The organism is Campylobacter subantarcticus LMG 24377 (assembly GCF_000816305.1).
In the GTDB taxonomy this organism is placed as follows: Bacteria; Campylobacterota; Campylobacteria; order Campylobacterales; family Campylobacteraceae; genus Campylobacter_D; species Campylobacter_D subantarcticus.
This window is the reverse complement of the sequence record NZ_CP007773.1, coordinates 1,786,250-1,843,920: the sequence shown is the minus strand read 5'-3', so window position 1 is coordinate 1,843,920 and position 57,671 is coordinate 1,786,250. Positions and strand designations below refer to the sequence as shown.

The 57,671-nt window shown below is 30.8% G+C and carries 48 protein-coding genes, 4 tRNA genes, 1 other RNA gene and 4 pseudogenes (2 of these 57 running past the window's edge); 34 read left to right on the top strand and 23 right to left on the bottom strand.

Annotated features, from left to right (window positions below; genetic code table 11):
* The 3 genes in view from glmM to hemJ are tightly spaced (each overlapping or abutting the next) and all read left to right on the top strand, a layout consistent with a single transcriptional unit that may run on beyond the window.
* Nucleotides 1-1,128, top strand: partial view of a phosphoglucosamine mutase gene (gene glmM, locus CSUB8523_RS09420; protein WP_043020314.1) — the 3' portion only. 210 nt of this gene lie to the left of the window's left edge; the window shows 1,128 of its 1,338 coding nt (coding positions 211-1,338); its start codon lies off the left edge, out of view; the stop codon is at nt 1,126-1,128.
* On the top strand, nt 1,121-1,582 hold the full coding sequence (gene lspA, locus CSUB8523_RS09415; RefSeq protein WP_043020313.1) for a signal peptidase II: 462 nt from the start codon (nt 1,121-1,123) through the stop codon (nt 1,580-1,582). The genes glmM and lspA overlap by 8 nt, the downstream gene beginning before the upstream one ends.
* Entirely contained in the window at nt 1,576-2,025 is a 450-nt protein-coding gene (gene hemJ, locus CSUB8523_RS09410) for a protoporphyrinogen oxidase HemJ (protein WP_039664719.1), read from the top strand. The genes lspA and hemJ overlap by 7 nt, the downstream gene beginning before the upstream one ends.
* Nucleotides 2,026-2,044: 19 nt before the next feature.
* Here the strand turns inward: hemJ and CSUB8523_RS09405 are convergent, their stop codons facing one another.
* A complete protein-coding gene (locus tag CSUB8523_RS09405) occupies nt 2,045-3,382 on the bottom strand; it encodes a coproporphyrinogen III oxidase family protein (RefSeq protein WP_043020312.1) in 1,338 nt (445 codons plus the stop codon).
* 76 nt (nt 3,383-3,458) lie between these two features.
* On the opposite strand from CSUB8523_RS09405, the gene CSUB8523_RS09400 reads away from it, so the two are divergent.
* Nucleotides 3,459-3,650 (top strand): mini-MOMP protein, encoded by a 192-nt coding sequence (locus CSUB8523_RS09400; protein ID WP_039664717.1) that lies wholly within the window; start codon nt 3,459-3,461, stop codon nt 3,648-3,650.
* Nucleotides 3,651-3,666: 16 nt separating this feature from the next.
* Here the strand turns inward: CSUB8523_RS09400 and CSUB8523_RS09395 are convergent, their stop codons facing one another.
* The 5 genes from CSUB8523_RS09395 to ccoG form a co-directional block, all read right to left on the bottom strand.
* Complete coding sequence (locus tag CSUB8523_RS09395) at nt 3,667-5,109, bottom strand: multidrug efflux system CmeABC, outer membrane lipoprotein CmeC (RefSeq protein WP_043020437.1); 1,443 nt, start codon at nt 5,107-5,109, stop codon at nt 3,667-3,669.
* Nucleotides 5,102-8,224 carry an efflux RND transporter permease subunit gene (locus tag CSUB8523_RS09390; protein WP_043020311.1) on the bottom strand — a complete coding sequence of 1,041 codons (3,123 nt, stop codon included), beginning with the start codon at nt 8,222-8,224 and terminating at the stop codon, nt 5,102-5,104. Before CSUB8523_RS09390 ends, CSUB8523_RS09395 begins: the two co-directional genes overlap by 8 nt.
* Complete coding sequence (locus tag CSUB8523_RS09385; protein WP_039664715.1) at nt 8,224-9,321, bottom strand: efflux RND transporter periplasmic adaptor subunit; 1,098 nt, start codon at nt 9,319-9,321, stop codon at nt 8,224-8,226. The genes CSUB8523_RS09390 and CSUB8523_RS09385 overlap by 1 nt, the downstream gene beginning before the upstream one ends.
* An 82-nt stretch (nt 9,322-9,403) precedes the next feature.
* Nucleotides 9,404-10,027 (bottom strand): TetR/AcrR family transcriptional regulator, encoded by a 624-nt coding sequence (locus tag CSUB8523_RS09380; protein WP_043020310.1) that lies wholly within the window; start codon nt 10,025-10,027, stop codon nt 9,404-9,406.
* Complete coding sequence (gene ccoG / locus CSUB8523_RS09375; RefSeq protein WP_043020309.1) at nt 10,024-11,400, bottom strand: cytochrome c oxidase accessory protein CcoG; 1,377 nt, start codon at nt 11,398-11,400, stop codon at nt 10,024-10,026. The genes CSUB8523_RS09380 and ccoG overlap by 4 nt, the downstream gene beginning before the upstream one ends.
* A 184-nt stretch (nt 11,401-11,584) precedes the next feature.
* Here ccoG and rpsU point away from each other — a divergent pair, with 184 nt between their 5' ends.
* The 10 genes from rpsU to CSUB8523_RS09325 all read left to right on the top strand — a co-directional run bounded on the left by rpsU (nt 11,585) and on the right by CSUB8523_RS09325 (nt 18,407).
* On the top strand, nt 11,585-11,797 hold the full coding sequence (gene rpsU, locus CSUB8523_RS09370) for a 30S ribosomal protein S21 (protein WP_002780697.1): 213 nt from the start codon (nt 11,585-11,587) through the stop codon (nt 11,795-11,797).
* A gap of 66 nt (nt 11,798-11,863) precedes the next feature.
* A complete protein-coding gene (locus CSUB8523_RS10760; RefSeq protein WP_082018442.1) occupies nt 11,864-12,157 on the top strand; it encodes a LysE family translocator in 294 nt (97 codons plus the stop codon).
* Nucleotides 12,142-12,441: a LysE family transporter gene (locus CSUB8523_RS10530; protein WP_082018441.1), complete on the top strand. Its 300-nt coding sequence runs from the start codon at nt 12,142-12,144 to the stop codon at nt 12,439-12,441. The genes CSUB8523_RS10760 and CSUB8523_RS10530 overlap by 16 nt, the downstream gene beginning before the upstream one ends.
* A 64-nt stretch (nt 12,442-12,505) precedes the next feature.
* Nucleotides 12,506-13,123: a UPF0323 family lipoprotein gene (locus CSUB8523_RS09355; protein ID WP_039664711.1), complete on the top strand. Its 618-nt coding sequence runs from the start codon at nt 12,506-12,508 to the stop codon at nt 13,121-13,123.
* A gap of 14 nt (nt 13,124-13,137) precedes the next feature.
* Entirely contained in the window at nt 13,138-14,310 is a 1,173-nt protein-coding gene (locus CSUB8523_RS09350) for a glutathionylspermidine synthase family protein (protein WP_043020307.1), read from the top strand.
* Nucleotides 14,310-15,242 carry a D-2-hydroxyacid dehydrogenase gene (locus CSUB8523_RS09345; RefSeq protein ID WP_043020306.1) on the top strand — a complete coding sequence of 311 codons (933 nt, stop codon included), beginning with the start codon at nt 14,310-14,312 and terminating at the stop codon, nt 15,240-15,242. Before CSUB8523_RS09350 ends, CSUB8523_RS09345 begins: the two co-directional genes overlap by 1 nt.
* Nucleotides 15,232-15,723, top strand: a complete 492-nt coding sequence (locus CSUB8523_RS09340; RefSeq protein WP_043020305.1) for a YajQ family cyclic di-GMP-binding protein — start codon at nt 15,232-15,234, stop codon at nt 15,721-15,723. Before CSUB8523_RS09345 ends, CSUB8523_RS09340 begins: the two co-directional genes overlap by 11 nt.
* The gene (locus tag CSUB8523_RS09335) at nt 15,720-16,199 is read left to right on the top strand and encodes a hypothetical protein (RefSeq protein WP_043020304.1); all 480 of its coding nucleotides are present in this window, start codon (nt 15,720-15,722) and stop codon (nt 16,197-16,199) included. Before CSUB8523_RS09340 ends, CSUB8523_RS09335 begins: the two co-directional genes overlap by 4 nt.
* 8 nt (nt 16,200-16,207) lie before the next feature.
* The gene (locus CSUB8523_RS09330) at nt 16,208-17,920 is read left to right on the top strand and encodes an ATP-binding protein (protein WP_043020303.1); all 1,713 of its coding nucleotides are present in this window, start codon (nt 16,208-16,210) and stop codon (nt 17,918-17,920) included.
* A gap of 67 nt (nt 17,921-17,987) precedes the next feature.
* Nucleotides 17,988-18,407 (top strand): PepSY-like domain-containing protein, encoded by a 420-nt coding sequence (locus CSUB8523_RS09325; RefSeq protein ID WP_039664705.1) that lies wholly within the window; start codon nt 17,988-17,990, stop codon nt 18,405-18,407.
* Between the two features lie 33 nt (nt 18,408-18,440).
* On the opposite strand, the pseudogene CSUB8523_RS10755 reads toward CSUB8523_RS09325, so the two are convergent.
* From CSUB8523_RS10755 to CSUB8523_RS10740, 4 pseudogenes are all read right to left on the bottom strand, one after another.
* Nucleotides 18,441-18,833: pseudogene (locus tag CSUB8523_RS10755) on the bottom strand (methyl-accepting chemotaxis protein); the annotation flags it as partial.
* Nucleotides 18,834-19,736: 903 nt separating this feature from the next.
* Nucleotides 19,737-20,273: pseudogene (locus CSUB8523_RS10750) on the bottom strand (cache domain-containing protein); the annotation flags it as partial.
* Nucleotides 20,274-20,586: 313 nt separating this feature from the next.
* Nucleotides 20,587-20,979: pseudogene (locus CSUB8523_RS10745) on the bottom strand (methyl-accepting chemotaxis protein); the annotation flags it as partial.
* An 855-nt stretch (nt 20,980-21,834) separates the two neighbouring features.
* Nucleotides 21,835-22,422 (bottom strand): annotated as a pseudogene (locus tag CSUB8523_RS10740) (PDC sensor domain-containing protein); the annotation flags it as partial.
* 285 nt (nt 22,423-22,707) lie between these two features.
* Here CSUB8523_RS10740 and CSUB8523_RS09310 point away from each other — a divergent pair.
* The 4 genes from CSUB8523_RS09310 to CSUB8523_RS09295 all read left to right on the top strand — a co-directional run bounded on the left by CSUB8523_RS09310 (nt 22,708) and on the right by CSUB8523_RS09295 (nt 23,092).
* Nucleotides 22,708-22,782: transfer RNA gene (locus tag CSUB8523_RS09310), tRNA-Gly, on the top strand.
* Between the two features lie 10 nt (nt 22,783-22,792).
* A tRNA-Leu gene (locus CSUB8523_RS09305) sits at nt 22,793-22,881 on the top strand.
* Between the two features lie 16 nt (nt 22,882-22,897).
* Nucleotides 22,898-22,971: transfer RNA gene (locus CSUB8523_RS09300), tRNA-Cys, on the top strand.
* Nucleotides 22,972-23,004: 33 nt separating this feature from the next.
* Nucleotides 23,005-23,092: transfer RNA gene (locus tag CSUB8523_RS09295), tRNA-Ser, on the top strand.
* 64 nt (nt 23,093-23,156) lie between these two features.
* Here the strand turns inward: CSUB8523_RS09295 and ilvD are convergent.
* Nucleotides 23,157-24,842: a dihydroxy-acid dehydratase gene (gene ilvD / locus CSUB8523_RS09290; protein ID WP_043020300.1), complete on the bottom strand. Its 1,686-nt coding sequence runs from the start codon at nt 24,840-24,842 to the stop codon at nt 23,157-23,159.
* A 135-nt stretch (nt 24,843-24,977) separates the two neighbouring features.
* On the opposite strand from ilvD, the gene CSUB8523_RS09285 reads away from it, so the two are divergent.
* On the top strand, nt 24,978-26,330 hold the full coding sequence (locus CSUB8523_RS09285; RefSeq protein WP_043020299.1) for a Na+/H+ antiporter family protein: 1,353 nt from the start codon (nt 24,978-24,980) through the stop codon (nt 26,328-26,330).
* Nucleotides 26,331-26,346: 16 nt separating this feature from the next.
* Here the strand turns inward: CSUB8523_RS09285 and mobA are convergent, their stop codons facing one another.
* On the bottom strand, nt 26,347-26,928 hold the full coding sequence (mobA, locus tag CSUB8523_RS09280) for a molybdenum cofactor guanylyltransferase (protein WP_043020298.1): 582 nt from the start codon (nt 26,926-26,928) through the stop codon (nt 26,347-26,349).
* A 42-nt stretch (nt 26,929-26,970) separates the two neighbouring features.
* Between mobA and CSUB8523_RS09275 the strand changes: the two genes are divergently transcribed.
* Genes CSUB8523_RS09275 through CSUB8523_RS09245 form a run of 7 tightly spaced genes read left to right on the top strand, consistent with a single transcriptional unit; the run spans nt 26,971 to nt 33,369 of the window.
* Complete coding sequence (locus CSUB8523_RS09275; protein WP_043020297.1) at nt 26,971-28,275, top strand: NFACT RNA binding domain-containing protein; 1,305 nt, start codon at nt 26,971-26,973, stop codon at nt 28,273-28,275.
* Nucleotides 28,276-28,277: 2 nt separating this feature from the next.
* Entirely contained in the window at nt 28,278-28,595 is a 318-nt protein-coding gene (locus CSUB8523_RS09270; RefSeq protein WP_043020296.1) for a hypothetical protein, read from the top strand.
* A gap of 11 nt (nt 28,596-28,606) precedes the next feature.
* The gene (locus CSUB8523_RS09265; RefSeq protein ID WP_043020295.1) at nt 28,607-29,335 is read left to right on the top strand and encodes a phosphatidate cytidylyltransferase; all 729 of its coding nucleotides are present in this window, start codon (nt 28,607-28,609) and stop codon (nt 29,333-29,335) included.
* Nucleotides 29,332-30,411, top strand: coding sequence for a 1-deoxy-D-xylulose-5-phosphate reductoisomerase (dxr, locus tag CSUB8523_RS09260; RefSeq protein WP_043020294.1), 1,080 nt, complete (start codon nt 29,332-29,334; stop codon nt 30,409-30,411). The genes CSUB8523_RS09265 and dxr overlap by 4 nt, the downstream gene beginning before the upstream one ends.
* The gene (locus CSUB8523_RS09255; RefSeq protein WP_039664695.1) at nt 30,408-31,796 is read left to right on the top strand and encodes a M99 family carboxypeptidase catalytic domain-containing protein; all 1,389 of its coding nucleotides are present in this window, start codon (nt 30,408-30,410) and stop codon (nt 31,794-31,796) included. The genes dxr and CSUB8523_RS09255 overlap by 4 nt, the downstream gene beginning before the upstream one ends.
* A complete protein-coding gene (tsaD, locus tag CSUB8523_RS09250; protein ID WP_039664694.1) occupies nt 31,793-32,800 on the top strand; it encodes a tRNA (adenosine(37)-N6)-threonylcarbamoyltransferase complex transferase subunit TsaD in 1,008 nt (335 codons plus the stop codon). Before CSUB8523_RS09255 ends, tsaD begins: the two co-directional genes overlap by 4 nt.
* The gene (locus CSUB8523_RS09245; protein ID WP_043020293.1) at nt 32,797-33,369 is read left to right on the top strand and encodes a type II secretion system protein; all 573 of its coding nucleotides are present in this window, start codon (nt 32,797-32,799) and stop codon (nt 33,367-33,369) included. The genes tsaD and CSUB8523_RS09245 overlap by 4 nt, the downstream gene beginning before the upstream one ends.
* On the opposite strand, the gene CSUB8523_RS09240 is transcribed toward CSUB8523_RS09245, so the two are convergent.
* The 3 genes from CSUB8523_RS09240 to CSUB8523_RS09230 all read right to left on the bottom strand — a co-directional run bounded on the left by CSUB8523_RS09240 (nt 33,366) and on the right by CSUB8523_RS09230 (nt 41,204).
* Nucleotides 33,366-35,213 (bottom strand): ShlB/FhaC/HecB family hemolysin secretion/activation protein, encoded by a 1,848-nt coding sequence (locus tag CSUB8523_RS09240; RefSeq protein WP_043020292.1) that lies wholly within the window; start codon nt 35,211-35,213, stop codon nt 33,366-33,368. The two genes, CSUB8523_RS09245 and CSUB8523_RS09240, sit on opposite strands and share 4 nt — an antisense overlap.
* A 137-nt stretch (nt 35,214-35,350) precedes the next feature.
* Nucleotides 35,351-38,578, bottom strand: a complete 3,228-nt coding sequence (locus tag CSUB8523_RS09235; protein ID WP_043020291.1) for a two-partner secretion domain-containing protein — start codon at nt 38,576-38,578, stop codon at nt 35,351-35,353.
* A 19-nt stretch (nt 38,579-38,597) separates the two neighbouring features.
* Nucleotides 38,598-41,204 carry a hypothetical protein gene (locus CSUB8523_RS09230; protein ID WP_052243665.1) on the bottom strand — a complete coding sequence of 869 codons (2,607 nt, stop codon included), beginning with the start codon at nt 41,202-41,204 and terminating at the stop codon, nt 38,598-38,600.
* A 274-nt stretch (nt 41,205-41,478) separates the two neighbouring features.
* Between CSUB8523_RS09230 and CSUB8523_RS09225 the strand changes: the two genes are divergently transcribed.
* Both CSUB8523_RS09225 and CSUB8523_RS09220 read left to right on the top strand, forming a co-directional pair.
* On the top strand, nt 41,479-43,107 hold the full coding sequence (locus CSUB8523_RS09225; protein ID WP_043020290.1) for a multidrug ABC transporter permease/ATP-binding protein: 1,629 nt from the start codon (nt 41,479-41,481) through the stop codon (nt 43,105-43,107).
* A 9-nt stretch (nt 43,108-43,116) separates the two neighbouring features.
* Complete coding sequence (locus CSUB8523_RS09220; protein ID WP_039664690.1) at nt 43,117-43,590, top strand: GlcG/HbpS family heme-binding protein; 474 nt, start codon at nt 43,117-43,119, stop codon at nt 43,588-43,590.
* 18 nt (nt 43,591-43,608) lie between these two features.
* On the opposite strand, the gene cgb is transcribed toward CSUB8523_RS09220, so the two are convergent.
* The 5 genes from cgb to CSUB8523_RS09195 form a co-directional block, all read right to left on the bottom strand.
* Nucleotides 43,609-44,037 carry a single-domain globin Cgb gene (cgb, locus tag CSUB8523_RS09215; RefSeq protein ID WP_039664689.1) on the bottom strand — a complete coding sequence of 143 codons (429 nt, stop codon included), beginning with the start codon at nt 44,035-44,037 and terminating at the stop codon, nt 43,609-43,611.
* Between the two features lie 77 nt (nt 44,038-44,114).
* Entirely contained in the window at nt 44,115-44,669 is a 555-nt protein-coding gene (locus CSUB8523_RS09210; RefSeq protein ID WP_043020289.1) for a TorD/DmsD family molecular chaperone, read from the bottom strand.
* Nucleotides 44,669-45,535 carry a dimethyl sulfoxide reductase anchor subunit family protein gene (locus CSUB8523_RS09205; RefSeq protein ID WP_043020288.1) on the bottom strand — a complete coding sequence of 289 codons (867 nt, stop codon included), beginning with the start codon at nt 45,533-45,535 and terminating at the stop codon, nt 44,669-44,671. Before CSUB8523_RS09205 ends, CSUB8523_RS09210 begins: the two co-directional genes overlap by 1 nt.
* Nucleotides 45,522-46,178, bottom strand: a complete 657-nt coding sequence (locus CSUB8523_RS09200) for a DMSO/selenate family reductase complex B subunit (protein WP_043020287.1) — start codon at nt 46,176-46,178, stop codon at nt 45,522-45,524. Before CSUB8523_RS09200 ends, CSUB8523_RS09205 begins: the two co-directional genes overlap by 14 nt.
* Before the next feature lie 9 nt (nt 46,179-46,187).
* Nucleotides 46,188-48,551: a DMSO/selenate family reductase complex A subunit gene (locus CSUB8523_RS09195; RefSeq protein WP_043020286.1), complete on the bottom strand. Its 2,364-nt coding sequence runs from the start codon at nt 48,549-48,551 to the stop codon at nt 46,188-46,190.
* 213 nt (nt 48,552-48,764) lie between these two features.
* Between CSUB8523_RS09195 and CSUB8523_RS09190 the strand changes: the two genes are divergently transcribed.
* The 4 genes from CSUB8523_RS09190 (at nt 48,765) to fic (ending at nt 53,024) form a co-directional block, all read left to right on the top strand.
* Entirely contained in the window at nt 48,765-49,769 is a 1,005-nt protein-coding gene (locus CSUB8523_RS09190) for a Fe(3+) ABC transporter substrate-binding protein (protein WP_039664684.1), read from the top strand.
* 17 nt (nt 49,770-49,786) lie between these two features.
* Nucleotides 49,787-51,370, top strand: a complete 1,584-nt coding sequence (locus tag CSUB8523_RS09185; RefSeq protein WP_052243700.1) for an ABC transporter permease — start codon at nt 49,787-49,789, stop codon at nt 51,368-51,370.
* Nucleotides 51,370-52,350, top strand: a complete 981-nt coding sequence (locus CSUB8523_RS09180) for an ABC transporter ATP-binding protein (RefSeq protein WP_039664683.1) — start codon at nt 51,370-51,372, stop codon at nt 52,348-52,350. The genes CSUB8523_RS09185 and CSUB8523_RS09180 overlap by 1 nt, the downstream gene beginning before the upstream one ends.
* A gap of 62 nt (nt 52,351-52,412) precedes the next feature.
* Entirely contained in the window at nt 52,413-53,024 is a 612-nt protein-coding gene (fic, locus tag CSUB8523_RS09175) for a protein adenylyltransferase Fic (RefSeq protein ID WP_043020285.1), read from the top strand.
* Nucleotides 53,025-53,353: 329 nt separating this feature from the next.
* On the opposite strand, the gene CSUB8523_RS09170 is transcribed toward fic, so the two are convergent.
* The gene (locus tag CSUB8523_RS09170) at nt 53,354-54,145 is read right to left on the bottom strand and encodes a WG repeat-containing protein (RefSeq protein WP_152822332.1); all 792 of its coding nucleotides are present in this window, start codon (nt 54,143-54,145) and stop codon (nt 53,354-53,356) included.
* Nucleotides 54,146-54,294: 149 nt separating this feature from the next.
* On the opposite strand from CSUB8523_RS09170, the gene CSUB8523_RS09165 reads away from it, so the two are divergent.
* The gene (locus CSUB8523_RS09165; protein ID WP_039664681.1) at nt 54,295-55,518 is read left to right on the top strand and encodes an HD domain-containing protein; all 1,224 of its coding nucleotides are present in this window, start codon (nt 54,295-54,297) and stop codon (nt 55,516-55,518) included.
* A gap of 3 nt (nt 55,519-55,521) precedes the next feature.
* On the opposite strand, the gene ffs is transcribed toward CSUB8523_RS09165, so the two are convergent.
* Nucleotides 55,522-55,619: signal recognition particle sRNA small type (gene ffs, locus CSUB8523_RS09690), an RNA gene on the bottom strand.
* 52 nt (nt 55,620-55,671) lie between these two features.
* Here ffs and CSUB8523_RS09160 point away from each other — a divergent pair.
* The gene (locus CSUB8523_RS09160; RefSeq protein WP_039664680.1) at nt 55,672-56,109 is read left to right on the top strand and encodes a hypothetical protein; all 438 of its coding nucleotides are present in this window, start codon (nt 55,672-55,674) and stop codon (nt 56,107-56,109) included.
* Between the two features lie 20 nt (nt 56,110-56,129).
* Here the strand turns inward: CSUB8523_RS09160 and CSUB8523_RS09155 are convergent, their stop codons facing one another.
* A protein-coding gene (locus tag CSUB8523_RS09155) for a flagellar hook protein FlgE (protein WP_039664679.1) crosses the window boundary here: on the bottom strand, nt 56,130-57,671 show its 3' portion. It continues 84 nt past the right edge of the window; 1,542 of the gene's 1,626 nt are visible here — the last part of the coding sequence; its start codon lies off the right edge, out of view; the stop codon is at nt 56,130-56,132.

The window sequence follows — 57,671 nt, the reverse complement described above, 5'->3', positions numbered from 1 at the left end:
ATAGAAATAGGTCCTATGCCAACACCTGCCATTGCGTTTTTAACTGAAGATATGCGTTGTGATGCGGGGATCATGATATCAGCTTCGCATAATCCTTACTATGATAATGGTATTAAATTTTTTGATGCACATGGAAATAAACTTGATGAACAAGCAGAAGCAAAAATAGAAGAAATTTATTTTAATGACAAACTCATTGAAGAAGCAAGAACAACAAAATCACAAATTGGTCAAGCAAAAAGAATTGATGATGTGATAGGAAGATATATTGTTTCTATAAAAAATTCTTTTCCTAAAGAGTTGACTTTAAAGTCTTTGCGTGTTGTACTAGATGTAGCTCATGGGGCTTCTTATAAGGTTGCACCTACGGTTTTTAAAGAGCTTGGCGCAGATGTGATTGTGATCAATGATAAGCCAAATGGTTTAAATATCAATGAAAATTGCGGTGCGTTACACCCTTTAAATTTAGCTTTAGAAGTAAAGAAATTTAGAGCAGATGTGGGCTTTGCTTTTGATGGAGATGCTGATCGTTTGGTCGTTGTAGATGAAAAAGGTGAAGTGGCTCATGGAGACAGTCTTTTAGGTGTTTTAGCTTTGTTTTTGAAAAAACAAGGCAGATTAAAATCAAGCGTAGTAAGCACGATCATGAGTAATGGTGCTTTAAAAGAGTTTTTAGCTAAACATAAAATCACGCATGAAACTTGCAATGTGGGCGATAAATATGTGCTTGAAAAGCTCAAAGAATGTGGTGGAAATTTTGGTGGGGAGCAAAGTGGGCATATCATTTTTAGTGATTATGCTAAGACCGGAGATGGTTTAGTAGCGGCGTTGCAATTTAGCGCTTTAATGCTTAGTGAGGCAAAAAGTGCAAGTGAAATTTTAAATCAAGTCAAGCCTTACCCTCAACTTTTACATAATCTAAAAATTTCAGAGAAAAAAGACTTAAGTAAACTTGCAGGCTTGGAAGAGTTGAAAAAAGATTTAGAAAAAAAAGGAATTTCTAGTTTGTTTAGATATTCAGGTACAGAAAATTTGATACGCTTATTGCTAGAGGCAAAAGACATTAAGCTTTTAGAAAAAGAAATGAAAGTCGTAGAAGGCTTTTTTATGAAAGCATTGAATGCATAAAAATTTGTCTTTAAAATTTTGTTTTGTTTTTGCTTTGGTTTTTATACTAGATCAAGCAAGCAAGTATGTATTTTTACAAGGACTTGAATATAAGGGCGAATTTTTTGACTTGGTTTTAACCTACAATACAGGTGTGGCTTTTTCGATGTTTGCCTTTTTAGGAGAGTATTTAAAATACATACAACTTGTTTTTATACTAGCTTTATCGGTGTATTTGCTTTACCAAAAAGAATTTTTAAAAACCCATTTAATCGCTTTTGCGATCATGCTTTCTGCTGGATGCTCAAATTTACTTGATCGCTTTGTGCATATAGGTGTGGTGGATTTTGTGTTTTGGCATAAGTGGTTTGAATTTGCTGTATTTAACTTTGCTGATGTGATGATAAATATTAGCGTGGTCTTAATTTTAATCAAAGAAATCTTTAATAAAAAAGGAGAAAAACAATCATGTTAGATTTTTTAACTGACTGGTATTTGTGGATTAAAATGGTGCATTATTTAGCTTTTGTTTCGTGGATGGCGGGTTTGTTTTATTTGCCAAGACTTTTTGTCTATCATGTCGAACATAAAGACAATAAAGGCTTTGTAGATGTAGTAAAAATTCAAGAAAGAAAATTGTATTTTTACATTCAAACTCCTGCGATGGTGGTGACTTTGATCACGGGTAGTTTAATGCTTCATGCTAATAAAGCTTTGATGGTTGGTTCAGGTTTTATGCATGCTAAATTAACCTGTGCATTGCTTTTGATCATTTATCATGTGCAAAATTATTATTATTTAAAACAACTTCAAAATGATAAATGTCAAAGAAGTGGAAAATTCTTTAGAGCATACAATGAAGTACCAACGGTGTTGTTTATCATCATTGCTATCATGATGATAATAAGACCATTTTAGTAAAAGCCTTTTAAGGCTTTTACCCTTTAAACTCCATACTTTTAAAATCAAGCGGATCGACATTTTCTTGCATGATGTTAATGCGTTTTTTATCTTGTAGACGTTTATCATCTCTAAAAACCGCACGCACTAAATCCATACCCGTATAAAAATCTTTCATCAAAACCATAAATAAATAACGCCCAAATTCACTTGTGTATAAAATGTTGTTTTCTTTTTTTATAGCCTTGCTTAGTTTAAGACCTAAAAGCTCTATAAAAAGATCTTTTTCTAGGTTGCATTCTAAGGTTTTATTAAATTTATCGATCTCGATTTTACCGGCAAACATTTCGGTTAAAAAGACATACTTGATGATTTCTTTTCTGCCAAAATCAGCTTTAGCAATATTTGCATTTTGCTTTTCTTTGATGAGTTTAGAATAATCATTTAAATTAAAAGCATTGATTAAAAGCTCTCCATCTAAAAAGCTAAAAGCCCCACTTCCTACGCCTAAATACTCATGATGGCTACTTACATACTCATCATTAAAGCTACTTTTTTCTAAAGAAAATGACCATGCATTATTTCTTTCATAATCTTTGAAAAAATCTATAATGATTTTATAAAATTCAAATTCATTATCTTTAAAACTTACTCCTAGAGTTTTTGCAATGTTATCTTTTGTGAGGTTTGACTTCATTAGAGGATAGGTTGTGATTTGTTGAGGTTTTAGGCTTTTGGCTATTTCTAAATCATTGAGTAATTGTTCCTTAGTTTGGGAAGGAAAATTAAAAATCAAATCAATACTCATGATAGGAAGCACTCCTATGGCTTTAGAAAGCTTTTCTTGAAGTTCTTTGCTAGAGCCAAATTTATGATACCTTGCTACTTTTTTTAAAGTATCATCATTAAAACTTTGTATACCACAGCTTAAGCGATCTATCAGTCCTTTAAACATTTCTAACTTTTTAGGGTCAATATGATTGGGATCGGTTTCGCAAGAAATTTCTTTGATGTTAAATAATTTTTTGCAAAGCTCTAAGGTTTTAACAAGCTCTTCTTCGTTAATTAAGGTGGTGCCACCACCTACATACATAGAATTAAAATCAAATCCCTTATCTTTAATTTGCTTGATTTCTTCTCTTAAACTTTCAAAATATCTCTTTGCTAAATCTTCATTATAATAATACTTATGAAAACTACAATATGGACAAAAAGTATGACAAAATGGTATATGAGCATAAAGCATATAAGTTTTTTTCTCATTTACTTTTTTCTCTTGTCCTTCTTTTAAAAGTTTCACCTCAAAACCATTTTCTAAAGATTTTTGCATAGCTTTGTGTGAGTAAGAAAGAGCTAAGTTTTGTAAAAAATTCATATTTTTCCTAAATTTTCATTTTGTAGTTATTTAAAAAAGACTATAATTGTATCATATTTTTATTAAAGGCTTTATAATGAAAAATATTTTTATAGCATTTTTTGTATTTTTACTAGGACTTATAAGCGTGTCAAATTCTGCGCCTTTAGATGAAATTTTCCAAGATGTTAATGTTTCAGGTAGCATGCGTTATCGTTTTGAGCATAATAGTCCAAAAGATAGAGGAAATAATAATTTTAATCAAAGAATTCAAATTCAAATGCATTAACAACTAAGTTTAAAACTTAGTTGTTGTAAAAGTTTTCTTTTAAGTTTTTTTCCATAGCTTTGACATTTTCTCTTGACTCTTCTTTAGTATTAAATCCTCCACCAAAAGCTTTCATAACATCTACGATGGAATTTGCAAGCTCATAAGTTGAGTTAGTATAAGAAAGTTTAGCATTTAAGTAATTTCTTTGGTCTTGTAAAAAATCAGCCAAGTTAATCACACCATTTTCATATCTTAAGGTAGAAATTTCATAAATTTTACTTTGAGCTAGAAATAAATTTTTGTAATTTTGCTCATTTTCATAATAGCTTTGACGGTTAAATAAAGCAAGTCTTATCTCTCCAAAGGCTGTTTTTAAGGTATTTTCATATTGTAAAAATGCTTCATCTTTGGTAAGTTTTGCAATATTAACATTATTCATAATCTCACCCCAATGAAAAATCGGCATTGCAAAATTTCCAGCTATATTCCAAGTATTGCTTCCATGCTTAACTAAAAGATCTAAGTCATTACTTTGAAAACCCAAAAGTCCTGTTAAAGAAAGGTTTGGTAAAAATGCAGTTCTAGCTACACCAATCATATAGTTTTTTTCTTCTAAAATTTTTAAACTAGCTTGTACATCAGGTCTTTGAAGTAAAATTTCACTGCCAATACCTTCAGGTATGCTAAGTTCGTATTGTCCTATTTTTTTATATTCTATGCTATTATAAAGTATGTCATCAATATTATTTGAAGTTAAGATTTTTAAGGCTTTAGTGTTAGCTTCTTTTTGAATTTTAGCATTTGTAAGTAGAACTTTTGAATTTTCAAGCTCAGCTTTAAATTTATTAAGTTCGTACTCACTAATTACTCCAAGTTTAAAATGTTCTAATTTTAACTTATAAGTTTTTTGATAACTTTGGGTTGTTTCTTCTAAAATTTTTACTTGCTCGCTTAAGCTTGCTAGATTAAAATAAGTTTTTACTGCATTAGAGATTAAACTCAATCTTGCACTTTCATAATCAAACTCGCTAGCCTGTAATTTTGCTTTTGAAGCACCATAGCTATTTCTATATTTTCCCCATAAATCTACTTCATAGCTTAAATTTAAACCCATATTAAAATCGTTACCATAGACAAAATCATTATTTTTGTTACTTGGAGCATTAATGCTAGTTTTTGCTCTTGCTCCGCTAGCACTTCCATCAAGCTTAGGAAGCAAATCACTTCTTGCTATACCTAAAGCTTCATAAGCTTTTTGTAAATTCATATATGCAATTTGCAAATCATTGTTATTTTTTAAAGCTTGATCGATTAAGGTATTTAAATAATTATCATCAAAAGCTTTCCACCATTGTTTATTAATGCTAATGTTTTGATCTAAACTTTTAGTGTAATTTACATCTTTGATTTCTAAATTTGGTTTTAAACTGCAAGCTGTTATCAAAAAACAACTTACTATTACTATTAATTTATGCATGTTTTTTACCTCTTTTTTCATCAAGCCATTTATTAAAACTTTCTAAAACATAAAAGAATAAAGGCACAAAAAATATTGCTATAGTTGATGCTGCTATCATACCACCTATAACACCTGTACCTATTGCATGACGACTTGCACTTCCTGCTCCATAAGCAAAGAAAAGTGGTAAAATACCACAAATAAATGCCAATGAGGTCATTACGATTGGTCTAAATCTCAATTTTGCTGCACTAATAGAAGCTTCAAAGATACTTTTGCCTTTTTTAAGATGTTCTTCCATAGCAAATTCTACAATTAAAATAGCATTTTTAGCAGAAAGTCCTATTAAAAGTAAAAGTCCTGTTTGAAAATATATATCATTTTCTAAGCCTCTAAGCCATACAAGAAGTAAAGAACCAAATACTGCAAAAGGAACTGCTGTTATAACAGCTAAAGGCATGAGCCATCTTTCATATTGAGCCGCTAAGATTAAAAATACAAATAAAAGTCCTAGTATAAAAGCTACTTGTCCTGCGCCACTACTAGTAACTTCTTGATAAGCTGATCCTGACCATGCTATGCTGTATTCTTCCCCTAGTGTTTCTTTTGCAACTTGTGCAATAGTATCAATAGCTTGTCCTGAGGTATATCCTGGTGCAGGATCACCTTGCACTAGTGCTGATGGAAACATATTAAAGCGTTTTACATCATCGGGGCCAATGCTTCTATGAAGTGTTAAAACGCTATCTAGAGCTATCATTGATCCATCTTTTGATCTTACATAGATGTTTTTTAATGCATTTTGAGTATTTCTAAAATCTCCTATGGCACTGATATTAACGCGGTAATTTTTGCCAAGCATAGAAAAATCATTTACATAATAAGTTCCTATGGTAGCATTAAGTGTGCTAAATACATCATTTAGATCAAGTCCATAAAGTTTTACTTTATCACGATCAATTTCGAGTTTTAACTGAGGAAAATTAGTATCTAGAGTTGTTCTTACGTTGGATAATTCCGGACGCTTATTAGCTGCATCTACTAGTTTGTTTACATCAGCTTGAATTTCATCATAACTTTTGCCACCACGATTTTGTGCATACATTTCAAAGCCACCGGTTAAGCTTAAACCTTGAATTGGAGGTGGATTAATAAAAAATGATTGAAAGTTTGGATTTAAATAATATTGTTTATTATATGTCCCTGTGATATCAAAACTACTAACACTTCTTTCACTCCAATCTTTTAAATTAATAAACATTGCTCCAGCATTTTCTTTTAAAGAACCTGTGAAAAGATCATAGCCTATAAGGCCTACAATATTAGTTATGTTTTCATTTTTACCAATTTCTTCTGCTAGAGTATCCATTGCTTGAGTGGTTCTATTTAGTGATGAAGCTGCTGGTAAATTTACTACCGATAAAAAGCTTCCCTGATCTTCATTTGGAACTAATGAATGTGGAACGATTTTAAATAATCCTAATAAAGCTAATAAAAATATAAAAAATACTAAGACAAATCGCACAACCCTTTTTAGCATATAAGCAACACCAGCTCCAAAAACTTCAGTAGACCAATCAAAAATATCGTTGAATTTTTTAACTAAATAAAATGGTTCACCTTCATTTCTTCTTAAAAAGATAGCGCATAAAGATGGAGTTAATGTTAAAGCTACAAAACCTGAAATTGCAACAGAAACTGCTAAAGTGATAGCAAATTGTCTTTGAATTTCTCCAACAAAACCTGATATAAAAGAAACAGGTATAAATACCGCACAAAGCACAAGAACAATAGAAACAACAGGTGCAGCAACTTCATCCATTGCCTTAATGGCCGCTTCTTTTATGCTTATGTTTGGATCTTCATGCATGATTCTATCTATATTTTCTACCACAATAATTGCATCATCTACAACAATACCAATGGCAAGTACCAAAGCAAAAAGCGTAAGTAAGTTAATACTAAAACCTAAGATATAAAGACCCGCAAAAGTTCCTAAAATAGAAACAGGTACAGCAATCATAGGTATGATGGTTGAACGGAAATTTTTTAAGAATAAATACATTACTATTACGACAAGGATTAATGCTTCAAAAAATGTTTTTACAACTTCTTGGATTGAAGCTTTGATAAATAAAGTAGTATCATAAGGAACTTTATAAGCTAAACCTTCCGGGAAGCTTTTTGATAATTCTTCAAATTTAGCTTTTACTAATTCAGCTGTGTTGACAGCATTTGCACCAGTTTGTAAGAAAATTAAAATAGGTGTAGCATTATTTCCATTTAATCTACCATTAAAGGTATATTCTCTTGAGCCTAAACCCACTTCAGCTACATCTTTTAATCTTAAAAAAGAACCATCGCTATTGGTTCTTAAAATAATGTTTTCAAATTCTTTGGCATTTTTTAACCTACCTTGCATAGTAACTGAGTACACATAAGGGGAATGCTCTACCACAGGTTCTTGACCTATCTTGCCAGTAGCATATTGAGTATTTTGCTCTCTAACTGCTGTGATAACATCTGTTGCAGTAACTTGGTATTTATTTAATAAATCAGGATTAAGCCAAATTCTCATAGAATAATTTCTTGATCCAATAGCCACGGCATTTCCTACACCAGGAACCCTAGCAAGGTCATCTAAAATATTTAAAGCAGCATAATTATATACTTCTAATTCATTCATAGAACCATCTGGAGAATATAAACTTGCAACTGCTAATATACTAGATCCAGTTTTTCTTACACTAACTCCAGTTTTTTTAACATCCTCAGGTAGTTTTGCCATGGCAGCTGAAATTCTATTATTAACATCAACTGTTGCTTGATCGGGATCTGTACCTATATTAAAATACACACTCAAACTCATATCTCCTGAAGAACTTGAAGTAGAATCCATATAAATCATATTTTCAACCCCATTGATTGCATCTTCAAGAGGAATAGCTACTGTCTGTGCCACTGTTTGTGCATCAGCTCCAGAGTAATTCGCACTTACTTTAACAACAGGTGGAGTTAGGGAAGGATATTGCTCCACAGGTAAAGAATAAAGCCCTATAATCCCTGCTAAAGAAATGATAATAGCTACAACTGAAGCAAATACAGGCCTTTCTATAAAAAATTTAGAAAACATTATTTATTCTCCATTACACTAACACTTGCGCCAGGTCGGATTTTTTTAAAATTATTTAAAATCACTTTATCGCCGTTTTTTAAGCCCTTATCGATGATTGCTTTATCAGAAGTTTGATAGATTACATTAACAACAGTTTTAACTACTTTTCCATCTACTAAGGTATAAACATAAGTGGAGCTATCATCTTGCAAAAGCGCAATTTGAGGAATTTCAAAGCCATCTTTTTGAACAAAACCATCAACATGAACATTTGCAAAAGAACCAGGCATTAAACTTGAATTATTATTATCAAAAATAGCTTTCGCTTTTACTCCACCACTGTTTGTGTCTATAATACTATCTATAAAATATAATTTTCCATTAAAAAGTTCACCACCAACATTAGCTTGTACTTGGATATTGTCTAATTGCCAATTACCGCTTCGGATATTTTTATTCATATTAATTTTATCTACATCAGAAATATAAAAGTCTGCAAAGATAGGATTGATATTAGTAATACGTACAAGCTCGGTCGATGAAGCATTTACATAATCGCCTATATCCATTAATGTATCACCTAAAATTCCATCAAATGGAGCACTTACTACGGTGTATTTTAAGTCTAATCTTGCATTGGCAAGTTTTGCTCTAGCGCTTTCTAAACTAGCTTTGGTAGAATTAAATTTAGCTAAACTTGCATCAAATTCTTTTTGTGAAATAGCATTTTTTTCTATTAAAATTTGATCTCTTTTAAAATTTTTTTCTGCATCATCAAAATTTGCTCTTGCAACCAAAGCTTCTCCATAGGCCATATTTACACTTGCTTGGTATTTATCAGGTTCTATAAGAAAAAGTTTATCACCCTTTTTAACAGCTTGACCACTTTTAAAGTATTTTGCTTTGATTTCACCGCTCACTTTAGGTTTAATTATCACATCTAATTCAGTACTTAATCTTGCAGGATAAGTAAATTCTAAAGGTAAATTAGCACTTTGTATAGTCATAATACTAACAGGTTGAGGAGGGAGTTGTTTCACCTGCACATTTTTTTCATCTGAGCATGCTACAAATATAAGTGAAGCACAAGCTAGAGTTAAAAGTTTTGTTCTCATTGGTTTCCTTAAAATTATTTATTTAGCTAAAAAAGTAATTTATATTACAAAATTGTATGATCATTATTCTATCAATATTTAGTTAATTAAAATTAACGATTCCTTGAGTAAAAAGATTAACAACTTTTTTTGCGTGATTTAACTGTTCTTTTTTACTCATTAAAACCTTATTTTCAAAAGTACTTTGCATAAAAAAAGTTCCCCTAAGCATGGCACAAAATGTATAACTTAAAAATTCAGCATTTTTGGCCAAATTTTCATTTTCTTCTTCAAATCTTTTTTGAAGTATATATTCTACTTCTTTTCTATTGCTCCCTTTAAACCATTTTCCAAAATCAAATTTTTCATTGTAAATTTCAGAATATAAAAGTCTTACTATGGCTATGGTTTTAGCGTCATTAAAAATCCCCAAATAAGCTTTAGCAAATTGATATAAAAATTCTTCTAAATTAGCATCGGGTGAAAGTTGCATATTTTTTTTCAAAATAGCCAAGAAGTGATTCTCTGCAAAGTCATTTAAAATTGCTTCAAATAAACCTTCTTTGCTTTTAAAATGCTTATATACACAAGAAAAAGATCCGCCAGCTTGCTTGATAATATCCTTAAGATTAGTTGCTTCGTAGCCATTTTCTAAAAATGACTCCGCAGCAATTTGTTTGATTTTTTCAAGTCTTGCTTGAGATTTTGAAGAAAGTTTTTTTATCATTGATGTTTTTTATGCTTTATCATTGAGTTTTTAGGATACACAAAATTACTTTCTCTTGTGATTATGATATTTTTGTCATCAATTGCATAAGCTTTTATTGCTAAAGGTATTACGGTATCTTTTCTATCATTATCAGCTAGTTTTTTAGTAGCTTTTAATACAACTATTTGTTTATCTTTTTCTCCGGCTTTTAATTTAAAAGATTTTTTAGGTCTAATGATTTCTAAACCATCATCAATGCCTTGTAATTTCACATCAAAATAATATTCATGAGTTTTATTATCAGTGTTTTGGAATAAAAATACATAAGCATTGGTAATGATTAATTCGCTATCATGCGCTTTTCTGATTTGATAAAGCTCGCTAGAGCGATTGATATTTAAAAGCATATTTTCTTTTTTACTTCCCATTAAAACTAAAGCTGCAAAAACACCACATAAAACAACTAAATATCCGATAGTTCTAAATCTAAAATATTTTATCTTCTCTCTTGTTTCAATAGCTTTTGCGCTAGTCCAATTAATTAAACTAGGGCGATCAAATTTAGCTTGAATTTTTGAGCAAGCATCAGCGCATTCAAGACAATTAATACACTCAAGTTGCATTCCAGCTCTTATATCTATATGAGTAGGACAAATTTTTACACAGGCATCACAACCTATGCACTCACCTTGTGGCGGTTTTTGATAAAGTTTAGTATGTCCATCATAAATCATGCCTCCTCTTTTATCATCATATATTACTTGAACGGTATTATTATCAAACATTACAGATTGAATTCTTGCATAAGGACATACATAAACACAAAATTTTTCCCCTAAATACACTATATCAAAGGTAAAAGCCAAAGAAGCACATAATAAAATTCCTAAAAGCAATAAATGCTCACTAGGGTTTTGGATATAAACAAAGAAATCTTCAGGTGGAACAAAATACCACAAAAACGCACTCATCATTAACAAAGAAAAAAGATAAAAAATCACAACACTTAAGGTTTTTTGTATTAAAAACCCATTGGCTTGTTTTTGTTTATTTGCGGTACTTTTGTGAATTTTAAAAATTTTAGTTTGTAACAGCTCCCTATAAATTACTCTGGCTATGGTTTGAGGACAGGTCCAAGCGCACCAAATTCTTCCTGCTAAAGTCGTGACAAAAAGTATAGTCAAAAACATTCCTATAATAACAAAAGGCATTAGGTAAAGTTCTTGGGTATCAAAAGCGATAAAAAATAAATTAAGTTTTTTATGGTCAAAACTTAGCAAGAAAAAATGATTGCCGTTGATTTTGATAAAAGGTAAGGCTATAAAAATAACCATCGATATAATATAAGCAATATATCTTTTTTTGGTATAGTTTGTGATACAAGCACTCATTATATTTCCTTAAAAAATGTTTTTTTAATTGTAGTACTAGAAAAATTAAACCAAACTTTGTTGTTGTTTATAATTTTATATTTAATTTTTATTTATATAATTATTACAAAAATAAACTTTATTTTCAAGTGATTTTATGGTATAATCGCTTCTTTAATTTTATTAAAGAAAGGTGGTGAGGGTCGTGCCAGGAATTAAGGTACATCCTAATGAGTCTTTTGATGAAGCGTATAGAAAATTCAAAAAACAAGTAGATAGAAATCTAGTTGTTACTGAAGTTCGCGCTAGAAGATTTTTTGAGCCTATGACTGAAATTCGCAAAAAACAAAAAATTTCAGCTCGCAAAAAAATGCTTAAAAGACTTTATATGCTTAGACGCTACGAGTCAAGACTCTAATACCAACAAAAGCCGAGTAATCGGCTTTTCTACTTTAACTGATGTTTCTTTGGGCTTTAATTATTCATTTTTTTTGGACTTATTTTACCAGGACCTGATTTTTTCTTAATAAGCTCTTATGCTTTAAGAGAAGGGATAAAAAGTGCTTTAAAAACTAGCTTGGGTGTAAGTTTAGCAATGAGTGTTTGGATCATACTTTCTATACTTGGTCTAAGTGTAATTTTTCATCAATTTCCATTTTTGCAAGTTGTTTTATCTAGTTTTGGGGCGTTTTATCTTTTATATTTATCTTATGTGATTTATAAAAATGCAAAAAATGACAGTATAAAAAACAAAATACAACTATTTCTCCATTTTTAAGCGGAGTTATTACAAACTTATCTAATCCTAAGGTGATTTTTTATTTTGCGAGTGTGTTTGCGAATTTTAATTTTGCACAAATGCAATGGATGGTGCTTGTTTTGGTTTTAGAAACGATTGTTTATTTTTCTTTGGTTGCTTTGTTGTTCTCCAAAGCTTTTATGATGCGTTTATATGAAAAGAATTTAAAGCTAGTTGATTATACTAGTGCTTGTATCTTTTTTGCTTTTGTTGTTTTTATTTTGATTCAAAATTGCTTATTGATGATAAATCAAGGCAATTAATTTTTATTAATACTTTTTTTGTTAAAATCTTATTAAGTTAAACTTATAAATTATAGGAAAGATTATGAAACACATTAAAACTATACTTAAGCTTAGTATGATCAGTGGTATTGCTGCTATAAGTGCAGGTGCTTTAAGTGCGTGTAGTAGTAATACAAATGATTCAAATAATGCTTTAAGCCAAGCAGCTAACACTCAAGGTGCTTTTGTTATCATCGAAGAAACCGCACCAAATCAATACAAAATCAAAGATCAGTTTCCAAGTGATGAAACAAGAGTGGTTTTAAAGCAGCTTGATGGCCAAGAAAGAGTTTTGACTAAAGAAGAAATGGACAAACTAATCCAAGAAGAAGCTGCTAAAATAGACAATGGTACTTCAAATTTAACCAACCCAAACAATGCTCAAATGAGTAGCGGTGGACTTTCTTTGGGTGAAACATTGCTTGCAAGTGCAGCGGGAGCTATTTTGGGAAGTTGGATAGGATCAAAGCTTTTTAACAATCAAAACTTTGCCAACCAACAAAGAGGAGCATTTTCTAATCAAAGTGCTTATCAAAGAAGTGTCAATAGTTTTAACAAAGCAAGTACAAGTGCTACTTCGGGATCTAGCGCTAAAAAATCTGGCTTTTTCGGTGGTGGCTCTAAGGCGACTTCAAGCTCTTCTAACTCATTTGGATCTTAAGGTAAGGTGGAAAAATGAATTTTTTAAAAGTAAATCCTTTAGAAAAATCTTACTTAGATCAAATGGGTTTTTCATGGCATACTGATAAAGATGGGAGTGATTATTTAGACCCTAATTTAGTATGTGTAAAAGAAAGTGAGGCAAATGCTTATTATGATGCGGTAAATGAACTTTATGATATGTTTGTTGCAGCAGCACAAGAAGTGATTGATAATGATCGTTTTGATGAACTTGGAATCCCTTTTAATCTTGTAGAAGCTATTAAAATGAGTTGGGCAAATGATGTGCATTGGCATTTATATGGTAGGTTTGATTTGGCAGGTGGACTAGATGGAAAACCTATAAAGCTTATAGAATTTAATGCTGACACTCCTACTTCATTGTTTGAAAGTGCTATTTTACAATGGGCAATTTTAAAACAAAATAATCTAGATGAAAGTTCTCAGTTTAACAATATATATGAAGCTTTGAGAGATAATTTTAAAAGACTTATTACTTTAGAAGAAGATGTAAGCGAATTTGAAAGATATTATGAAGGCTGGAAGATATTATTCTCATCTATTGCAGGAAGTGATGAGGATATGATCACTACAAAACTTTTAGCACACATTGCTAATGAAGCAGGTTTTGAAAGCGAGTTTTCTTTTATTGATGAGGTGGAATTTTCGCCTGAGGGTGTATTTAAAAATGATGTTAATTATGAATACTTTTTTAAACTTATTCCTTGGGAAAGTATCGCTATAGAAGAGGGAGAGCTTGCTATGCTTTTAACCCAAATCATGCAAAATCAAAAAGTGATCATTTTAAATCCTGCTTACACTTTACTTTTCCAAAGTAAGGGTATTATGAAAATTTTATGGGAGCTTTACCCAAACCACCCTTTATTGTTAGAAACAAGCGATCAACCATTGGTTGGTAAAAAATGTGTTAAAAAGCCTGTTTTTGGTAGAGAAGGGGCAAATGTTTCTATTATAGAAGCTAATGGAGATGTGAGTTTTGAAACAAATGGAGATTATCAAAACAACCGTTTTGTGTATCAAGAATTTGTAGATTTTAACCAGAATGAAAATGATTATTATCAAGCTGGAGTTTTTTTTGCGTATGAAGGATGTGGATTAGGCTTTAGAAAAGGTGGTTTGGTGCTTGATAATTATTCTAAATTTATAGGACATATCATAAAAGATTAATGAAAATAGTATGCTTAGATGCCGCTACATTAGGCGGAGGGGATTTATCGGATTTTAAAAGTGTTGGAGAATTTATAAGCTATGAGCTTACTCCTAAAGATGAGATCATCTCAAGAATAGCTGATGCTGAAGTAGTGATGATCAATAAAGTTATCATTGATAAAGAAGTCATTGATCAAACTAACTTGAAGTTGATTTTACAGCTTGGCACAGGGGTTAATAATATTGATGTAGAGTATGCAAATTCTAAAGGCATAGTGGTAAAAAATGCAGCCGGATACTCTACAAAAAGTGTATTAAGTCATACTTTTGCTTTGCTTTTTGCTTTTTTAAATCAAATTCCATATTATGATCAATGGAGCAAAGATGGACTTTGGACAAAAAGTACGATGTTTACTGATTTTAGCAAGATTTTACATACTTTAACAGGCAAAAGACATGGTATTATCGGACTTGGTGTGATTGGTAAAGAAGTGGCTAAAGTATCGCAAATGTTTGGTTCTAAAATTTGTTACTATTCGACTTCTGGAGCAAATTTTAATAATGAGTATGAAAGAGTAAGTCTTGAAGAGCTTTTGAAAACTTGTGATGTGATTAGCATTCATGCGCCTTTAAACGACAAAACTAAAAATTTATTGACAAAAAAAGAATTGTTGCTTTTAAAAGATGAAGCTATTTTGATTAATGTGGGGCGTGGTGGTATCATAAATGAGGCAGACTTGGCACAAGTTATGAATGAGAAAAATATTAGAGTAGGGCTTGATGTGCTTGAAGTAGAGCCTATGATCAAAGATCATCCATTGATTAGCATAAACAACAAGGAAAATCTAATCATCACTCCACATGTAGCATGGGCAAGTCAAGAATCGATACAAAATTTAATACAAATTGTATTTAATAATCTTAAGGAGTTTATGGAAAATGGCAAGTGAACATAGTTTTGATATTAGCGGTGAAATTGATAAACAAGAGCTAAAAAATGCTTTAGAGCAAGCCAAAAAAGAACTTGATAGCAGATATGATTTAAAAGGTATCAAAAGCGAAATAGAACTAAATGAAAAAGAAAGTGTATTTAAGCTTATTTGCTCTAGTGAAGTAAAGCTTGAAGTGCTTAAGGATATTGTGATTTCAAAGTTAATCAAAAGAGGGATCAATCCTAATGGCATTAAAGAATTAAGTAGAGAAAGTGGAGCTAATTTTAGACTGAATTTAAAAGTTAATGATGCTATTGATACAGATAGTGCCAAAAAAATCAATAAAGCCATTAAAGATAGCAAGCTAAAAGTAACTTCGAGTATTAGAGGTAATGAAATTCGCGTAGTTGGAAAACAAATTGATGATTTGCAAAATGTAATGAAAATAGTAAAAGAACTCAATTTAGAGCTTAATCTTAGTTTTAAAAATCTTAAATGAAAAAAATACACCAACTGATTTTTTTAGGCTTTGTGTGTGTTATTTTGGGTGCATGTGCAATGAAAAACAAAACACATACACAAAGTGCTTATATTGTTTTAAAAACGCCACAAATTAAATTTGCTGATTATGGTTTTTTGTATAAGGGAGGCCATTTTACAAAATTAGAATTTTATAATGCTTCTAAGGCTTTATTTGAATTAAAAATCACGGATCAAATTTGCATTAACAGTGTTTGTTATGCGAAAAAAAAATTCAACCAAAGATTTTTTAACAACGAATACTATGAAGATTTTTTAGAGGATATAATTCATAAAAAACCAATTTTTTATGGAAAAAATAAAAAAAATCATTCTTGTGGTTTTAGCCAAAAAATATCTAACAAAAATTATGATATTTCATACGAAGTTTGTGATGAAAGTATTAATTTTAGTGATATAAAAAATAAAATAAAACTCAGTATAAAACCAATATAAAGGAAAATATGAAAGATTTAAAACTTTTTCTCAATGATACTTTTAAAAGCGCTATTTATAAAAACTTACAATGTAGCGAAGATGAAATTTTAATACTAAAACACTTGTGTAAAAATTATCTACAAGCTAGTGTGAGTATGAATGTTTATAGTCTTCTTAGCGAAGTTTTTAAAAATGATGAATATGAGTATTTAGATCATTTAAAAGATCTTAAAAGTCTTATAGAGAAGGGTTTTATAGTTCAAATTTTTTCTGATTTTAAAGCGAGTAAAAACTCTAGCTTACTTTTAAATTTATTACAGTGTGATGTGAGTTTGAGTGAAGTTTTCTTGCAGGTTTTAGAAAATAAAACCATACAAGATTATATGCAAGATGCAATTTATGAAGATCATATTGCGTATTTAAAAGATGAATTTTTTAAAATCGAACTCTATCAAAGACTGCGTTTTTTTGCAAAAAGCAACCAAAGTACAAGCATAAAAAAAGATATAGCAGTGTTTGAAGCATACATTAAAGAACGGTTGAAAAAAAGTAAAATTCCTAATGTTTTGGCAGAGATTTTTAAAGAGTATACTTTAAATGATAAAGAATGTTTGATATTTATTAGCTTACTAAAAGAAGAATACTTGCTTAATACGGAAAATTCTTATAGCAGAGATTATAATTTTTTATTGCATTTAATTAGTGAAAATGATACGCAAAAAGAAGAAAATAAAGTTTTGTTGGAAGAAAATTCTAAGTTGTTGAGTTCTAATCTCTTAGAATATGATGAGTTTGTGAATTCTTTGGGGGATATAACTAAAATATTTTATTTAAGTGATGATATTTTACAAAGGATTATTAACTTTAAAGAGCCAAAGAAAAATAAAAAAATTAAATTGCAAAATTTAGTAAAAAGCCAGGATATATTTGAGCTGATTGAGCCAAATATTAATATAGATGATGTGATCATGCCACAAAGCACTAAGGATTTGCTAGAAAGTATACTAAAACAACAAGATAAAAAAGTTTTAGAAAGACTAAATAAATGGGGTATTAAGACCAATAAAAACATAGAAGCTAAGATTATCTTTTATGGTCCTGCGGGTACGGGCAAGACCATGAGTGCTTTAAGTATGGCAAAGGCGATGAAAAAATCGATTTTAAGTTTTGACTGTTCTAAAATTTTAAGCAAATATGTAGGCGAGAGTGAACAAAATGTAAGAAAAATTTTTGACACCTATAAAGAGCTTTGCCAAACAAGTAAACAAAGTCCTATTTTGCTTTTAAATGAGGCTGATCAGTTTTTAAGCACAAGGGTGGAAAGTAGTGCTGGTGCAGATAAAATGCACAATCAAATGCAAAATATCTTTTTAGAGCAAATTGAGCGTTTTAGCGGGGTTATAATAGCTACAACCAATTTTTTAGAAAGTTTAGATGTGGCTTTTTCAAGAAGATTTGATTATAAAATAGAATTTAAAAAACCAAACCACGAGCAACGCTTAATGATATGGCAAAAAGCCCTGCCTAAAAATGCTATTTTTGATGATGCGTTTAATCTAGCTAATCTAGCTTCATATGAATTAAGCGGAGCGCAAATTGTAATGGTGGTAAAAAATACAGCGCTAAAAGCAGCTATTTCTAAAGATGGTGTGTTTAAAATGAGTGATTTTTTACAAACTATCGAAAAGGAAATAGAATCATCATTTGATAAAAACAAAGTCGTAGGATTTAAAAATTAAAAAATTCACATAAATTTCACAAGCGTTTAGTATCATTCTTTCAACTTTTTAATTTAAAGGAGAAAAAATGAAAATGAAATTAATGTTAGCTAGTTTAGTTTGTGCAAGTTCTATGTTTGCGGATATGATCGTTAGTCCAAGTGCTTTACCTCAAAAAGCTCAAGAATTTTTAAATACACATTTTAAAGGTGTAAACGTGGGTTATGTAAAGCAAGATGTTGATTCATACGAAGTAAATTTAGTAGATGGAACAGAAATTAATTTCATCATTAATGGTGATTGGAAAGAAGTTGATGGTAAATACAAAGGTATACCAACTGGTTTTATCCCAAAAGAAGTAATGACTAAAGTACAAGCAGCACAACCAAATGCAGCGATCGTAGAAGTAGATAAAAAAATCAACGGTTACAAATTTAGAACCAATAATATGATGGAAATTTATACAGATTTTAAAGGTAACATCTTAGGTCAAAAATTTGACGACTAATCATTAGCAAGCTAAAAGCTTGCTAACAATCAATTAAAATTTTTTCTTCCTAGCATCTTCTAAAATATCATTAGCTATCTTATTAACATTATCAGAAATTACTGCACTATCTTTAGCTATTTTAAGATTTTCTTGAGTTACATGATCAATTTGAGCTACTGCATCATTAATTTGAGTAATACCTGTAGTTTGTTCTTTAATACTTTCACCCATTTCATTGATAGATTGAACTAAGATATTAGTATTAGCTTCAATCTCACCCAAAGACTTTTGAGTTCTTTCAGCTAGATTTCTAACTTCATCTGCAACAACAGCAAATCCTCTACCATGCTCACCAGCTCTTGCAGCTTCAATAGCAGCATTTAATGCAAGTAGGTTAATTTGATCTGCAATATCTCCAATAATAGAAGTAACATTTTTAATCTCTTCACTTTGAGCAATTACTTCACTAGTTTTATGCGAAACATTTTGCATGGAAGAAGTAATCTCTTCTAGCGCTGCTGCTGTTTCTTCTAAAGAAGAAGCTTGAGAGGATGAAGAATCAGTTAAGTCTTTAACTGCACTTTGTAATTTACCACTTTCATCTGCTAATAAAGAAGCAAATTCAGAGGATTGTCTTAACATAGCTACAATTTCTTGACCTAATACATTTGTAGTTACTTCAACCCCGCCTTTAGCATTTTTAACTTCAGTGGTAAAGTCTAATGCTTTATAGCTATCAAACACTCTATTAATTTCATTCATATTAGAACCTACTTTTTGTTCTAATACGCTTAGCATATCATTTAAAACATTTTTTAATTCTATAAGTTGAGGATTAGCAGGATTTGCAGTAATTCTCACCATTAAATTGCCACTTTCTATTTCTTTAGCTGTATCTACTGATTGTTCTACAGCTTTAGCATCTTGTTCTAATGCATTTTTAGTCTTAGTGATGTTTTCATTAATGGCTTTAGCCATAGCACCAAGTTCATCATTACTTTTTACATCAATCATAGCTGAATCTTTGGTTTTATGATTGATAAAATCAAAGAAGGAGTTAAGACCGGTTTGGATTTTTTGGAGTGGAGAGAGATAATAATTAATCATAAATCTTATAGCCGTAAGAGCAATTACTAAGCTTATAATCCCAATAATAATTTGCTGAATTAAGACTTTATTGACCGGATCTTTATAAATTTTTTCATCTGCTATTACACAAACATTGTAACCTGTTGATGATTTTTGACAAATTACTGCTTTACGAGGAGCATTTCCATCATCAATTAACATGGGTTCATTAGAAATTTTTCCTTCTTTTCCTTCAGGAGTTGAAAGATAAGTTTTTGCAATATTCTGACTTAAATCATTTTTTGTTAATAATACTTCAGATGATTCATTAAAGAGTATAGTTCCATCATTGTCTAAAACTACAGTATAACCACTTTGCGATCTACCCATTGATAATACATTTTTAGAGAATGTATTTAAATCATAATTTCCACCAACAGCGCCAATAAATTTACCATTTATAACTATAGGATACGAAAAAGATAATGAAGGTGTTTTTAAACTGGGAGCAATATAAGGTTTTGATATTACTATTTTGTCTTCCCCAGAAGCAACACTTGTATACCAAGCTCTAGTTCTTGGGTCGTATCCACTAGAGGGCATTTGATGATTGCCATTGGATCTTATCATAGTGCCATCATGAGCAAGTCCTACATACAATACATCAAAACGACTTGCCTCTTTTGCAATTTTTACCATGGTGTAAATTTCATCTAAGCTTGCGTTTGGATTTTTTTGTAGCTCAGAAGCAACTGATTTGATAGCATCACTTCTTGAAGTAGCATAGTCATCAAAATTTTTTAGAACATCCTGCATGGTTTTAACTTGTATATCATTGATGAGTTTTTGCACATCATATTTTACTTCAACATAGTTAAAAGCGTTAGCTACAAGCAAAATAGCTATAATTGCTAAAAAACAAAAAAAAGTTAATTTTCCTGTTAATGTTTTTGCTGTTTTTTTCATATTAATTTCTCCTTGTTTTACAGATTGTAAATTAAGGCGGAATTATTACGCACTATTTTCAACAATATTTAAATATAAAAAACTGTTTTTTAATGAATGATTGTAAAAAATAATATTTAAGAGCGACTAATCATTAGCAAGCTAAAAGCTTGCTAACAATCAATTAAAATTTTTTCTTCCTAGCATCTTCTAAAATATCATTAGCTATCTTATTAACATTATCAGAAATTACTGCACTATCTTTAGCTATTTTAAGATTTTCTTGAGTTACATGATCAATTTGAGCTACTGCATCATTAATTTGAGTAATACCTGTAGTTTGTTCTTTAATACTTTCACCCATTTCATTGATAGATTGAACTAAGATATTAGTATTAGCTTCAATCTCACCCAAAGACTTTTGAGTTCTTTCAGCTAGATTTCTAACTTCATCTGCAACAACAGCAAATCCTCTACCATGCTCACCAGCTCTTGCAGCTTCAATAGCAGCATTTAATGCAAGTAGGTTAATTTGATCTGCAATATCTCCAATAATAGAAGTAACATTTTTAATCTCTTCACTTTGAGCAATTACTTCACTAGTTTTATGCGAAACATTTTGCATGGAAGAAGTAATCTCTTCTAGCGCTGCTGCTGTTTCTTCTAAAGAAGAAGCTTGAGAGGATGAAGAATCAGTTAAGTCTTTAACTGCACTTTGTAATTTACCACTTTCATCTGCTAATAAAGAAGCAAATTCAGAGGATTGTCTTAACATAGCTACAATTTCTTGACCTAATACATTTGTAGTTACTTCAACCCCGCCTTTAGCATTTTTAACTTCAGTGGTAAAGTCTAATGCTTTATAGCTATCAAACACTCTATTAATTTCATTCATATTAGAACCTACTTTTTGTTCTAATACGCTTAGCATATCATTTAAAACATTTTTTAATTCTATAAGTTGAGGATTAGCAGGATTTGCAGTAATTCTCACCATTAAATTGCCACTTTCTATTTCTTTAGCTGTATCTACTGATTGTTCTACAGCTTTAGCATCTTGTTCTAATGCATTTTTAGTCTTAGTGATGTTTTCATTAATGGCTTTAGCCATAGCACCAAGTTCATCATTACTTTTTACATCAATCATAGCTGAATCTTTGGTTTTATGATTGATAAAATCAAAGAAGGAGTTAAGACCGGTGGTGATAACTGCGATAGGTTTTAAGTTTTTTATAACAGCAAATCTTATTAAAAGTAAGGCTATAGCTATAGCTATTAATGCGATAATAACTTGTTGGAATAAAACTTTATTAACCGCATTAGTGTACATAGATTCATCTGTAATAGAACAAACTATGTATTTAGGATTTAAACTTTGATTACACGCAATAACTTGTGTTTTACCTACTCCATCTTTAGCATAGAATAAGGTTTCTTCTTTGGTCGGGTTAATTAAATCAGGATTTGCTTTAATAGCATTGGCTATATTTAAACTTAAATCAGTTTTGGTAAGCATTTTTTCTTTATCTTCATGAAAAATAATAGTACCTTCTTTATCATATACTGCTGCATAAGAACTTTGAGAGTGGCCTAGAGCTAAAACATCTTTAGAGAAAGTATGGAGATTATAATCACCACCAACTACCGCTATTAGCTTACCATTCTTGTAAATAGGCACTGAATAAGATATAGTCAATCCATCTTTACTATTTACGCTATTATAAGGATCAGATACTACAAGATTTCCTGTTGATTTTGCATCTTTATACCACGGTCTAGTTCTGGCATCAAAACCTGTAGTCTCTAAGCTTCTAATGATTTTATCAGATTGATACAACCTTCCATCTTTTTCAAAACCAATATAAGTTACATTAAATCCACCTGCTGATCGAACAGTTTCTAAAACATCAAACAATTCTTCTGCTTGTAGATTTGAATTTTCTATATAAGTAACAATTGATGAAATAGCAGATCTTTTACTAATTGAATAAATTTTAAAGGCTTCGTTAACATCAAGCATAGTTTTCTTCTTAATTTCTTCTAAATAATAACTTATGTTTTGCTTAGATTGATAATAATTAATCATGTTAACTATAACTAAAATTATAGCTATTAAAGAACAAGTTATTATAGTTAACTTGCTAGATAAACTGTTAAATTTAAACATTTTTAATCCTTTTTATTTTTTTCTGACTTGTAAGAATATTCCAAAATAGATTAAAAATAAAATTAAATATTTTGAATATCATAGTTTTTGTATTTTATGTATATTTAAGTTTTAATAAGTATAATTTCAGTTTTAAAAGCGGGAATAGCTCAGGGGTAGAGCACAACCTTGCCAAGGTTGGGGTCGCGAGTTCGAATCTCGTTTCCCGCTCCATTTATCACCTGCCCGGGTGGTGGAATTGGTAGACACAAGGGACTTAAAATCCCTCGGAATTTTTCTTCCGTGCCGGTTCAAGTCCGGCCTCGGGCACCACTTTTTGGTAACTCAAGGCGATATAGCCAAGCGGTAAGGCATGGGCCTGCAAAGCCTTGATCTCCGGTTCGAATCCGGATGTCGCCTCCAATGCGATATTGTATTTGGTATTGTTATTTTCTACGGGAGATGGCTGAGTGGTCGAAAGCGGCGGTCTTGAAAACCGTTGAGGGTCACACCTCCAGGGGTTCGAATCCCTTTCTCCCGGCCACTTTAACATGATTTTCGTATTTTATTTTACATTTATAAAATTACTTCTTAATTTCTTTTAGAAATTAAGAAAATTGTTCTACATCCAAAATCCCGCCTTTACTAGCATTGCTCACAAGTTTTTGATACATTTTAAGCCATCTTGAATGGACTTGTTTGTGAGGTATTTTAAAATTTGCTTTGCGTTTTATAAGTTCTTCTTGGGTTAAATTTGCATTGATACTATAAGCATCTACATCAATTTCTATTTCATCGCCATCTTCTAAAAGTGCTATAAGCCCACCTTCTGCAGCTTCTGGAGAGATGTGTCCTATGCTAAGTCCTCTTGTAGCACCACTAAAACGTCCATCGGTGATGAGTGCGACTTTGGCACCAAGCCCCATGCCAGTGAGTAAAGAAGTTGGACTAAGCATTTCTTGCATGCCAGGGCCGCCTTTTGGTCCTTCATAGCGTATCACGCATATATCACCTTCTTTAACTTTGCCTTTTATAATGCCCTTAATTGCTTCTTCTTGAGAGTTAAAACAAACTGCTTTGCCCTTGAATTTACGCTCACCCATAATACCTGCTGTTTTTATCACACAACCTTGCTCGGCTAAATTTCCAAAAAGTATAGCAAGTCCACCTACATTAGAATAAGCATTGTTGATTTTTCTTATAATGGTTTCATCTTTAATGCTAGCATCTTCAATGCGTTCTTTTAATGTTTTTCCGTTGATATCTAATGCATCAAGTTCTAAAATATGTCCAGGTTTTTTAGCTATTTCTGCTATGACAGCGCTTACCCCACCTGCTTTGTGGATATCTTCCATATAAACAGTATTTAGAGATGGAGCAATTTTGGCTATATGGGCTACATTGGCACTAATATGGTTGAGTTCTTTTATGTCTAATTTAACGCCAGCTTCATAAGCAATGGCAAGCATATGTAAGATGGTATTGGAGCTTCCTCCCATTGCCATATCTACGATTAGGGCATTGTTGATAGATTTTTTGGTGATAATATTGCGAATTTTAAAACGCTCATCTAGGGCGATTTCGCAAATTCTACGCGCAGCCTTTCTCAAAAGATCTTCTCTTTCTTTGCTAAGTGCTAAAATCGTTCCATTACCTTCTAGTGCTATACCCATAGCTTCACACAAGGTATTCATGGAATTAGCAGTAAACATACCCGAGCAAGATCCACCACTTGGACAAGCTTTACATTCTATGTCTTTTAGATCATCTTCATCGATTTTGTTTGCCTCATAAGCTCCCACTGCTTCAAAAACCGAGCTAAGGCTGATTTTTTCTCCATGTTTGTTTATGCCCGCTTTCATAGGACCACCACTCACAAAAATGGTTGGTACATTTACCCTTAAAGCTCCCATGAGCATACCTGGAGTAATTTTATCGCAATTTGGGATACAAATTAACGCATCAAGTTGATGAGCATTCATTACCGTTTCAATAGAATTTGCAATGATTTCACGACTTGGTAGAGAATAAAGCATACCATCATGCCCCATAGCTATACCATCATCTACGCCTATGGTGTTAAATTCAAAAGGAATACAACCGCTTTTACGAATTTCATCTTTGATGATCTTTGCGTATTCGTTTAAGAAAAAATGTCCCGGAATGATATCTATATAGCTATTTGCAACACCTATAAAAGGTTTGTCAAAATCCTCATCATTTAAGCCACATGCCCTAAGTAAAGAGCGATTGGGTGCTTTTAGATGTCCTTTTTTGATCGCGTCACTTCTCATTTGTATCCTTTTTTAAAGTAAAAACTATCATTTTATGCTTTTATTTTGCAATTTTTGCTTAAATTTTGTCAACTTAAAAGGTATTTTAAAGAAAATTATTTAAAATGTGCAATTATTTTGATTTCAAGGAATGTAATGCTTTTAACTAATCCGGTTTTTGTAGGCGTTGTATTGATGACGCTTTTGTGTTTTTTTAGATTCAATGTTTTACTTAGTGTTTTACTTTCAGGGCTTTTTGTAGGTGTTTGGTCTAAATTTATGCATATGGGGCATTTGAGTTTAGTGGAATTTTTTACTCAACTTCCGCAAGCGATGATGGATTCTATGAAAGTTTTAATTGATGGTATGCAAGGAAATTTGCAAACAGCGCTAAGTTATATTTTGCTTGGAGCGGTGGCTGCTGCTATATCAAAAACTAATCTAACAGCATATTTGATTAAAATAGTTTCGCATTATATTTCACACAAAAAATACTTACTTATACTTTCTTTGGCATTAATTGCTTGTTTTTCACAAAATTTAATCCCTATTCATGTGGCCTTTGTGCCTTTGTTGATTCCGCCTTTGCTGAAACTTTTTAATAAACTAAAAATAGACCGTAGAGCCATAGCTTGTGCGCTAACCTTTGGTCTTACCACGCCTTATATGGTTATGCCTTTGGGGTTTGGACTTATTTTTCAAACCCTACTTGTAGATAATCTAAACTCCAACGGAGTGCAAATTAGCCTAGGGGAGGTTTCTCAAACAATGGCTTTTGCGGCAATTTGTATGTTAGTTGGTTTGTTTTTGGCTGTATTTGTGTTTTATGCTAAACCAAGAGAATATCAAGAAGAACAAATTGCAAAAATGGATTTTGAAAATTTAAAAATGAGTAAAAAAGAGTGGGGTGTTTTGGCTGGTCTTAGTTTGACTTTGATTTTGCAAATTCTAACTCACAACTTACCTTTATCAGGGCTTTTGGGTTTTGTTTTGATGGTGGTTTTAGGCGGAGTAGAGTATAATAAGGTTAATCTAGTCTTTGATGATGGGCTTAAGATTATGGGTTATATCGCTTTTGTGATGCTTGTTGCTTCAGGGTATGGAGAGGTTTTAAAACAAAGTGGGGGTATAGCTGAGCTTGTAAAAACAAGTGTGCCTTTTATGGAGCAAAGCCACTTTTTAGCTATTTTTATCATGTTGGCAATTGGACTTTTGATCACCATAGGTATAGGAAGTTCGTTTGGGACCATTCCTATCATTGCTGCTTTATTTTGTCCTATATGTATAGAGCTTGGTTTTTCACCTGCTGCAATTATTTTTATCATCGGTGTTGCTGGAGCTTTGGGCGATGCAGGATCGCCTGCTAGTGAAACGACTTTGGGGGTGAGTGTAGGGCTTAATGCAGATAGGCAAGGTGATCATATCAAAGATACTTGTATACCAACCTTTTTATGTTTTAACGGCTCTTTGCTTATTTTGGGTAGCATTATAGCCTTTTGCTTGCTTTAATCAACTAAAAGCCTTTTTAGGTTTTTAGTTTTAAGTGTCTCCATTTTTCATACTCACTAAAATAATTCAAGTTGATAAATTCTTCTTCGTTTTCAAAGTTAATAAATTCTGTCTTCATCTGCGAGCAAAAAAGAGCTAATTTATGATTGTTTTTTTGTATAAATTGCAAACTTTGCTTGAGTACTTTAGTGTGGTAAAATCCACATAAATAGTGTTTGTGTTCTTTTGTACTTGCAAGAAGTATGTTTTGTGATTTTAGTTGATGAAAAAGCATATAGATACTTTTTTTGCTTATATTGGGAGTATCTACACTTAGGATAAACACATAGGTATTTTGAAAATGCTTCAATATAGAATTTAAAGCCACAAGCGGAGAATAAATATCAGGATTATCATCTAAAATGAGTGCGAGGTTTTGCTGGTGAAATTTATTTTCTTTTGTACTGATAAAAACATGAGTAAAAATTTCTAGCATTTTTTCATACTGATAAAGAGTTAGATTGCGATCATCTACTTGTAGTAAGCTTTTGTCTTCTCCCATGCGTGAAGATTTTCCACCACACAAGATCACACAAGGATAGGAAATTTTTTCACTCATAAAAACCTCTATAAATTCATCAAAATATTTTATAATACATTTATGAAATATACAGATTTAATACAAATAAAAGATTATTTTCAGCAATTCCAAAGGGTAAATTACCTTAAACGCCTTGATGATAACATCTTAGAGCTTAGCTTAGATCATCGTATTTTTATTGTTGATTTAAGTCGTGGCAAAAGTGGAATTTATCAAGACAAAATTCAAGCAAAAACCTACAATGCTCCTTTTGACTTTATGTTAAAAAAATACTTTTCTAATGCAAAGATTTTAAATTTAGAAGTGCTAGAAAATAATAGAATTTTATCTTTTGAAGTTTTATCGGAAAAATCTTACAAAGCTTATGGAGCTAAGATTTATTTTGAATTTACAGGAAAAAATACTAATGCTATTATCACAGATACTGATGATATCATCATAGAAGCTTTACGCCACATAGACAAAAGCTACCGCATTGTGAAGATCGGTGAAAAACTCCAAGCTTTAAAAGCTTATGAAATTAAAGAAGAATTTGTAAAAATTAATGATTTTAATGTGTATTTTAAAGAAAGTGCTAAAAAGTTACAGCAAGATCGCTTAAAAGATATTAAAGAAAATAAACTTTTAAATATAGATAAAAAATTTCTAAGTCTTAAAAAAAGCATAGAAAATTTAGAACAAGAAAGTAATTTATTAAAAAAGGCTCAAGAATTAAGCCAAAAAGCAGATGTTTTATTTGCTAATTTAAATTCTTTAAAAGATTATCAAAGAGAATTTATTTTGCAAGATTTTAATGCAAATGAACTTGCTTTTAAACTCGAAGATACTCCTAAAAATAGTGCGAATGAATTTTATAAAATGACGAAAAAGTTAAAACAAAAAGCCAAAAATATCAATATAGAAAGAGAAATTTTAAATGAAAAACTTGATTTTTTAATCAATTTAAAAGATTTGATTGCTAAAAGCACTTCTTTGCGAGAATTAGAAGTTTTAATGCCTAAAAAAACTAAAAAAACTAAAAAAGAAGAGTTAAATGCAGGAGTTGGTAGTTTTTATTTTGATGAGTTTAAAATCAGCGTAGGACGCAATGAAAAAGCTAATGAGTATTTATTAAAAATGGCAAAAAAAGATGATGTTTGGCTGCATGTGAAAGATTATCCTAGTGCACATGTGATCATCACTTCAAATAAATTAAAAATAAGTCAATTAGTGCTAGAATTTGCCGCAAAGCTTTGTGTGGAATTTTCCAAGTTAAGCTCTGGAACTTATTTGGTCGATTATACGAGTAAGAATTTTGTTAAGGTGAGAGAGAAGGCTTTTGTAAATTATACAAATTATAAGACTATAAGCATTTTAAAGGAGTGAGTATGCCTATAAGTCCCATAGGTGGCGTTAATTATGCTAACCAAAATGCACCGGTACATTCAGCGCAAGTGAGTAATGAATTAGCAAAAGATTCTTTTGCGACTTTAGTAAATATGAGTGAATTTCAAGCAAAAGAAAAAGCGGTCGAAAAACTTGAAAAAGTTAATCAAACCCATGAAGTAAGTGATGAAATAAAAGAAAGACAAGAGGAGGAAAAGAAGCATTCTAAACATCATCAAGAACAAGAAGATGAAGAACAAGAAGATAAAGAACAAGAAGTGGTTAAAAAAAGCTCTCATTTGCTTGATTTAAGTATATAGAAAGGATGAAAATGTTTTCAAAGACAAGAATTTTTAGTGCTATTGTGATGATAGTTGTGATAGCTGTTGTTGCTTTGGTGGATAATTTTTTGATTAATTTTGCGATTTTTGGTGTTTTATTGTTTTTGGCATTTAATGAAGCAAAAGCTATGTTTAAAAGCAAATATGCAAGTGTTTTTGTGGCTTTGTGTATTTTTACAATAGGAGCATTTTTAGATAAACCTTTCTTTGTGGGCCTTATGGCTTTGATTTTGATTTTGGGATATTTAGTTTATAAAAAAAGTGAAAATTTAAATGAACTTATGCCTTATATATATCCCACTTTGCCTATTTTAATGCTTTATCAGGTATTAAGCTATGAGGGTATGTTTGTATTGTTTTGGCTTATAGTGATTGTTATTGCTTGTGATAGTGGAGCGTATTTTATAGGAAAGTTAATTGGCGAGAGAGCTTTTTCTCCAACAAGTCCAAATAAAACTTTAGAAGGAGTTGTAGGTGGCATAGTTTGCGCAGGAATTTTAGGAACTATCATAGGCTCTTTTGAATTTAGCTTAATAAAAAGTATTTATATAACTTTAATTGTAGCTATTTTTGCTGTGATAGGTGATTTACTTGAGAGTTATTTTAAAAGACAAGCAGGCATTAAAGATAGTGGTAATTTAATCCCAGGGCATGGGGGAGTTTTAGATAGAATTGATGCTGTTATCATTGCAGCATTTGCAATGGCAATTTTAGTATGATTATACTTGGAAGCACAGGAAGTATAGGAGTTAATACTCTTTTTATTGCTAAAGAAAAAAATGTAAGCGTAGAAGCTTTATCATGTGGTAAAAATATCAAGCTTTTAAATGAGCAAATAGCTCTTTTTAAGCCTAAATTTGTATGTATACAAGATGAAAAAGATAAAGCCTTAGTTGATCATGATAGGATTTTTTGTGGTCAAGAGGGTTTAAAAGCGATGATAGCTGAGTGCAAAAGTTCTTTAGTGGTAAATGCTATAGTAGGTTTTGCAGGCTTAAGTTCAAGTCTTATGGTGCAAAAGCTTGGTAAAACTTTAGCCTTGGCAAACAAAGAAAGCCTAGTAGTAGCAGGGAAATTTTTTGACACTTCTAAGATTAAAGCTATAGATAGTGAGCATGCAGCGCTAAAGTGCTTAATAGATAAAAGAAAAGATATTAAAAAGCTTTTCATCACAGCAAGTGGTGGTGCTTTTTATAATTATAAAATCAAAGATTTAAAAAATGTCAGCGTAAAAGAAGCTCTCAAGCATCCTAACTGGAGTATGGGAGCTAAGATTACCATAGATAGTGCTAGTATGTGTAATAAGCTTTTTGAAGTCATCGAAGCTTATCATCTTTATGGTATTGAGCAAATAGATGCTTTGATAGAAAGAAAGTCTTTAGTGCATGCTTTGTGTGAGTTTAAAGATGGAGGGATAAGTGCATATTTTTCTCATGCAAACATGCGTTTATCCATAGCTCAGGCGATTTTAGATGAGCATGATCAAAGTTTTATAGAAAATTTGGATTTACTAACTATGTCAAGTTTAAAATTTGAAAAAATTAGTTTAAAAAAATATCCTATATTTTCACTTAAAGATGAACTTTTAAAAGATCCTGATTTGGGTGTGATTATAAATAGTGCAAATGAGTATATGGTGTATCGATTTTTAGTCCAAAAAGCACAGTTTTTAGACATAGCTAAAGGAATTTTCAAAGCATTAGATCATTTTGGTACACCAAAGATTAATCAAATTGAAGATGTTTTTGAGTATGATAAGCAAGTAAGGCTTTATTTGGATAAGGAAATGAAGTGAGGTATTTTTTAAGTATTTTGATTTTTATAAATGCGGTTTTTGCTTTAGAATTTAGTGTAAAAGAAAATGGAAAAAGTTTAGATGATAATAACACAGTTTTAATCCTTGGAGGCATACAAGGAGACGAGCCAGGTGGGTTTCATGCTGCTAGCTTGCTTTTGAGTGATTATAATATTACTAAAGGTAAAATTATTGTTGCGCCAAATTTAGCCTTTGAGAGCATTATTGCTAGAAATAGGGGAAATTTTGGAGATCTCAATAGAAAATTTGCTCATATAGACGATAGTGATCCTGATTTTCACACTATAGAGCGTATAAAAAAGCTTATTTTAGATCCTGAGGTACATATGGTCATAAATTTACACGATGGAAGTGGTTTTTATAGACCAAAATATGAAAGCAAGGATAAAAATCCAAACCGATGGGGTAATACTAGCATCATCGATCAAAGCGAGGTAAATTCTACTAAATATGCAGATTTAGAAAGTATAGCTAAAGAAGCGGTGGAAAATATCAATAAAGCATTAATTAAAGAAGAACATCAATATCATTTAAAAAATACCAAAACTCAAGAAAGCAATGATAAAGATATGCTAAAGGCTTTAACTTATTTTGTGGTATCAAATCACAAAGCAGCCTTCGCTAATGAAGCGAGTAAAAATTTACCTACACATTTAAGAGTATATTATCATCTTTTGGCAGTGGAGTATTATCTAAAAAAAGCAAATATAGAATTTCAAAGAACTTTTGATTTAACTCCAAACGGGGTTTATAGAGCCATCGAAAAGCCTTTAGAGGTAAGGCTATTTAATGACAAAATTTTACTTTATCTTGACAAACCTGCTAATAGAGTGAATTTTTTACCTTTCCCTATCAATCAAGCTTTAAATTATGAAGCAAGTAATGAGATCACAGCGGTGATTTCAAATACTAATTCATACTCAATCAATTATGGTAATCGCTTACAAACTAGACTATATCCTGAATACTTTGAATTTTCAAATGCCCTAGATAGCGTTGAAATGATAGTAGATGGAAAAAACATACAAACAGCTTTTGCTCAAAAAATCATGGTAAAAAACAGCTTTAAAATTCCTTCTATTGTGGGTGTAAGGGTTAATGTCATAGGCTTTGATAAGGGTAGTGATGAAAGTGACATAGAAATTAGTAAAAATCAAATGCAAAGTCGTTATTCTTTAGATAAAAAAAGAAAAATTTATAGAGTAGAATTTTATGAGTTAAAAAATGCAAATTTAGCCAATCAAGCCTTAGAAAAAAAGACAAATTTTAAAGAAATCAAAAAAGTAAATATACCCGTAAAAGCCATAGAAAAAGCAGAGCAAAAAGATAAATTTATCGGCACGATTTTGGTGGAATTTCAATGAAAAGCTTAATTCTTGCCATAGAAAGCTCATGTGATGATAGTTCTATTGCGATTATAGATAAAAATACATACGAGTGTAAATTTCATAAAAAAATCTCTCAAGAAAATGCCCATAGTGTTTATGGCGGGGTAGTGCCTGAACTTGCAGCAAGATTGCACAGTGAAGCTTTACCTAAAATCTTAGAAAAATGCCAAAAATACTTTGATAAACTTTGTGCCATAGCAGTTACAAATGAACCTGGTCTTAGTGTGAGTTTGATAGGTGGGGTAGCTATGGCTAAAATGCTAGCTATTAGTTTAAATTTGCCACTTATAGCAATTAACCACTTAAAAGGGCATATCTACTCTATGTTTTTGGATAAAAAAGCTAGATTTGATATGGGGGTGTTACTTGTTAGTGGTGGGCATACTATGGTGCTTTTTATTGATGAGCAAGGTAAAATCACAGAGCTTGTAAGAACAAATGATGATAGTTTTGGAGAAAGTTTTGATAAAGTAGCTAAGATGATGGATCTTGGTTATCCAGGTGGAGCTATCATAGAAAATTTAGCTAAAAATACAAAAGAAAGTAATTTAGAATTTAGTATACCCTTACTTCATTCTAAAGATTTAGCTTACAGCTTTTCAGGGCTTAAAAACCAAGTGCGTTTAGAAATTTTAAAAGAAGAGTTAAGTTTGGAGCGTAAAAGTAAAATTGCCTTTGCATTTCAAAAAGCAGCCATAGCACATATTTTAAATAAGCTAGAAAAAATTTTTAAAGAGTATAAATTTAAACGTTTTGGTATAGTAGGTGGAGCTAGTGCAAATTTAAGTTTAAGAAGTCAAATAGAGCATTTATGTCAAAATTATCAATGCGAACTTTTACTAGCTCCGCTTGAGTATTGTTCAGATAATGCTTTAATGATAGCAAGAGCAGCTTGTGAGGCTTATGAGCGTAAAGAATTTGTAAGTATTGAAGATGATCTTATAAGCCCTAAGGTGAAAAAATTACAAGGTGTACTGTGAAAAAGGCTTTTACTGTTATAGAACTTGTGTTTGTGGTGATTATACTTGGGGTTTTAGCTGCGGTTGCTCTGCCAAAATTTAGCACAAGCAAAGATGAAGCAAGCACAGCTCAAGCTTTAGGAAATTTAAAAACTTTTATCAATGATGTAAGTTCTTATGTGCTAAAAAATGAAAGCCTTTCCAGTATAGCTTTAATGAGCAATATAGCAAATATAAAAAATGAAGATTTGTCAAATTTGCAAAATACTACCAAAGAACTTGATTTTAGTGTGGGAAATGATGAGCAGTGTTTTAAAGTACTTTTTGTAGATAAAGAAAGTGTTTTACTGTTAGCACTTATGGTAGATAGTGCTCAAAAAAACAAAGCCCAAAATATAGCAGATTTAAAAAATCAAGTTTTGAAAGACCCTAAAAATCAAAATTTAAAAACTCAATTAGATGAGGCTTTAAGTGCTTTTAGCAAAAGCGAATTTACAAGCACTTCAAAGTCCAAAGCCTGCCAAAGTTTCATCCACTCTAAAGCTTTTAAGGATTTAGCTACTAGAGTGTATTTTTTAAGCGGTAGTTAAAAATACACCCCACCACTTAAATATAATTTCATTCTATGTTCATCATCATATTTATACTGATGTAGCGCTCTTGCTGCATCTAATTTTATATAATACTCATTTGCTTTATTATAAAGTATTTGTAAACCTATTGCATCTAAGAAATGTTCATTGCTTCTTCTATCTGATGATTTTTTTTCATACCAAGCATAACCTATATCATAAAAGGGAGTAAAATAAAAATTAGTATTAGGTATATTAACCCTTATACCAAAATTAGCCACTATAGTATTATCTCCATCACCCTCTCCATTATCATAAGCTCTTACTCCATAAGCTCCACCCAAAGATGAACTCTCTGAAGAATCAAGTTCAAAATTCCCTAATACCTTTTGATAGTTAAGATTAAGTGTATGGGTGATGTATTCATTAATACTATAATAATTATTCAAACTAGCATTTAATTTTCTAAACCAACCAAAGCCTTTATTAGATATAATATCTACACTATCATTATTAACCTTACCTATGCTTATTTTGCCAGCATAAGCAAGAGTATTGTTTTCAAAGCCTCTAAATAAACCTTCTAAACCCATACTCCCTACATTAGAATGCTTATCAAAGCTTATAACATCTAAACTAGTATCACTTAATATCTTATGATATATACTAGAAGTAAAGTATAAAGAAGAATAAGTATTAATCCACACAGGATAAGAAAAGTCTATACCAATATTTCTTGATTTACCACTAAAACCTAAACCCTCATAAATTCCACCTAAAGAATAAGTTCCTTGAGAAATACTTGGAGTAATTTTTAAATTTCCTAAAAAGAAAGTATAACTTGCTCCATAATTGATTTGTTTTTCATTGCTTGATTGTAAGTAAAAATTATAATAATCCCCCATATTAAGTATAGAATTAAAACCCATACTAATACCTGCTCTAATATCCCCTGCACTTTCAATACCATAATTATCAGCATATAATAATACATTAGCCTTGGTATCAGGCATTACTTCTATGACTACATCAGTCTCTCCTATATTCTCTCCTGCTTGTAATCCTGCTAGGGTTGTTATCCCATACATTTCATTGACTTTATATACACTATCTTCTATTAATGCAGTAGAAATGATTTTACCTTTGATTCTTTCATTAAGTTTATTTTCTATGAAATGATCTTTTATGCTAGTTTTATTCTTTACTACATATTTACCTAGTGTTCCTAAGGCTATATTAATTTGTACACTATCTTCAAATTCTTGTTGGGGCACATAAGCTGTTGCTGCAGGATAGCCATTAACTTGAAAATAATAAGCAATAATATTAGATATATCTTGTAAATCTTGTAAGTTTAATTTTCTTGTACTAAACTCACTAATGAGTAATTGTAAATCTTCTTCTTTAATACCTAGTTTTTCAAAGCTAGTATTTTTATTAGAGATGACAAATTTGTATTTGGTTTTTATTTTTTTGATGGTAGGGGTGTTATTGTTAGAATTAGTATTGGTTTGGTTGTTTGTATTAGTAGTATCATTAGTTGAGTTAGAATTATTATCATTTATACTAGTATTAGTTTTATCATTGTTTGTATTAGTAGTTTCCTCATTAGCTTCCTCTTCTTGTTGTAGTTTTTCTTTTAAAGCTTTCTTTTTTTCTTCAAAGTCTTTTTTAGCTTCTTGGCTTTTTATATAATCATCTTTGGTTTTTAGATTTTCTTTCAAAGCTTTGTTTTGAGGGAGGTTTCTATCAGGGGATAGCTCTATAGCCTTTTCTATATCATTTTTTACTATGGTAATACTTCCATTATTAGCATAAACTAAAGAGCTAATAGCTACAATACAAAGAGAGAGTTTTTTCATGATGGTTTTTCCTTTTTATTCTTAAAATCAAGAATTTTTGTTTTTATATTTATTGATCAATCAAAATAGTATTTAATATGAGCATTTATTAATATGCTCATTATTATTGCCAGGATATAGCTATCCTAGCAAAATATTTACATTCCACTAACTAAACAAGAATTCATAGTTTTATAATTATCACTTACTATACAAATTTTACCTTTTTGCGTCAATGAAGTTTCTTCTACTACTTCAACTTGTTCTTCTTCTTTAATAGCTTCATCTCCTTTTAGATTGAAAGATGAAGTTTGTTCAAAGCTTAGACTAGAACTACCTGTATCAGGGATTGATGGTTGATTAGGTATTTGCATATTAGAATAAAACAAATCATTTTTGATGGTAAAATCAGTATATTTAAATTGTTCTTTTATTTCTTGATTGTATTTTGTTGCAATTTTATCATTAATATCACTTATATATCCATCAAGTTGATTTTTATATTCTTTTATTTTTTTAGCACTTTCTGTAAAATCAAAATTATCAATTGATTTTCCTTCATTGAGTAAATTTACATAGTAATTGTATTTTTTCAATTCTTCTTCATATGCTTGTTTTATTGCATTAAATTCATTAACAATTCCTTGAGTTTCACTTTTAATAGTTGTTTGTAAATAATCTTTTAATGCTAAAGCTTTATCATACTTGTTTTTTAAATCACTTTCAAATTTATTTAAAAGTTCTTCCATTCCTTCTTGTTTGAAAAATTCATTTAAGAAATCTAAACTTTGTTTAACAGAATCAAGAGTGATTTTATCAGTTGGAGTAAATTTGATATTTCCTAGATCATCTATACTTACAGAATATTTTCCATTTAATATATCATTTAATATATCATTTAATACAGGAATATTTAGATCATCTTTATCTAGTTTAACATCACTACTAACACCTTCAGAAACATCTGGTTGTTCTGGTTTGCTTGGTGGGGTTATGGTTGGCGGGGTGATAGATGCACCAGTAACATGTTTTGCTTTATCTAGGAATTCATTATGTTTGTTATCATTGCCATTATAAGTATGGAGGTTGATTTCCTTATTGGTTTTGTTGTTAGAATCAGCATTGACTTCATCACCGCTACTAGCATTTGCATTATCTAATGTGTTATCTTTATAATAAATGTGGATGTTGTTGAAAATGATATCTGTATCTTCTTTATTATTCTTATAACCATAAAATTTACCTGCTTTATTTTCACGATTACGATCATCACCACTAGCTGTAATTTTTGCATCATCTTTAAAATACATGTAGATGTTTGTAAATCTAATGTCTCCAGAAATTAATCCACCATATCCAGAAATATATCCAGCAAAACCACCTGCGCATGAATTGCCACTATTACTATTACTGCCACTACTAATACTATCTATATCACTTAAAGAAATATTAGTAAATGTACCAACAACAGAATTACTAATCCACCCAGCAAAACCACCTGTGTAGGAACCACCACCACTGCTACTAATATTATTTATATTATTTAAAGAGATATTTTCAAAAAAAACTCTAACTGCACTATCAGGTGATGTTTGCGCAAAACTTCCAACAAAACCACCCGCTCTGGAACTGTGGCTATTATTACTTACAATATTGCCTATATTATTCAAGGAAATGTTAATAAATTTACCACTATAAGCTTGTCCAGCAAAACCACCTGAGTAACTGTCAACTATAGCCTTACTACTAATACTTTCTATATCATTTAAAGAGATATTGGAAAAATCACCACTAGCGCTTCCAGCAAAACCACCTGTATGGGAAAAAGAATAATTACCATTACTACTGCCGCTAATACTATCTATATGATTTAAAGAGATATTGGAAAATATACTATAAAAAGTCCATCCACCAAATCCACCTGCGTAAACATAATAATCAGCGCCACTACTAACACTACCTATATTATTTAAAGAGATATTTTCAAATGTACTATAAGCATCGCGCCCAGCAAAACCACCTACATAGGAATAATCATCATTACTACTACTACTAATATCACCTATATTATTTAAAGAAATATTGGTAAATGTGCTATTATAAGATTCCCCAATAAATCCACCTACATGAAGATTACCATTGTTATTTTCTGCCTTTATACCACCCTTACCATAATCTACATTGATATTTTTAAATGTAGCTCCATCTTTGGCATTTCCAAATATACCAACATATTGTGGTTTATTGTCTAATGTTGTTGTATCTATATTAATATTTTTTAAAGTATATCCTTGTCCATCAAAAGTTTTGTTAAAAGCATTATTGTAATAATCTGTCCCAACTATCATAGAAGTACAACCAAGACCATCTATACAATAATTTGTATAGTTTTGACTACCTTCTTTGTTTTGTCCTTGATTACCACTAAAATCTATATTACCTACTAATCTAAATTCATCTATACTTCTAGTTTCTCCTTGATTTTCATTCCAACCCTTAGCAAAATAAAACCACTCTGTAGCATTAGCTTTTTCATCTCCCATATTACCTATGGTTAAAATCTTTTTGAAGTTAGAAGAATTTCCATTGCGTATTTGTCCATTAGTTTCTGTGTAATTTACATTGTTTATTGTTGCATTTTCACCAAATTTATAATCATCATTAGCAAATTTATTCATTTGTCTTTGTATATGGCCACCATTCATAGCAGTAACATCTATGGTTGAATTTAATTTTACATTATCTGCATCTATATACACATCATTACCTACTAAATGTGTTTTAGAATTTTCTTTACCTATTTTACCACTCTGTATATCCACCTTATTCCCTATAAGCAATACATCATTTGCATTAATATTACCCATATTTACTACATTACCTGCTTTTTGTGAGTTAAACACAGGAGAAAAGCTTGTTCCTGCACTTAAATCTTTTAAATTAGCAAATGTTTTCATATCAGCATCACTCATAGAAGAAGTTGAAGTCACAAAGCGATTAGCATTAATAGTTCCTGTTTTAGTAATGATTACTCCATTAGGATTGATTAAAAAGACATTATTACCATCTGCATTTAATATACCTTCTATGGTAGATTTACTTGTTCCATGAGCAATGTTTAAATAGTTTTTATTCTCACCTTTAAAATTAACTTGAGCTTTTTCTCCTATACTAAAACCACCACCCCATTGGATAACAGAGTTTGTTTTATCACCCGTTATATTCATAATATTATTGTTAGTGTTTATACTTCCACTTGTTCCATGTGTAAATTTACCTCCACTAGGTAATTGATTTGGTTTAATCTTAGTTGTTGCCATTAGTGGAGAGAAAAGTAAAGATACTGTTATACCTGAGAGCATGATATGATGTGTTAACTTTTTCATGTTAAATCCTTTCTAGCTTTTAATTTAAATTAACATAAATACTTTTAGCATCTTTGCTAACACTTAGGGTGCAATTAGCCTTTTGAGTTTTTGCTTTGATGTTTTGATGTAGTTTGTAATTGTTTTTGCTTATAGTGTTTAAAAGTTGTTGTAAATCTTGTTGATTTAATCTTTTATTATTAGCATTAACAAAGCCTTTTTCACTTTGCATTAGAACAAAGCTTTTGTTTTTTATCTCATTATTTGTATACACATTAATAGAACTATCTTTAGAAAGATAAATAGCTTCTTTAGCACTTAAATAAGCTTGAATATTATCTTTTAATATAAAGCTATAATGATCAAAGTTATTGATAGTATTTGTTGTTATGTTTGTATTTAGCACTAAGTGATTGTTAGTACCACTTTGATGCGTTAGAGCTTGTGATTTAAAGTTATTATCTTCTTGAATTCGTAAAAAGCTACCTGTTACTAATACTTTTGCATCAGTATGGTTAAAAATATTAATATCACCACTTAGATATAAAGTATTATTATAGCTTTTATCATTCTTACCATATACACCAGAAGCTGCTATGACAATACTAAAATTGTCTTTATACTCATCTATATTTAGATTATGTATATGTGTATAATTATCATGCGTATTCTTAGCTATACCTGCACTAATTACTATTTCACCTTCTCTTTTATTAGAAGCTGTGCCTAGGGTTATATTATCAAATATTATATTATTATTAGTGCTTTCATCTTTAGCCTTAATAATATATACATTATCCCTAGCCTTACTAGAATAATCTTTAATATTTAAAGTATTATCATTAGCCTTTTGATTAGCTCTTAGTATAACTTTAGAACCTTTATCTATATTAGAAGCATTGGTTAAGGATTGCACAAGATTATAATTAATAGTATTTTTTTCTAAATTATCAGCTTCTATAATAGCAGTTAGATTTCTACCTGATTTTACATTATCTAAAACTATGCTATTAGCATAAGCACTACTTGCATAATAATCTTTATTATCTAAATTAGCTTTAGAAACTGCATATAAAAATAAAGGCATAGCAATATTTGAGTTGTTAATAACAATGCTATTATTATTTGCCTTAGAACTTAGAGTTTGTGCTGCTATGATTTGAATTTTATCTTGGTTATCTTCAACAGTAAGTCCTTGGGTTAAATCTCCATCAATATGAATGCTATTTCCACTAGCTCCTTTAGTCGCTACCCCTCCATAAATATTAAACTCATTTTTTCCTGTAAAATTAGAATTAATCTCAAATGGCTTTTTAAGATGAATTCTAACACTATTATCATTAGCTATACCATTATTAGTTACACCTGCATAAAAGTCTAAGAGTGCTTTTACTTCTATATTATTATTAAGTTCTAATAAGGTTTGTAAGTCTTTGATATCTATGGTGTTTTTATAAGCATTACCTTTCATAATCCTACCACCAAATATCTCACCTACTAATACAGCATTATAAGCTAAAGGAGTATTTTTAGCATCTACTCTTAAGTCTAATTGTAAATCATTTATAATAACACTATTTCCTCTTACCTCATAGCTTTGATTATTATTAACATCCACAAAGCCACCTGCCATATGTGTAGCAGCTGAAGTAGAATATGATCCACTTGGACCATGCACAATTAATGAAGCACCATTAATAAGTAATTTATTATTATTTGCATTAGCATTATAAGCTATAGCTCCAACCACATGAGTCATTCTTTCATCAAAAATATCACCATCATTTAAAGCACTTTGCTGATAAGGAGTAGTATGAAAGTCTATCTTTACTCCATCATTTAATATTACAGTATTATTATTAGTATTAGCATCTATACCAAAAGCACCTACTATATAAGGTGCTCCATTTAAGGCTAAGGTATAAGTGTTCTCAACACCCATATTCACATAGGCATCTTTTAAGAAATTTAAAGTATTATTGCTCGCTTCACCTTTTCTAGCTATAGCAGGAGTAATTAAAAAATTATATTTATTATCCAAACCACTAGCCTTAGGATTGATTACTTCTTTATTGGTTGGTTTTAAATAATATACTGAAGATAATTCTCCTGCTTTTAATACTAAGGTATTATTATTTGCTTTAGCATTAAAAGCATAAGCAGAAACTAAAAAAGGTATATAGCTGATTTGATTCATGGTGGTGTTAGAAGAATAAGCTCCATGAAAGCCATTAATTACAAAAATATCTTCTTTAATGCTTGGAGTGAGTATGTCTTGTCTAAAATGCAATGCACTAGTATTATCTTTAGGATTATCATAAATTAAAGTAATATGAGATAGATTTTTATTACTAGCCATTTGACCATAGAAGTTTTTACCATTTAAAAACTTATAAGTATTGTTTGTATAATCATATACATCATTATTATTAAATTTATGCTTTGTGATAATATAAGCATTAGAACTTTTATCATAATCTGCCTGAATAGCTGCTTCTAAAGAACTTAATGAAAAAATAGTAAATAAAGAAAGTTTTAAAAGATTGAAGTTTTTAAAGTTTTTTAAAGAAGCTAAAGCACTTAAGCCAAAATGAAAATTATCGTATCCCCCCCCCGTGAGGTGATTTTTAGGTGTGTTTATATACATTGAAAAAGTCCTTTCAAAATAATTAATATATTTAATCAGCCTGTGTTTGTTTATATATGTTGCAGCAATTACTACAAATATATTATTAATAACAATGCAATACTAACATTGAAATTATAAATTTTTAATTAAAGAAAATTTATAAAATAAAATATTAACATAATACTTAAAGTATTATAATGGTTTGTATGTCTTGGGAGATAGGTTTTTAAAAGAGAAAACCTATTATAAATAAGTGGTTATAATTTTTACAATTATTATTAAAGGCATCACTGTGAGTTTTTTATGGGTTTTGTTTCAAGAAAATAAATTTAAAATCATTCTTTTTTTATGTTTTAGTATTTTTACAAGTATATTGGGTGTATTGACTTTAGTTTTTATTAATGAGTTTTTATTAAAAACGAGATTTGAAAATTTGAGCATCATTGTATATTTTGTACTTTTGTTGCTTGTATTTTTTGCGAGTTCTTCTTTTGTGGAAATTGCTCTAAGTGCTTTTGGTCAAAATTTCATTTTTAAAATGCAACGAAGAGTGGTCAAGCAAATTTTAAATACAAGTGTTTTGAGTATCTTAAACACTACTAAAGCTAGAATTTTAGCTTCGTTAAATAACGATGTGCGTAGTATTTCTTTTGGGCTTTTAAGACTTCCTGAATTTATACAATCAAGTGTTTTGATCATTTGTACTGGTGCATACATCGCGTATCTTTCTTTGGAAATTTTTTTACTGTGCTTGGTGTGGATCGTGTGTGTTTTGCTTGTGGATAACTTTTTAATGAGTAAGGTGTATTTTTACTTTAAAAATGCAAGGGAAAATGATGATGCTTTGCAAAAAAATTACCAAAATATCCTACAAGGCCACAAAGAACTTACGCTAAATCCTTTAAGAGCGAAGTATTATTATGAAAATGAATTTGAAAAAAATGCACTAAAAAAGAAAAAAAGTTCCACCATGGGCAATGTTTTGCATATTTTATCTAATAACTGGAGCAATAGTGCCATGTTGGCTTTGGTTGGGGTGGAGTTTTACCTCGTTTTAGCGTATGAGTTGACTAGCTTGCAAAATGCAACAACGATCGCTTTAAGTGTGCTTTTTTTAAGAGCGCCATTAGCAGGTATGATAGGAAGTTTTCCAACACTTTTAATGGCAACGATCGCTTTAGATAAAATCTCTAATCTTAATTTAAAAAACTACACTCCTGAATTTCATATATGCCAAAAACAACGAGCATGGCAAAAACTTTCTTTTAAAAATGTATCATTTGCGTATAATGAAAAATTTGCACTCAAACCGGTTGATTTTGAACTCAAAAAAGGTGAATGTGTGTTTTTAATCGGTAAAAATGGTAGTGGTAAGTCAACTTTTTCTATGATTTTAGCGGGGCTTTTTACGGATTTTAAAGGAGATATTTTTTTAGATGATGAGAGAATTACTTCTGAAAATATCTATGAGTATAGAGGTTTGATTAGTGCGATTTTTAGTGATTTTCATTTGTTTGAATATGTTTTAGAAGATGAGAAATTTAGTAAAGATGATTTGGCGTATTGGCTTGAAGTTTTAGAGTTAAATGAAAAAGTAGAGCTTGTAGGGAATGCCTTTAGCACGATAAAGCTTTCAGCAGGACAAAAAAAGCGATTAGCCATGCTTAATGCTTTACTTGAAAAAAGAGATATTTTGATCTTAGATGAGTGGGCGGCTGATCAAGATCCTATGTTTAGAAAGTTTTTTTATACTAAGCTTTTGCCTTTATTAAAAGAGCAAGGAAAGACGATTTTTGCGATTACGCATGATGATGTGTATTTTGATATGGCTAATCGGATTTTACTAGCACAAAATGGTCGAATTCAAGAACTAAAAGGCGATATTAAAGAATTAGCAAAAAATGCGGTGGAGAAATTTTAAAGGAAAAAGATGAGAAAAATATTTATTTTATGCGTGTTTTTGGGAGTAAGTTTGGTGGCAAAATCTTATGAGCTTGTTAAAGAGCCTGTTTTAACTACGCAAATGGTTGAGGGGATTTTGGATTTAGCTAAAAAAGAAGCAAGAAAAAATGGTTTTCATGTAAGCATTACCATAGTGGATAAATCGGGTCAAATTTTAGCGGTTTTAAGAGATGACAAAGCAGGAGTGCATACGCTTAATGCTAGTTATAAAAAGGCTTATACTGCTACTTCGCAAAAAAGAGAAACTGCGGTGATTTTTAAAGGGGTAAAAGAGGGTAAGATCCCTGAAGATATTCGTTATTTAGATGAGCAATTTTCCATTATGCCTGGTGGGATGCCTATTTTGATTGATGGTGTAGTTGTTGGAGGTATAGGTGTGGGTGGAGCACACTTGGAAGAAGATGTGAAAATAGCAAAAGCAGGGATAGCCTTTTTACGCTAAGCTTTGAAAAATCAAAGCTTAGTTGTTTTTTGCATAGATTTCTTTTTCGATATCGATGTAAAATTGCGCGATCGCTTTATAAGCTTCTTCCCAAGCTTTTAGTGTAGCTTCATCTGCGTTTAATACCACTTTGATAGCTTTTAAAAGACAAGCACCAACGATAGGGTAGTGTTCTTCTTTGACATTTAAATTAGTATGAGTAATGGCAACTTTGTCTACAAAAGATCGCATGTTTTCTAAATTTTCTACATTCTTAGCTGCCATTAAAATAGCCATAGCCAAGGCTTTTGGTTGTTCACCTGAAGCTTGTTTTTGCATGTTAAACATGGGTTTGACTTCAGGGTATTCTTCAAACATGATTTTATAAAATTCTTTAGTTAAAATCTCGCCATTTTTTTGTAAAACAGGCACACAATCTTTGATGATTTGAATTTGTTCTTTTGTCATTTAATATCCTTTTTATAAAACTAAAAAGGATATTTTAACTCCTAGTTAAAAAGAAAAAATTGATTTGTGTTAAATTGCTATAAATTTTTTTCTAGTTCTTGAAAGAAATCTTCCATGAGCATTGACAAGCCTTTGTAAAAATTGCTTTTAGAGCCATTTAGTAGATCTTTGCTCCAAAGATAAAACCAAGTAAAAAATTCTTTCTCTAAAAAATCTTTTAGGGCTTTGTTGTTTTTTGTGTTGATGAGTTCTTTAATAAATAAAAGCTCATTAACAAGACTATCTGAAGGTTCATTTTCTAAAAAATCACAAAAACGATGATTTAAAAAAATATCTTTGATTTTATTAGAATTTGAAGAGTAAATTTCCTTGTCTTTGTCAAGATAAAAAGAAGCAAAAGGAGGTGCTTTAGTATACTCAATATCGCTTATAAATAAACTCACAAAATCACTTCCTATAAGTGCTTCATCTTCATTGCTAGATAGAAGTTTTAAGGCTTCTATCTGCAAAGGATTTTCGTTTTTTAAAAACCAATCTTGCCAAAGTTTGTTTTCTTTGATTTGGTTTAGCAAACTTTGGTTGGGTGGATTTTGTATAAAGCTTATAAAAACATCTATAGCTAATTGTTTCATTAAAAATGTCCTAGCATGATTTGTGTGCTTATAAGTCCATAAAATAACATTCTAGTGGTAAATACCCCTAAAAAAGAGCAAAACAAGGCAAAATACGCAAAAAATTTGCTTTTGAATTTGTCATGTAAGTAGTTGTGTAAATACCATGTGCTAATTCCAAGCCCTAAAAAGACAAAAGAAAGTGATATAAACCACACATAAGTACCACCTAAAAGCTCAAAAGGATTTACAAGTCCCATGATCCATGTTTGACCTACGTGTAAAGTTTGCAAAACTATCGCTGTGCTTAAAAAACCTATGCCTACTAATCCTGCAAAAAACGACATCTTTCTTTCGTGTTCGCTATTTTCAAAAAAACAATAATATACAATAGCTCCTAAAAATACAGCACTAGCAAAAAAATAAAGTAAGGTTATCTTAAAATTCCAAGTGGGAACGCTTTCTTGCATAGTCCCATAAGCTCCACTCATAAAGAAAATGCCTAAAACTCCACATGCTAATGCAAGGTAAAACACCCAGTTTTTTGTTTTTATATAGAGCAAAAATCCTAAAGCACATACAAGAGAAACAAATAAAATTTCATTATTCATCCACCCTATATGCCAAGCGTTATTAGCATAAAATACTCCCATTCTATTTAATACATTTAAAATGTGTGTAATATCATTTAAATGAAATAAAGAAGGGATAAAAGCAACAAGCATAGCTACACCTAAAATCAAGCCAAATGATTTCAAATGGGTGTGGTTTTTGTATCCGTTGATGAAAGCTGGAGCATATACGAAACTAAGCCCTATAACAGCTTGAGATAAAATGGTAAAAAGCACCAATGGCATTTCGCTTAAAATGTGACTAAATGATGTCATTTTTTACTCCTTGGTGGTTTTGTGGTAGATGAAAAATCGCACTTTTATTGCCTGAAGCTAGAGTGTTTTTTTCAGGTACTATGCATAAATTAGGGTGGGTTATCGATGCATCGGGTAAAGGTGTTATGGAGGATAAATTTCCATACGCTTCTCTAAGCTTTGTGATATCTCCTGCTTTCAGTGCTCTAAAAGGACATGAGTCAACACAGATAGGGTTTTTACCTTCTTTTAACCTATCATAACATCCATCGCATTTATTCATATGGCCACTTTCGTGATTAAATTGTGGAGCACCATAAGGACAAGCCATAGCACATGCTTTACAACCTATGCACATGCTATCTTCTACTATAACTATACCCCATTTTACCTTCATGGTTGCACCGGTTGGACACACTTTAAGACAAGATGGATTAGAGCAGTGGTTGCAAGATATTGAAGTATAGTAAGCAAATACATTTTGCTCAACGCTACCATCTTGCATACAGGTCCACTCTCCACCTTCTGTTTCAAATACACGGCGAAAATTAACCCCAATAGGCATATTTTTGTAATCTTTGCATGATAAAGAACAGGTTCTACAGCCCACGCATTTGCTTTGATCTAGCATAAAACCAAATTGTGAATTTTCTTCTAGTTTCATTTTGTCCCCTTATGCTTTTTCGATTTCAACTAAAATAGAATGCTGACCATTTCCTTTGGAAATAGCAGTTGGTAGTAAGCTTGCTAAAGAATTGACACAAGTTCCCACATCGATACCATTTTCATATTTTACCCATGCTCCTTGTGGAGTTACAGCACAACCTGGTATGATTTTAGGGGTGACTTTTGCAACGCCTTGGATAATCCCTAGGTCATTTTTGACCCGTATGGTGTCACCGGTTTTAATTTTTCTTTGGTGTGCGTCTATAGTGTTTACCCAAATTTCTTGAGGGTTGACTTCTCTAATTTGTGGAATTTCCCAAAAACTTGAATGCGTTCTTCCTTTGTAGTGGTATCCAAAAAATTGTATAGGGTATTTTTCTTTAAGTGGATCCAAAGGACCTTCTCTTTGGCTTTCAAATACCGCAATAGGAACGATTTGCTGACCTTCTTTTAGGATCCATGTTTTTTGCATTTTTGCTAATTCTATACTATAAATTTCAATTTTACCACTTGGGGTTTTTAGAGGGTTTTTGACAGGATCTTTTATGAAGTTTTCAAGTGCAACTGTTGGCTTAACAGGATCAAATTTTACAAGTCCTTTAGAAGACATTTCTTCAAAGCTTGGTAAAATAGGGTTGATTTTTCTACTTTCTTCATAAAGGTATTTTAACCATTCTTTTTGTGTTCTACCTTCGCTAAACTCTTTTTCTATACCAAGTCTTTTAGCAAGCTCAAGACACATTTCGTAGATAGGTTTTGCTTGACCTACAGGTTCAATAGCTTTTTGACAGTAAATAATATAAGGCCTATTGCTATAATGTCCCGCACTAGGTCTTATAAAATCTTCTTGCTCTAAAGTGGTTGCATCCGGTAAAATATAGTCTGCATAGTTATTAGAAGGCGTTCTAGTTATATTTACATCTACTATACATTCACATAAATTCTCATCGCTTAAAATCTTATCAACTTCCTTGATAGTGCTATGTTGGTTTGTTAAGCAATTTCCAGCTGTATTGAAAATAAATTTAATGTTTTGTTTTAGCTGTTTAGTTCCACGCACCCCATCGCTAAGATCAGTCATTTCTTTTCCACGATAAATTGCATCGGTGTATAAAAAACAAGGTATAGAATCTTTTATTGGATTTTTAAAAGGCATTCCTATTATGTCATATATTTTACTTGATCTTGTTCGACATCCTGTATTACCACCTTCTATACCAATGCTTCCAATCATACAGGCTAAGGTTGCAATAGCTCTAGCACTTTGTTCTCCGTTAGAATGTCTTTGTACTCCCCAGCCTTGTTCTATAAAACAAGGTTTTGTGGTTGCGATTTCTCTTGCAAGTTGTAAAATACGGCGTGCAGGAATTTTTGTGATGTTACTTGCCCATTGTGGTGTTTTTTCAACTCCATCGCTTAAGCCTAAAACATAACTTTCATAGCTTGAATTTTTTGGAGCATCTTTTGGTAGTGTTGCTTCGCTAAAACCTATGGTGTAAGTGTCTAAAAATTTTCTATCGATTAAATTTTCTTTTATCATGACATAAGCAAGAGCTGCTATCAAGGCAGCATCAGTGCCAGGTGCAATAGGGATCCACTCATCACAATGGCCTATCATTGAGTCATTGTATCTAGGATCTATATGAATGATTTTACATCCGCTTTCTTCTAGTGCTTTTTGGTAGGCATATCCTATGCCACCGCCTCCCATTCTTGTTTCAACATGATTTGCTCCAAAAAATATAGCAAGTTTTGCAGATCTTAAAGTAGCTATGTCGCTTGCAGGAGAGCCTCCATAGAAAAAATTCATAGCATTTGAAATTTGCGCAGTGGAGTAGGAGTTGTGATAGTTTAAGTACCCACCATAAAGACTTAAAAGCCTTGCCCAAGGACCTTTTGTGCAGCGATTAATAATCGCTCCAGTTGTTCCTGTTGCATAGTTTATATAAAAACTTTCATTACCATATTTTTCTTTTACTTCTTTCATTTTAGAAGCGATCTCATCTAGTGCTTGTTCCCAAGAAATAGGTATAAATTTACCTTCACCTCGTTTACCCACTCTTTTTAGAGGTCTTGTAATGCGGTTTGCATTATATACTTTATACCTTGAACTTCTACCTCTAACACATGCTCTTGCTTGTCTTTTTTCAAAGCTATCATCACCTTCATTATCGGTGCTTACATATTGTATGATACCATCTTGAGTATGTACTTTTATAGGACATTTTGTACCACAATTTACATTACATCCTGCCCATTTGCTTACTAATGGTGGGGTTTGTAGTAAATTGGCACTTAAACTTATTGGGCTTAAAGTTAAACCACCAAACAATGAACTCCATTTGAGAAAGTTTCTACGGTTTTGCTGCATGGAAACTCCTTATAGCAACTATATTATAAATATATTTATTAATTATATAAAAATTATATAAAAATTATATAAAAAATTGTTTTTTGGATGATAAAATTAATAAAAACAAAATATATATTATTCAACAATATTTAACATTTTAAGAAAATATTAAAACTTAAAAGAATATAATAATCCTTATCAATTTCAATTTAAATTAAAGGAATTTCTAAAATGAAAGCAAAAGTAGTTTTATTATCTTTATTAACTGCTATGAGCTTAAGTGCTCAAGAATTAACGATTTATTCACATCGTCATTATGATTCTGATAAAGGAATTTTTAAACTATTTCAAGAAAAAACAGGCATTAGTATCAATGTGGTACAAGCTAAAGCAAATGAGCTTGCTAAAAGATTAGAAGTAGAAGGTAAAAATTCAAAAGCGGATTTATTTATGACTGCAGATGCAGGAAATTTAGAGCAAGTTCGTACTAATAATCTTTTTACTTCAGTAAGTTCTCCTGAGTTGGAAAAACTTTCTCCAAAAGAATTAAGAGGTAAAAACAATGAGTGGTATGCTTTTACAACAAGAGCAAGAATTATCATCGCTTCTAAAGATAGAATTAAAGATGGAGAAATCAAAACTTATGAAGATTTAGCAGATCCTAAATTTAAAGGTAAAGTTTTAGTAAGAAGTTCAAACAATGTTTATAATATCTCTTTATTAAGCGCAATGATTGACACTTTAGGTAAAGAAAAAGCAAAAGAATGGGCTCAAGGTATAGCAAATAATCTTGCACGTACTCCAAAAGGTGGGGATCGTGATCAAATCCGTGCGATTTATGCAAAAGAAGGTGATGTAGCTATATCAAATAGCTATTATCTAGGTCATTTAGCAAACTCAAAAAATCCTAAAGATATCGAAGCAGCAAATTCAGTAAAAGTGATTTTTCCAAACCAAGATGGTAGAGGAACGCATATCAATGTAAGTGGTATAGGTGTTTTAAAAACTTCTAAAAATAAAGAAGCAGCGATTAAATTTATCGAGTTTATGCTTTCAAAAGAAGCACAAGAAATTTTAACAAACCAAAACTATGAATACCCAGTAAATAAAGAAGTAAAACCTGCTAAAATTTTACAATCATGGGGTGAGTTTAAAGTCGAAAAACCAAATTTTGAAGCTTATTGGGGTAATGCTAAAGAAGCGTTGATGATTTTTGATGAAGTTAAATGGAAATAATTAAGGAAAAATAAAACTTGAAATTTTTAAGTCTAAGGTGGTCTTTTGCCACCTTTTTTTTCTGTATTTTGATTATATTGCCTATACTTGCTATTATCTTACATTTACCTTTTATAGATGTTCACACCTTAAAACATTTAAGCAAAAATGTCTTACCGCGTTATGTTTTTGGTAGTGCTTGGATTTTATTTGGCACTTTAGTTCTTTGTTTGGTTATCGGTTTAATCAGTGCTTATTTGATAGCTTTTTATAAATTTTTTGGCTCGAAATTTTTTGAATGGCTTTTAATCTTACCTTTAGCTATACCTTCTTATGTAATGGGTTTTGTTTGGATTGATTTGTTTGAATTTCAAGGCTTAATACCTACTTTTTTAGGCGTTGATAGGCGTATAGATATAATGAATGCTTATGGTGCGGTTGTGATTTTATCCTTTGCGCTTTATCCTTATGTGTATTTTTTTGCCAAAAATACTTTTGCTTATGGACTTGGAAATATCATTTTAAGTGCTAAAACACTTAAGGCATCTAATTTAAAAACTTTCTTTAAAGTGATTTTGCCGTTTTGCCGTGTGGGTATAGTGGGTGCTTTGCTTTTGGTGGCTATGGAAGTTTTAAGTGATTATGGTTTGGTGGCTTATTTTGGTGTAGACACTTTTAGCGCAGGAATTTTTAGAACTTGGGGAAGCGGTGGTGATGAAGTCAGTGCCGTGGCTTTAAGTGTAACTTTACTTGTGTTTATTGCACTTTTAATGCTTTTAGAAAAAATTCAAAGAGGCAAAAAAGGTTTTAATCAAAATATATTTTTGCCCACCCCAAAAGATGAGCTTAAAGGCATGAGAGCATTTTTAGCCTTTTTGTGGTGTTTTTTGGTAGCATTTTTAGCTTTCATTGTACCTATAATATGGCTTGTTTATTGGGCGGGTTTTAATTTTATGCAAAATTTAAGCAATGTTTTAACACCTGCATTCTATAGCCTTAGCGTGGCTTTGGTGAGTTCTTTTGCTATTGTGGGAGTGGCGTTTTACTTGTGTTTTGTGGTGCGTTTAAACAATACAAAAGCATCTAGGTTTGTTCTTTGGATGACAACTTTGGGATATTCTTTACCTGGAGCTGTTGTTGCTGTGGGAATTTTGGTGATTTTGGGTGTGCTAAATTATATTTTTGATCTTTTATCATTTGAATATGCTATAGGCGGAGGCTTTATGGTATTGTTTTTTGGATATTTTGTGAGATTTTTGGCTTCTGGAATTTTTGCAACACAATCAGGCTACGAGCGAATTTCAAAAAATATCGACTATGCTAATTTAACCTTAAAATCAAAACCATTTAAAATTTTCACTCAAATTCACTTTCCTTTAATGAAACATTATTTGGCTTTAGCTGCGGTGATCATTTGTGTAGATATTTTAAAAGAATTGCCTATTTCGACTATACTTTCACCTTCAGGTTTTCAAACTCTTTCATCGCTTGTGTTTGCTTATAGTGAAAATGAGTTGATTTATAATGTTTCTTTGCCATCTTTGATTATAGTATTATTTGGGATTATCCCTACATTTTTAATGCATTATTTGCAAAACAAAAACAACCAAAAAGGACAATAATGGAAGTCTTAAAAATTGATAATCTTTATAAATCTTTTGGAAAAACAGATGTTTTAAAGGGAATTTCTTTGAGCTTAAAAGAAGGCGAGATTGTCAGTGTTTTAGGTGAGAGTGGTTGTGGTAAAAGCTCTTTACTTGGTTGTATAGCTGGATTTTTTGAAATTAATGATGGTAGTATTTATATAGCAAATAAACTAGTTGCCTCTAAAAATGTTTATTTGATCCCGCAAGATCGTGATGTGGGGGTTTTGTTTCAAGATTATGCTTTATTTCCGCACTTAAATGTAGAAGAAAATATATGTTTTGGTATAAGCTCTTTAAGTAAAAATGAGCAAAAACAAAGACTAGATGAGGTTTTAGAAATTTTAAATTTAAATACACTTTTAAAACGCTATCCAAATGAACTAAGTGGTGGACAAGCTCAAAGGGTGGCACTAGCAAGAACCATAGTTGCAAGACCAAAAATCATACTTTTTGATGAGCCTTTTTCAAATTTAAATCACACTTTAAGTGTTAAAATGCGCAAAGAAATTAAAAATATCTTAAAAGAACATAAGCTTAGTGCTATTTTTGTTACACATGATAAAGACGATGCGTTTTATTTATCTGATAATATAGCCTTGATTAAGGATGGGAAAATTTTAGACTATGGAAGTGCTAAAGAGCTTTTTTATAAGCCTAAAAATATAGATAGTGCTTGCTTTTTGGGCGAGGCATTTTTTATAGATCCAAATACAATTTTAGATGAGAAATTCAAAGAGTATTTGCAAAGTAAAAATGGTATTTTACGCCCTAATGACATACAAATTTCAACAGCACAAACCCCTTTAAAAGCTAGTATTTTAGAATGCGTGTTTTATGGAGATTTTTATGAGCTAAGCGTGAATTTAGAAGGATGTATTTTTAGCATTTATCATCACAAAGAGCTTGGTAAAAATGATGAAATTTATCTTAAATTAAGCGAAACAAAAGAGTTTTAAATCATAATTTTAATCAAGTTTATATTAAATATCTTATAGAATATAAACTTTAAAGGTTTAAAATGATACTTACAAATAAACTTGGTATAAAAAATCAACTAAAATTGGCCAAAGAAGAAGAAAGAATAAGTAAACTAAAAGCGAAAGCTTTATTTGAAAGTGGTTTTTTAGATACATTAAAAGCAGGAAGTTTTGAAAGCTTAAGGGCAATTCATCAAAAATTATTTGAAGATATTTATGATTTTGCAGGAAAAATAAGAGAGGTAAATATTTCAAAAGGAAATTTTAGATTTGCTCCTGCTGTTTATTTACATGAGGCAATTAAAAAAATAGAACTCATGGAGCAATCTTGCTTTGAACAAATTGTAGAAAAATATGTAGAAATGAATGTAGCTCATCCTTTTAGAGAAGGAAATGGCAGAAGTATGAGAATTTGGCTTGATTTAATACTTAAAAAAGAGTTGAAAAAAGTGATTGATTGGAGTTTGATTGATAAAGATGATTATATAATGGCTATGCAAAGAAGTCCTATTAAAGATGTAGAGATAAAAATTTTACTTCAAAATGCTTTGAGTGATGATATTCATAGTTTTAATATTTTTGCAAGAGGGATTGACGCAAGCTATTATTATGAAGGATATACACTCTATAAAACAAAAGAGCTTTTTAGTTAAAATAATGATCAATAATATTTTTTCTTTATATAAGAAAAAAATATTTTGTATATTGTTTATTTTGTTCCAAAATTGAAATTTAGACAACTGTATTTATTTGTTAAATTGAGAGTTGTGTTTTAGTTGGGTAGAATGCTATAAAAGATAAATTTTTATTGTAAAAATTATAATTTTAATCTCATATTTAAATTTTTATAATATAAACTTTCTTAAAGTAGTGTTTTAGAATGTGTGTTTTGCGGTTTAAATAATTTGCGATATTAATTAATGCTCATTAAAACACAAGTTCTAATTAAAATAACATAAAATTTATAAAAATTAAATTTTTTTTAAGATTGTTTATTAATTTTTATCGCAACTTTCGCATATCCTTCTTCAAAATCTCCAACTTCATCAAATTGTGGTTTTATTATAAAATCCCCATTTTTGTCTATAAATCCCCATTTTCCATCAATTTCTACTCCAGCAAACTCTTCTTTAAAGAATCTAACATCGTTAAATTTAGGTTTTATTAAAATCTCTCCAAGGCTATTTATAAGTCCCCATTCACCGTTTAGTTTTATTTGAAAAAAGTCCTCGCAAAACCACTCTATATTGTCAAATTGTGGCTCTATTATAAAATTACCATTATTCTTATCTACAACTCCCCATTTGCTATCTGAAAGCACAAGCATTGTATCTTTTGTAAAATACCCAATATCATCAAAAAATGGCTCTATTGTGAAATTTCCTTTTTTATCTAAAAAGCCATATTTATGGTTTGTGTAATCCCATTCATATTTAAACCATGATATTCCATCGATAAAATCTCCAACTTCATCAAATTGTGGTTTTATTACAAAATCCCCATTTTTATCTATAAACCCCCATTTTTCATTCAGTTTAACTCTAGCAAGCCCTTCTTTAAAATCTCCAACTTCATCAAATTGTATATCTATTAAAATTTTTCCATTTTCTTTTATAAAACCATATTTTTCTGCATTACAATCAAATAAATTTATACCATATCCGACTATTGCAAGTCCTTTTTTAAAATTACCAATATAGTCAAATTGCGGTTTTATTACAAAATCCCCATTTTTGTCTATAAATCCCCATTTTGTGTTATTTATTAAATCCAAATATTCCTCAAAATTGTTCACAGTAGCCTTGTATTTATGTTGATGATAAGTTTAAAAATATTTTACAATAAAATATCAAATCATAATATCAAAATAAAATTTGCTAAAGATTATAAAATAAAGTAAAATCATAACAAAAAAGGAAATAAATGATTAGTGTAGAATTGATAGAACATATTTTCAAAGCTGCTTCTATATCAAGATGGAATGATTATCCCAGAATGACCAATTTAGTTGAACTTGATAAGCAAGCGCATAAATTCATCATCGCATATTTTATTGCTAAAATGGAAAAAGATGTTAATATGCGCTTTATCATAGAAGCAGGAATTTTTGAGTTTTTAAGTAGGGTTGTAGTGACAGACATACGCCCTGATGTGTATCATGAGATAACGCGTGCAAAAAATGACCAAGTAAGTGCTTGGGTGTTAAGTAAAATTGCACCGATGATTCAAGATATAGAAAATGGTGAGTTTTTAAAACGCTATGAGCTTTTTTTACAAGGTAAAGATTATACAAAAGAAAGATTGGTTTTAAAAGCTGCTTCGTATTTTGCGACAAGATGGGAGTTTAATATAGTTTATCAAACTAGCTCATTTTTAAGTGATATTGATGATATTAAGGCTAAGGTGGAAGAAGAATTAGAAGATTATTATGAATTAATTGGAGCTAGAAAAATTGCACTGAATCAAAAAATTTCAAAAATCATTGATCTAAGCGGACGTTTGCGTTTTCAAAAAAGATGGGCACAAACTCCAAGGATTCCAGAAACTGCGGTTTTAGGGCATATGCTTGTGGTGGCCATTTTGTCTTATTTTTATTCTTTAGAAGTAAAAGCATGTGATGGTAGAATAGAAAGCAATTTTTATTGTGCGTTGTTTCATGATTTGCCTGAAAGCTTAACCAGAGACATCATCTCTCCAGTAAAATATGGTATAGATGGTTTAAATGAAATCATCAATGAGTATGAAATGAAACTTATTAATGAGAAAATTTTACCTTTTATACCGCTATCTTTTAGAGAAGAATTTAGTTATATACTTGGTATTAGAGAAGGGCAAAATGAAGAAAGCGCTTTTGTAAAAAATGAATTTGAAAACCGTATTTTTAATAATAAACCAAGTGTTTATAGCGGTAGTTTAGATGCAGTGAATGAAGACCGTTTTAAGGCTATTGATGGAAAAGCTTTGAAATATTGTGATAAATTAGCAGCTTTTATAGAGGCGGCATTGTCGATTAGTTATGGAGTAAAGTCTAAAGAGCTTGAAAGTGGTTTTATAGGAATGTATGAGTATTTTAAAACAAATCCAAACATTAATGGGGTAAATTTCTTTAGAATTTGTGAAGATATTAAAGGGTATTTTAAACTTTAAAACCCTCTCCCAGATTACTGCGGCACACACTAAGTTTAAGTGCTCTGCTGTGTTCCCACCCTGAAGCGGTGCTTAAAAATAGCATTGCACAGGTCTAAGAGAAGGCAATTGAAATAATATCTTAAAATATCTTAAAAAACATTGAGGTGGAGTATGTTGAGTATATTTGCAAACTTTTTATCTAAATTTAGAGAATTTTTTGTACCTAGTCATTTGTCTTTAGAATTTAGAGCCAAAACTTTTGCAGCAATTATCGTAGCAAAGAAAAACATCAAACAGGAAAGTTGGCAAATTTTAGCTGACATTGCAAGTGAGATTTATCCTGATGATAAAAGCAGGCAAGCGATTTTAGTGCAAACTTCTAAAGAATATGTAGAAAAAATACTAAAAAATGAGTTGAACTTAGATTCGCTGTTGAAAAATATTGCTATGCTTTTAAAGAAAAATCCAAGATATGTTAAAAAGGTAAATTTTCATAGACTTGAACGTCTGATCGACAAAAATGAAGAAGAGTCATTAATACAGCTTAGAGTTTATGAATTTTTTGAGCAAGAGATAAAATATATTATTGAACAAATCAAAAAAGGGTAAAATAACATGAAATACTAATTTTAGCGTTTCATGTTGATTGCTTTTTGTATCATTTGATCAGCAGTTGTAATGCTTTTACTACTTGAATCATAAGCTTTTTGCAAGGTGATTAGATTGGCAAATGCTACAGATAAATCTACATTTGATTGTTCTAGCTTACCGCCTTCGAAAGTAGCTGTACTGAAATTTCCATTTGCATCGGTTAAAAAAGTAGGATTTCCGCTATTTCCTGTTTGGCCATATAGGTTTTCTCCTAGTTTTTCTAAACCTTGTTCATTTGTAAAATTATACAAGGCAAGTTTTGCTATGGCTACTTGATCTCCATTGGTAAAGGTTGCAACAACTGTTCCATCTGTATTGATAGAATAATTATTTAGAAACCCTTCGCCTTTTCCATCGATTTGAGTGTGAACTGAAGGCTGTTTATTTTTTAAAGCATGCAAACCATCATAGCCTGAATTAGGTATATTAGGATCATAGTAAGAACCAAGGTCAATATTAACCTTGATGCCATTATTATCTATAGAAGTAAGAGTGTTTGATACTAATGCACCTGATTCGTTAAAAGTGATTAACCCGTTGCTTGTGCCGCCTATTTTGTTGCCATTATTGTCATAAATTTGCGCTTGAGCCTTGTACTCTAAGTCGGTTCCATTTTGTGGTAAAACTCTATCAAGAGTTATTTTTACCCAGCTAACTGATCCATCTGGATTTATGAGTTTTGCAGAAAGTTCAGTGCTATCTGCCACTTCTTTTTCTATGCTTAAATGAGATGATTCTAATTTAGCTGTTTCTAAGTCGATTTTATCAAGCTTTTGATTATTGATATTAAACGATAAATTTTCATCCAATGTAGCTTGTAGAGTTTGACTTGCACCTTTTTCATCAGTGATTTTAAAATATATCGTATCATTAGGCTTTAGACCATAAATTTTTTCATCTTTTATATTACCTAAAATATTTACACTACCATCTTCGTTTTTGCTAAATTCAAATTTAGAAGTATCTACGCTTATATTAACAGCTTCAGTTTTAGTGCTAGTATCTAAATTTCCATGCCAAGTGATATTTTGTGTAGGTTGAGGTGGTAGGTAAAGGTTTTTAGGCACTGAAATAGGACCTTGTGTATTAACTCCACCCATTTGAAAATTTTGTTCAGGGGTTCCAGTCCAAGCTGTAGTGACTTTTTGTCCAAGTGTTTGACCAAACATACCAGAAACTCTTTCACTTAATTGAATTTCTTTTAGTGATGGATTCATTGTTCCAAGTACATAGTTTCCATTTGAATCTACCAAGTTTCCATTAGCATCGGGTTTAAAAGCACCATTTCTAGTATAGTATACTCCATTGCCATTGCTTACACCAAAAAAACCTTTTCCTGTAATTGCAACATCAAATTCATTGTCAGTTGATACAATAGGACCTTGTTCAAAAATATCATTAGTTGCACCAGCTACGCTGCCATATCCACTTTGGCCATTGTTGTAAGATTGCGTTGTTATAGTGTTATAAAATACATCTTTGAACCCGACCTCAGAATATTTAAAACCTACGGTATTAAC

What these genes read in the sequence shown, in the direction of transcription:
- lspA (WP_043020313.1), top strand. Translation starts at nt 1,121, where the DNA reads ATGCATAAAAATTTGTCTTTAAAATTTTGTTTTGTTTTTGCTTTGGTT.
- hemJ (WP_039664719.1), top strand. Translation starts at nt 1,576, where the DNA reads ATGTTAGATTTTTTAACTGACTGGTATTTGTGGATTAAAATGGTGCAT.
- CSUB8523_RS09405 (WP_043020312.1), bottom strand. Translation starts at nt 3,382, where the DNA reads ATGAATTTTTTACAAAACTTAGCTCTTTCTTACTCACACAAAGCTATG.
- CSUB8523_RS09400 (WP_039664717.1), top strand. Translation starts at nt 3,459, where the DNA reads ATGAAAAATATTTTTATAGCATTTTTTGTATTTTTACTAGGACTTATA.
- CSUB8523_RS09395 (WP_043020437.1), bottom strand. Translation starts at nt 5,109, where the DNA reads ATGCATAAATTAATAGTAATAGTAAGTTGTTTTTTGATAACAGCTTGC.
- CSUB8523_RS09390 (WP_043020311.1), bottom strand. Translation starts at nt 8,224, where the DNA reads ATGTTTTCTAAATTTTTTATAGAAAGGCCTGTATTTGCTTCAGTTGTA.
- CSUB8523_RS09385 (WP_039664715.1), bottom strand. Translation starts at nt 9,321, where the DNA reads ATGAGAACAAAACTTTTAACTCTAGCTTGTGCTTCACTTATATTTGTA.
- CSUB8523_RS09380 (WP_043020310.1), bottom strand. Translation starts at nt 10,027, where the DNA reads ATGATAAAAAAACTTTCTTCAAAATCTCAAGCAAGACTTGAAAAAATC.
- ccoG (WP_043020309.1), bottom strand. Translation starts at nt 11,400, where the DNA reads ATGAGTGCTTGTATCACAAACTATACCAAAAAAAGATATATTGCTTAT.
- CSUB8523_RS09355 (WP_039664711.1), top strand. Translation starts at nt 12,506, where the DNA reads ATGAAACACATTAAAACTATACTTAAGCTTAGTATGATCAGTGGTATT.
- CSUB8523_RS09350 (WP_043020307.1), top strand. Translation starts at nt 13,138, where the DNA reads ATGAATTTTTTAAAAGTAAATCCTTTAGAAAAATCTTACTTAGATCAA.
- CSUB8523_RS09345 (WP_043020306.1), top strand. Translation starts at nt 14,310, where the DNA reads ATGAAAATAGTATGCTTAGATGCCGCTACATTAGGCGGAGGGGATTTA.
- CSUB8523_RS09340 (WP_043020305.1), top strand. Translation starts at nt 15,232, where the DNA reads ATGGCAAGTGAACATAGTTTTGATATTAGCGGTGAAATTGATAAACAA.
- CSUB8523_RS09335 (WP_043020304.1), top strand. Translation starts at nt 15,720, where the DNA reads ATGAAAAAAATACACCAACTGATTTTTTTAGGCTTTGTGTGTGTTATT.
- CSUB8523_RS09330 (WP_043020303.1), top strand. Translation starts at nt 16,208, where the DNA reads ATGAAAGATTTAAAACTTTTTCTCAATGATACTTTTAAAAGCGCTATT.
- CSUB8523_RS09325 (WP_039664705.1), top strand. Translation starts at nt 17,988, where the DNA reads ATGAAAATGAAATTAATGTTAGCTAGTTTAGTTTGTGCAAGTTCTATG.
- ilvD (WP_043020300.1), bottom strand. Translation starts at nt 24,842, where the DNA reads ATGAGAAGTGACGCGATCAAAAAAGGACATCTAAAAGCACCCAATCGC.
- CSUB8523_RS09285 (WP_043020299.1), top strand. Translation starts at nt 24,978, where the DNA reads ATGCTTTTAACTAATCCGGTTTTTGTAGGCGTTGTATTGATGACGCTT.
- mobA (WP_043020298.1), bottom strand. Translation starts at nt 26,928, where the DNA reads ATGAGTGAAAAAATTTCCTATCCTTGTGTGATCTTGTGTGGTGGAAAA.
- CSUB8523_RS09275 (WP_043020297.1), top strand. Translation starts at nt 26,971, where the DNA reads ATGAAATATACAGATTTAATACAAATAAAAGATTATTTTCAGCAATTC.
- CSUB8523_RS09270 (WP_043020296.1), top strand. Translation starts at nt 28,278, where the DNA reads ATGCCTATAAGTCCCATAGGTGGCGTTAATTATGCTAACCAAAATGCA.
- CSUB8523_RS09265 (WP_043020295.1), top strand. Translation starts at nt 28,607, where the DNA reads ATGTTTTCAAAGACAAGAATTTTTAGTGCTATTGTGATGATAGTTGTG.
- dxr (WP_043020294.1), top strand. Translation starts at nt 29,332, where the DNA reads ATGATTATACTTGGAAGCACAGGAAGTATAGGAGTTAATACTCTTTTT.
- tsaD (WP_039664694.1), top strand. Translation starts at nt 31,793, where the DNA reads ATGAAAAGCTTAATTCTTGCCATAGAAAGCTCATGTGATGATAGTTCT.
- CSUB8523_RS09240 (WP_043020292.1), bottom strand. Translation starts at nt 35,213, where the DNA reads ATGAAAAAACTCTCTCTTTGTATTGTAGCTATTAGCTCTTTAGTTTAT.
- CSUB8523_RS09235 (WP_043020291.1), bottom strand. Translation starts at nt 38,578, where the DNA reads ATGAAAAAGTTAACACATCATATCATGCTCTCAGGTATAACAGTATCT.
- CSUB8523_RS09230 (WP_052243665.1), bottom strand. Translation starts at nt 41,204, where the DNA reads ATGTATATAAACACACCTAAAAATCACCTCACGGGGGGGGGATACGAT.
- CSUB8523_RS09220 (WP_039664690.1), top strand. Translation starts at nt 43,117, where the DNA reads ATGAGAAAAATATTTATTTTATGCGTGTTTTTGGGAGTAAGTTTGGTG.
- cgb (WP_039664689.1), bottom strand. Translation starts at nt 44,037, where the DNA reads ATGACAAAAGAACAAATTCAAATCATCAAAGATTGTGTGCCTGTTTTA.
- CSUB8523_RS09210 (WP_043020289.1), bottom strand. Translation starts at nt 44,669, where the DNA reads ATGAAACAATTAGCTATAGATGTTTTTATAAGCTTTATACAAAATCCA.
- CSUB8523_RS09205 (WP_043020288.1), bottom strand. Translation starts at nt 45,535, where the DNA reads ATGACATCATTTAGTCACATTTTAAGCGAAATGCCATTGGTGCTTTTT.
- CSUB8523_RS09200 (WP_043020287.1), bottom strand. Translation starts at nt 46,178, where the DNA reads ATGAAACTAGAAGAAAATTCACAATTTGGTTTTATGCTAGATCAAAGC.
- CSUB8523_RS09195 (WP_043020286.1), bottom strand. Translation starts at nt 48,551, where the DNA reads ATGCAGCAAAACCGTAGAAACTTTCTCAAATGGAGTTCATTGTTTGGT.
- CSUB8523_RS09190 (WP_039664684.1), top strand. Translation starts at nt 48,765, where the DNA reads ATGAAAGCAAAAGTAGTTTTATTATCTTTATTAACTGCTATGAGCTTA.
- CSUB8523_RS09180 (WP_039664683.1), top strand. Translation starts at nt 51,370, where the DNA reads ATGGAAGTCTTAAAAATTGATAATCTTTATAAATCTTTTGGAAAAACA.
- fic (WP_043020285.1), top strand. Translation starts at nt 52,413, where the DNA reads ATGATACTTACAAATAAACTTGGTATAAAAAATCAACTAAAATTGGCC.
- CSUB8523_RS09165 (WP_039664681.1), top strand. Translation starts at nt 54,295, where the DNA reads ATGATTAGTGTAGAATTGATAGAACATATTTTCAAAGCTGCTTCTATA.
- CSUB8523_RS09160 (WP_039664680.1), top strand. Translation starts at nt 55,672, where the DNA reads ATGTTGAGTATATTTGCAAACTTTTTATCTAAATTTAGAGAATTTTTT.